42 protein-coding genes and 1 tRNA gene (1 of these 43 cut by a window edge) are annotated in these 53,770 nt (G+C 33.8%); 19 read left to right on the top strand and 24 right to left on the bottom strand.

Annotation, left to right across the window (positions count from 1 at the left end):
• The first annotated feature begins 102 nt into the window (after positions 1-102).
• Positions 103-1,035, top strand: a complete 933-nt coding sequence (locus ACHRVL_RS21235; RefSeq protein ID WP_395415319.1) for a GNAT family N-acetyltransferase — start codon at positions 103-105, stop codon at positions 1,033-1,035.
• A gap of 33 nt (positions 1,036-1,068) precedes the next feature.
• Here ACHRVL_RS21235 and ACHRVL_RS21230 read toward each other — a convergent pair whose 3' ends face one another.
• Positions 1,069-1,938 (bottom strand): diacylglycerol/lipid kinase family protein, encoded by an 870-nt coding sequence (locus ACHRVL_RS21230; RefSeq protein WP_395415318.1) that lies wholly within the window; start codon positions 1,936-1,938, stop codon positions 1,069-1,071.
• A 63-nt stretch (positions 1,939-2,001) separates the two neighbouring features.
• Here ACHRVL_RS21230 and ACHRVL_RS21225 point away from each other — a divergent pair, with 63 nt between their 5' ends.
• A complete protein-coding gene (locus ACHRVL_RS21225; protein ID WP_395415317.1) occupies positions 2,002-2,961 on the top strand; it encodes an App1 family protein in 960 nt (319 codons plus the stop codon).
• Between the two features lie 170 nt (positions 2,962-3,131).
• Here ACHRVL_RS21225 and abc-f read toward each other — a convergent pair whose 3' ends face one another.
• Positions 3,132-5,045 carry a ribosomal protection-like ABC-F family protein gene (gene abc-f / locus ACHRVL_RS21220; protein WP_089053977.1) on the bottom strand — a complete coding sequence of 638 codons (1,914 nt, stop codon included), beginning with the start codon at positions 5,043-5,045 and terminating at the stop codon, positions 3,132-3,134.
• Positions 5,046-5,111: 66 nt separating this feature from the next.
• Here abc-f and ACHRVL_RS21215 point away from each other — a divergent pair, with 66 nt between their 5' ends.
• Positions 5,112-5,495: a DUF983 domain-containing protein gene (locus ACHRVL_RS21215; RefSeq protein WP_370432485.1), complete on the top strand. Its 384-nt coding sequence runs from the start codon at positions 5,112-5,114 to the stop codon at positions 5,493-5,495.
• Between the two features lies 1 nt (position 5,496).
• Here ACHRVL_RS21215 and ACHRVL_RS21210 read toward each other — a convergent pair whose 3' ends face one another.
• The 8 genes from ACHRVL_RS21210 to topA all read right to left on the bottom strand — a co-directional run bounded on the left by ACHRVL_RS21210 (position 5,497) and on the right by topA (position 16,485).
• On the bottom strand, positions 5,497-6,546 hold the full coding sequence (locus ACHRVL_RS21210) for an NAD(P)/FAD-dependent oxidoreductase (RefSeq protein ID WP_395415316.1): 1,050 nt from the start codon (positions 6,544-6,546) through the stop codon (positions 5,497-5,499).
• Between the two features lie 77 nt (positions 6,547-6,623).
• Positions 6,624-7,613: a gliding motility protein GldN gene (gene gldN / locus ACHRVL_RS21205; RefSeq protein ID WP_395415321.1), complete on the bottom strand. Its 990-nt coding sequence runs from the start codon at positions 7,611-7,613 to the stop codon at positions 6,624-6,626.
• A 189-nt stretch (positions 7,614-7,802) separates the two neighbouring features.
• Positions 7,803-8,792, bottom strand: a complete 990-nt coding sequence (gene gldN / locus ACHRVL_RS21200) for a gliding motility protein GldN (protein WP_089053981.1) — start codon at positions 8,790-8,792, stop codon at positions 7,803-7,805.
• A 45-nt stretch (positions 8,793-8,837) separates the two neighbouring features.
• Positions 8,838-10,379 (bottom strand): gliding motility protein GldM, encoded by a 1,542-nt coding sequence (gene gldM, locus ACHRVL_RS21195; protein WP_395415315.1) that lies wholly within the window; start codon positions 10,377-10,379, stop codon positions 8,838-8,840.
• A 51-nt stretch (positions 10,380-10,430) separates the two neighbouring features.
• Positions 10,431-11,078, bottom strand: coding sequence for a gliding motility protein GldL (gldL, locus tag ACHRVL_RS21190; RefSeq protein ID WP_089053983.1), 648 nt, complete (start codon positions 11,076-11,078; stop codon positions 10,431-10,433).
• A gap of 69 nt (positions 11,079-11,147) precedes the next feature.
• Entirely contained in the window at positions 11,148-12,551 is a 1,404-nt protein-coding gene (gldK, locus tag ACHRVL_RS21185) for a gliding motility lipoprotein GldK (protein ID WP_395415314.1), read from the bottom strand.
• A gap of 262 nt (positions 12,552-12,813) precedes the next feature.
• On the bottom strand, positions 12,814-13,965 hold the full coding sequence (locus tag ACHRVL_RS21180) for a formimidoylglutamase (RefSeq protein WP_089053985.1): 1,152 nt from the start codon (positions 13,963-13,965) through the stop codon (positions 12,814-12,816).
• A 3-nt stretch (positions 13,966-13,968) separates the two neighbouring features.
• The gene (gene topA, locus ACHRVL_RS21175) at positions 13,969-16,485 is read right to left on the bottom strand and encodes a type I DNA topoisomerase (RefSeq protein WP_395415313.1); all 2,517 of its coding nucleotides are present in this window, start codon (positions 16,483-16,485) and stop codon (positions 13,969-13,971) included.
• A 320-nt stretch (positions 16,486-16,805) separates the two neighbouring features.
• Between topA and miaB the strand changes: the two genes are divergently transcribed.
• The 9 genes from miaB to ACHRVL_RS21130 all read left to right on the top strand — a co-directional run bounded on the left by miaB (position 16,806) and on the right by ACHRVL_RS21130 (position 26,236).
• Positions 16,806-18,251 carry a tRNA (N6-isopentenyl adenosine(37)-C2)-methylthiotransferase MiaB gene (miaB, locus tag ACHRVL_RS21170; protein WP_395415312.1) on the top strand — a complete coding sequence of 482 codons (1,446 nt, stop codon included), beginning with the start codon at positions 16,806-16,808 and terminating at the stop codon, positions 18,249-18,251.
• 82 nt (positions 18,252-18,333) lie between these two features.
• On the top strand, positions 18,334-18,855 hold the full coding sequence (locus ACHRVL_RS21165) for a YcxB family protein (RefSeq protein ID WP_395415311.1): 522 nt from the start codon (positions 18,334-18,336) through the stop codon (positions 18,853-18,855).
• A gap of 34 nt (positions 18,856-18,889) precedes the next feature.
• Entirely contained in the window at positions 18,890-20,146 is a 1,257-nt protein-coding gene (locus ACHRVL_RS21160; RefSeq protein ID WP_089053989.1) for a sigma-54-dependent Fis family transcriptional regulator, read from the top strand.
• 102 nt (positions 20,147-20,248) lie between these two features.
• Positions 20,249-20,767, top strand: coding sequence for an LptE family protein (locus ACHRVL_RS21155; RefSeq protein ID WP_395415310.1), 519 nt, complete (start codon positions 20,249-20,251; stop codon positions 20,765-20,767).
• A 105-nt stretch (positions 20,768-20,872) separates the two neighbouring features.
• A complete protein-coding gene (locus tag ACHRVL_RS21150; protein ID WP_395415309.1) occupies positions 20,873-22,267 on the top strand; it encodes a tetratricopeptide repeat protein in 1,395 nt (464 codons plus the stop codon).
• A 3-nt stretch (positions 22,268-22,270) separates the two neighbouring features.
• Positions 22,271-22,612 (top strand): preprotein translocase subunit SecG, encoded by a 342-nt coding sequence (gene secG, locus ACHRVL_RS21145; protein WP_089053992.1) that lies wholly within the window; start codon positions 22,271-22,273, stop codon positions 22,610-22,612.
• Between the two features lie 141 nt (positions 22,613-22,753).
• Positions 22,754-23,029, top strand: coding sequence for a co-chaperone GroES (groES, locus tag ACHRVL_RS21140; protein WP_012023920.1), 276 nt, complete (start codon positions 22,754-22,756; stop codon positions 23,027-23,029).
• Positions 23,030-23,115: 86 nt separating this feature from the next.
• Positions 23,116-24,744 carry a chaperonin GroEL gene (gene groL, locus ACHRVL_RS21135; protein WP_089053993.1) on the top strand — a complete coding sequence of 543 codons (1,629 nt, stop codon included), beginning with the start codon at positions 23,116-23,118 and terminating at the stop codon, positions 24,742-24,744.
• A gap of 292 nt (positions 24,745-25,036) precedes the next feature.
• Positions 25,037-26,236 carry an ectonucleotide pyrophosphatase/phosphodiesterase gene (locus tag ACHRVL_RS21130; protein ID WP_395415308.1) on the top strand — a complete coding sequence of 400 codons (1,200 nt, stop codon included), beginning with the start codon at positions 25,037-25,039 and terminating at the stop codon, positions 26,234-26,236.
• 299 nt (positions 26,237-26,535) lie between these two features.
• Here ACHRVL_RS21130 and ACHRVL_RS21125 read toward each other — a convergent pair whose 3' ends face one another.
• Both ACHRVL_RS21125 and ACHRVL_RS21120 read right to left on the bottom strand, forming a co-directional pair.
• Positions 26,536-28,065 carry a SulP family inorganic anion transporter gene (locus ACHRVL_RS21125; RefSeq protein ID WP_395415307.1) on the bottom strand — a complete coding sequence of 510 codons (1,530 nt, stop codon included), beginning with the start codon at positions 28,063-28,065 and terminating at the stop codon, positions 26,536-26,538.
• 337 nt (positions 28,066-28,402) lie between these two features.
• Positions 28,403-28,792: a hypothetical protein gene (locus ACHRVL_RS21120; protein WP_395415306.1), complete on the bottom strand. Its 390-nt coding sequence runs from the start codon at positions 28,790-28,792 to the stop codon at positions 28,403-28,405.
• 102 nt (positions 28,793-28,894) lie between these two features.
• Here ACHRVL_RS21120 and ACHRVL_RS21115 point away from each other — a divergent pair, with 102 nt between their 5' ends.
• From ACHRVL_RS21115 to ACHRVL_RS21105, 3 genes are all read left to right on the top strand, one after another.
• A complete protein-coding gene (locus ACHRVL_RS21115) occupies positions 28,895-29,104 on the top strand; it encodes a hypothetical protein (protein WP_395415305.1) in 210 nt (69 codons plus the stop codon).
• A 400-nt stretch (positions 29,105-29,504) separates the two neighbouring features.
• Positions 29,505-30,761 (top strand): TMEM143 family protein, encoded by a 1,257-nt coding sequence (locus tag ACHRVL_RS21110; protein WP_395415304.1) that lies wholly within the window; start codon positions 29,505-29,507, stop codon positions 30,759-30,761.
• A gap of 140 nt (positions 30,762-30,901) precedes the next feature.
• Positions 30,902-31,369 (top strand): DUF962 domain-containing protein, encoded by a 468-nt coding sequence (locus tag ACHRVL_RS21105; RefSeq protein ID WP_395415303.1) that lies wholly within the window; start codon positions 30,902-30,904, stop codon positions 31,367-31,369.
• Between the two features lie 3 nt (positions 31,370-31,372).
• On the opposite strand, the gene ACHRVL_RS21100 is transcribed toward ACHRVL_RS21105, so the two are convergent.
• Positions 31,373-33,973: a family 20 glycosylhydrolase gene (locus tag ACHRVL_RS21100; RefSeq protein WP_395415302.1), complete on the bottom strand. Its 2,601-nt coding sequence runs from the start codon at positions 33,971-33,973 to the stop codon at positions 31,373-31,375.
• A 1,140-nt stretch (positions 33,974-35,113) separates the two neighbouring features.
• Here ACHRVL_RS21100 and ACHRVL_RS21095 point away from each other — a divergent pair.
• Together ACHRVL_RS21095 and ACHRVL_RS21090 are read left to right on the top strand one after the other, a co-directional pair.
• A complete protein-coding gene (locus ACHRVL_RS21095; RefSeq protein ID WP_395415301.1) occupies positions 35,114-38,557 on the top strand; it encodes a SusC/RagA family TonB-linked outer membrane protein in 3,444 nt (1,147 codons plus the stop codon).
• A gap of 7 nt (positions 38,558-38,564) precedes the next feature.
• Entirely contained in the window at positions 38,565-40,139 is a 1,575-nt protein-coding gene (locus tag ACHRVL_RS21090) for a RagB/SusD family nutrient uptake outer membrane protein (RefSeq protein ID WP_395415300.1), read from the top strand.
• Positions 40,140-40,304: 165 nt separating this feature from the next.
• Here the strand turns inward: ACHRVL_RS21090 and ACHRVL_RS21085 are convergent, their stop codons facing one another.
• A complete protein-coding gene (locus tag ACHRVL_RS21085) occupies positions 40,305-41,264 on the bottom strand; it encodes a WD40 repeat domain-containing protein (RefSeq protein ID WP_395415299.1) in 960 nt (319 codons plus the stop codon).
• A gap of 40 nt (positions 41,265-41,304) precedes the next feature.
• On the bottom strand, positions 41,305-41,718 hold the full coding sequence (locus ACHRVL_RS21080; protein ID WP_395415298.1) for a DoxX family protein: 414 nt from the start codon (positions 41,716-41,718) through the stop codon (positions 41,305-41,307).
• A 135-nt stretch (positions 41,719-41,853) separates the two neighbouring features.
• Here ACHRVL_RS21080 and ACHRVL_RS21075 point away from each other — a divergent pair, with 135 nt between their 5' ends.
• Entirely contained in the window at positions 41,854-42,726 is an 873-nt protein-coding gene (locus ACHRVL_RS21075; protein WP_395415297.1) for a winged helix-turn-helix domain-containing protein, read from the top strand.
• A 502-nt stretch (positions 42,727-43,228) separates the two neighbouring features.
• Positions 43,229-44,548: a serine hydrolase domain-containing protein gene (locus tag ACHRVL_RS21070; protein WP_395415296.1), complete on the top strand. Its 1,320-nt coding sequence runs from the start codon at positions 43,229-43,231 to the stop codon at positions 44,546-44,548.
• A 234-nt stretch (positions 44,549-44,782) separates the two neighbouring features.
• On the opposite strand, the gene ACHRVL_RS21065 is transcribed toward ACHRVL_RS21070, so the two are convergent.
• The 9 genes from ACHRVL_RS21065 to murD form a co-directional block, all read right to left on the bottom strand.
• Positions 44,783-44,856, bottom strand: a tRNA-Arg gene (locus ACHRVL_RS21065).
• Between the two features lie 75 nt (positions 44,857-44,931).
• On the bottom strand, positions 44,932-45,381 hold the full coding sequence (locus ACHRVL_RS21060; RefSeq protein ID WP_395415295.1) for a GatB/YqeY domain-containing protein: 450 nt from the start codon (positions 45,379-45,381) through the stop codon (positions 44,932-44,934).
• Between the two features lie 203 nt (positions 45,382-45,584).
• Complete coding sequence (ftsZ, locus tag ACHRVL_RS21055) at positions 45,585-47,573, bottom strand: cell division protein FtsZ (RefSeq protein ID WP_395415294.1); 1,989 nt, start codon at positions 47,571-47,573, stop codon at positions 45,585-45,587.
• A 77-nt stretch (positions 47,574-47,650) separates the two neighbouring features.
• Entirely contained in the window at positions 47,651-49,057 is a 1,407-nt protein-coding gene (ftsA, locus tag ACHRVL_RS21050) for a cell division protein FtsA (protein WP_089054910.1), read from the bottom strand.
• A gap of 6 nt (positions 49,058-49,063) precedes the next feature.
• On the bottom strand, positions 49,064-49,786 hold the full coding sequence (locus ACHRVL_RS21045) for a cell division protein FtsQ/DivIB (protein WP_089054911.1): 723 nt from the start codon (positions 49,784-49,786) through the stop codon (positions 49,064-49,066).
• Positions 49,773-51,122, bottom strand: a complete 1,350-nt coding sequence (murC, locus tag ACHRVL_RS21040) for a UDP-N-acetylmuramate--L-alanine ligase (protein ID WP_395415293.1) — start codon at positions 51,120-51,122, stop codon at positions 49,773-49,775. Before murC ends, ACHRVL_RS21045 begins: the two co-directional genes overlap by 14 nt.
• Positions 51,123-51,223: 101 nt before the next feature.
• On the bottom strand, positions 51,224-52,312 hold the full coding sequence (murG, locus tag ACHRVL_RS21035; protein WP_395415292.1) for an undecaprenyldiphospho-muramoylpentapeptide beta-N-acetylglucosaminyltransferase: 1,089 nt from the start codon (positions 52,310-52,312) through the stop codon (positions 51,224-51,226).
• Between the two features lie 40 nt (positions 52,313-52,352).
• Positions 52,353-53,669, bottom strand: coding sequence for an FtsW/RodA/SpoVE family cell cycle protein (locus tag ACHRVL_RS21030; RefSeq protein ID WP_395415291.1), 1,317 nt, complete (start codon positions 53,667-53,669; stop codon positions 52,353-52,355).
• A 77-nt stretch (positions 53,670-53,746) separates the two neighbouring features.
• On the bottom strand, positions 53,747-53,770 hold the end of the coding sequence (gene murD, locus ACHRVL_RS21025; RefSeq protein ID WP_089054915.1) for a UDP-N-acetylmuramoyl-L-alanine--D-glutamate ligase. The gene runs 1,308 nt beyond the window's last position; only the last 24 of its 1,332 coding nucleotides appear in the window; the start codon falls outside the window, past its right edge; its stop codon occupies positions 53,747-53,749.

The following is a 53,770-nucleotide window of genomic DNA, read 5'->3' as shown; positions in this document are numbered from 1 at the left end:
AAAAGCAGTAAAAAATTTACCTAATTTTAAACCAAGAAAAACATCAGTAAAATAACTCTTCATTTTCTAAAGAATAAACTGTCCAGTTTAAACCGGAATTAGGTGTACACTTTCACCGGAATAATCAATCAATGCTTAAAAACTTCTGTCCGCAATTTTGCTCTCAAAAACTTTGCATCGCACGTTTTATTTGTTGGCAATAATATGCTGACAGGTCAAAATGCTTTTGCTTTTAGTCCAAACATAAAAGAGGTAAAAGCAATTAAAACACTTCATAAAGCAATTACACAGCTCAAAAAAGATTTAAAAGCACAAGGTAAAAAAGTGCATATAACGAGTATAAAAGATTTTACTGCAAAAGAAATTGAGCCTTTACAAGCCGAATTTAAAAACAATTATACTTTTTCGACGCAGCCCAATATGGTTTTTGAAATCAATAAAAATTGGAAAACCGAACAAAACTATATCGATGCTTTGTCAAAAAAATATCGAGATCAGTACAAGCGGGCTCGAAAAAAATCTGAAGGAGTCGAAAAGAAAAAAATGTCACTTGCTGATATTCGAAAATATGAAGATGTTATTTATGAGTTGTATTTTCATGTGGCAAAAAATGCGCCTTTTAATACTTTTTTCTTAGCTCGAAATCATTTTAGCTTTTTTAAAGAAATCATGAAAGATGATTTTTTGCTTTACGGTTATTTTCTAGATGAAAAACTAATTGGCTTTAATACATTGATAAAAAATGGTGCTGTAATGGACACCTATTTTTTAGGGTATGATGAAAGTATTCAACGCGAAAAAATGCTTTATTTAAATATGCTTTATGATATGATTGCCTATTCCATTAATCAAGGTTTTTCATCAATTGTATTTGCTAGAACCGCTCTTGAAATTAAAAGTTCTGTTGGTGCAAAACCAGTAAAAATGTATGGTTTAATTACGCACAGCAATGCATTAATCAATCACAATATTGCCAGATTTTTTAATTATCTGGAACCTAAAACAGAATGGCAGGAACGAAATCCTTTTAAATAGTTATAAAAAACTTTGGCAAAGTTCAATTTTTACTTACGGAATTGCTATTTTCATCTGCTTATGCAAAATATGAACTTCTAGATTAGTCTGTGCTCCACAATATTCACCATCAATCTGAAAATTGACTGGATAGTCTGTTTTTATTGTTGCTTTATCTGTCGAAATAATAACAATATCATCAGAATCAATTGGCATATTACCTGTAATAATTTTTCCGATCAACAATAAATCGAGACTTTTTAAAATTACTAATTCAAATTTTCCGTCATTCATCGCTCCATTCGGATTAATGACTACTCCTGTTCCATACTTTTGTGAATTGGCAATTACAAGCATTCTAGCCGTATGCTCAACTTCTTCATTATTGGCCAAAATAGTTGCAATAAAAGGTTCCTCTGACTCTTTTAGAGCTGAAAACGCCTGTAAGGCATATCCCCAAAAACCTCTTAAATCACTTTGCTCGTAGTTTTTTACCAAGTTGGCATTTAATCCAAGATCGCTTAAATGAATACTTTTTTTACCGTTTATACAAATCATATCCATCTCGATATAATGGTGCAAAAATGCAATTCTGAGATTCTCTTCAATACTTGATGGTAAGTTTAAATCGACTGAAAGACCATTAGCAGAACCTGCAGGTAAAATTCCCAGAATTATGTCGTATTGCTCCATTGCTTCCGCCACCATTTTAATGGTTCCGTCACCTCCAGCTATAATAATTCGTTCTGGATTATATTGATTGTATAGTGTTTGTATTTCTTTTAGATCATTTTTCCCTGTGGTTTCATAAACCTTCAAATTAAAATGATTTACTGCTGCAAATTCTCTAACAGCATCGATTAAATCTGTTTTATCAAGATCTCCAGAAATAGGATTTACAACAAATAGTATATTCTTTTTCAAAATTTTATTTTTAAAACCAATTAAAATAATTAATTTACAGTACTCTATAAAAGTACGGAATTAATGAAACCAATTTTACAATTATATCGAGGTTACGCCAATGAAGAGGAATTAATTGTAATGGGGCATGTCTTTAAAAGAACTTACGACTACGATTTTCAGAAAAAAAACTTCAAAAATGCCAGCTCGATTATCAATCAGTTTAGGATAAAAACGCTTGAAAATTTTGATGTTTATTTAAAATACGGTAACCAAGAGATTCACACAAAAACATTGGATGATGGTTATTTTAAATTTTGTATTCCGCTTGAAAAGGAAACGCATTTTGGATGGATCGAGTATGAAGTAAGCATAAAATATGAATCTAAAATTATTGTTTCAAAAGCAAATTTCATTAGACCGCATAAAGGAAATCTAGGAATTATATCTGATATTGATGATACTTTTTTGATTTCGCATACTCAGAATATCTTTAGGAAAATATACATTTTACTCTTTAAAAATGTAAATGACCGCAGAGTCTTCAAAGATGTTGTATCGCATTATCAAGCCTTAAGTTCTGCCGGACGTCATAATACTGAGGGCGAAAATGCTTTTTTCTTTATCTCAAGCAGTGAATGGAATTTATACCGATTTATTGTAAAATTTGCCAAAATACACCATTTACCGAGAGCTGTAATTCTATTAAAAGACATTAAACGAAGTCTTACTGACTTTTTTATGAGCGGACGGGGTAATCATGATCATAAATTTGATAAAATAAAACACGTTTTAGAATTCTATCCCAATCTTAAATATGTATTATTGGGTGACGATTCACAGCAAGATCCGGTTTTATATGAACGAATTTGTAAAATTTTCCCTGTTACTGTAGTTGCTGTTTACATAAGACAAACTGGTAAATCTCAGAAGAGTGAAGTAAAAAAAGTGCTGCAAAATTTAGAATCTTTAGATGTTGCCGTTTGCTATTTTAAGGAAAGCAGCGAAGCAATTGCGCATTCTAAATCTATTGGGATTATTTAAATAGTTTTTAGCTGTAAATAAAGTAGGAAGTGATATAGAATTTTCAGGCTGAGCGAAGTATAAAAAACCTTTGACAAAGTTTGAAACTTTGCCAAAGGTTTATATGTTTATTTTTTGTTTCAGGTTTCAGGTTCTGTAACGTGAAACTTTAAACTTGAAACAAATCTATATTAAGCATTAAAGTTATCAATCTCTTCCTGAACTATTTCCCAGTCTAAAAGCAATTGGTCAAGATCCTGCTTCTTTTTATTGTAAGCAGTAAAGAATGAAGCATCTTCAATATGTTTGTCATAATTAGAAGCCAGCATTTTATCGTCATGCTGAATATCTTTCTCTAATTGTTTGATTTGACTCTCTACTTTACTCAAACGGTTTTGAAGCGCTTTTCCTTTTTTCTGATCTTCATAAGAAGTTTTATTGTTTTCTTTTGGAGCTGCTGTTTTTACAACATCTTTTTTCTCAACTTCACGCATATTTTCTAAATTACGCTGTTCTAAGAAAAAATTAATATCTCCTAAATATTCTCTGATTTTTTGATCTTTGAATTCATAAACGATATTCGACATTCCTTGCAAGAAATCCCTGTCGTGAGAAACCAACAGTAAAGTTCCACCAAATTTTTGAAGAGCGGCCTTTAAAACGTTCTTAGATTTAATATCTAAGTGGTTTGTTGGCTCATCCATTAACAACACATTGATTGGCTGTAATAACAGTTTACAAAGTGCCAAACGGTTACGTTCTCCTCCAGAAAGTACTTTTACTTTTTTCTCTACATCGTCGCCACGGAATAAAAACGAACCTAACATATCACGAACTTTAGAACGATTCGTATCTGTCGCCGCATCTTCCATAGTTTGAAGCAAAGTAATTTCGCCATCTAAGTATTCCGCTTGATTCTGTGCGAAATAACCCAATTGCACATTATGTCCTAGTTTGATATTTCCCTGGTACTCAAACTCATTAACCAATGCTTTAATAAAAGTCGATTTTCCTTGTCCGTTTTGACCGACAAAGGCAATTTTACTGCCTCGTTCAACCAATAAACTAATATCTTTTAAAATCGTCTTATCGCCGTAAGCTTTTGTAACATCTTCGGCTTCAATAACTACTTTTCCAGGTTCTTTTGAAACTGGAAATGAGATATTCATTACTGAATTATCGTCTTCGTCAACTTCGATTCGTTCAACTTTATCTAACTTTTTAATCAACGATTGCGCCATTGAAGCTTTTGAAGCTTTTGCACGGAATTTCTCGATTAATTTTTCTGTCTCTTCAATTTTCTTTGCCTGATTTTTTTGCGTTGCTAGTTGCTTTTCGCGAATTTCATGACGCAATTCTAAATATTGAGAATACGGTTTATTAAAGTCGTATGCTTTTCCTAAAGAGATTTCGATTGTACGGTTTGTAACATTATCAAGGAACATTTTATCGTGCGATACAATTACTACAACTCCAGGATAATTACGAAGGAAGTTCTCTAACCAAATGATACTTTCGATATCTAAGTGATTGGTTGGCTCATCTAGAAGCAATACATCGTTTGCCTGCAAAAGTAATTTTGCTAATTCTATACGCATTCTCCAGCCTCCAGAGAACGTTTCGGTTTGATTATTAAACACTTCTCTTTTAAAACCAAGTCCTAAAAGAATTTTCTCTGTATCTCCAACATAATTATAACCTCCTAAAAGATCAAAACGATGTGTATAATCAGATAAATCCTCGATGATCTGACTGTATTCTTCACTTTCATAATCAGTTCTGGTAACTAATTGATGATTGATTTCTTCCAGTTTTTTTTCGACAACCTTAATTTCGGTAAAAGCTTCATAGGCTTCTTCAAGTACGGTTCTTCCCTGCTCAAAATCAATATCCTGACGCAGAAATCCCATTCTGATATCTTTCTCTTGAGAGATAACTCCTGAATCTGGAGCAAAATCTCTTGCTAACATTTTTAGCATTGTCGATTTACCAGCTCCGTTTTTACCAACAAGACCTACGCGGTCGCCGGCACCTAAACGAAAAGTAACTTCTTCAAATAAATATGTTCCTCCAAAAGAAACCGAAAGATTGTGTATATTAAGCATAATTTGTGACTATTGTTGCAAGCAGTATTCGTACAAAAATGTACCTTTGTTTTAAATTTTTTGCAAATGTTAAAAAAAGGATCCAAACTAAATAGTATTTTAACAGGAAGTTGTCCAAAATGTCAAAATGAGAGCATGTATTCAGACAAAAACCTGCTTCATTTGACTAATGTTCTAAAAATGAACGAGAATTGCAGCCATTGCGGTTTCAAATATCAAATTGAACCTTCGTTTTTTTATGGCGCAATGTATGTAAGTTATGGTTTAAATGTTGCAGTAGGAATTGCTGCTTTTATTGTTTCATTTGTGTTTTTTGGAGCCAATATTGAACAGTCTTTTATAGCCATAGTAATTACACTAATTCTATTGTTTCCATTCGTTTTACGACTTTCTAGAAACTTATACATTAATATGTTTGTTTCTTATGATCCAGAAACAAATCGAAAGTAACTTATTTTCTCTTTTTATAGAATCGCTGAATATCAATTGTTGGATCTAACGGCTTTTTGTTTTCGATAAAATCAAATAAATCTTTAGCCATTGCAGGACCTAGCATAACACCTCGCGTACCTAAACCATTCAGTAAATGAAGTGATTGCTGTTTATCATGTGTTCCGATAATAGGTCGCCTATCGCGAACCGTTGGACGAACACCGCCAAAATGAGATACGATTTCGAACTCACAATTGATAATTTCCTTAATTCGTTCGACTAATTCAGTCTTACCTTCTTCTGTTGGCAGATCTGTTTTGTCTTTCCAATTATAAGTTGCTCCAACTTTGTACAAATGATCGCCTAAAGGCAAAATAAAGACACTGGTGTTTACAATTACATCTAGATCTAGTTCTGGTGCTTTTATGATAAGAAGCTCTCCTTTTGTACCATCAAGTGGTAATTCTTGAAAAAAAGGATTGGCATGAAGCCCAAAGCCTTCTGCGAAAATTATATTTTTTGCTTGATATCCTTTGTATTGAACTGAATTATCATTAATTGTTACTTTTGAATAATCAAATGTCTCTTGCAATAACAAATTATTCTCTAAGAGATACTCCTTATATTTATCTAATAAAAGTGAGGTGTCAACATAACCAGTATGTAAAACTTCACCATAATCAAAGGGAGAATCTATACCAAAATATTTTGTAAAGATTAAATTCGTTGAAAGAAATGGTGCCAAAAGAGGTTTATCTGAGGCTGCAAACCAATTGTTTTGCTCTTCTATAGAGAAAAACTTTCTAAGAATTGGCAGTTTAAAATTAAATTTTGTTTTTAGTTTAGTTTCAACATGATTATAAAAATCTTCCATTAATACAAGCTGCTCTTCTGCTTTCCAAACCTCGCTGAAGCGCTTTAAAATAACAGGATTATATAATCCTCCTGCAACTCGAGATGAATTTTGAGAGTTATCACTAATTACTAAAATAGATTTGTTGTTTCTAAGTGCAATCTCTGCAAATGAAATTCCAGCTAAACCAGATCCAACGATAATATAATCAAACATGTGTTGTATAGATAAGATAAAAAAAACTCTTACTACAAAGGTAGTAAGAGTTTCGCTTATAATTTAATATTAGAGCATTAGTAGTTCCACATATCTTCTTCGAAGTTACGAATTTTCTCTTTTACTCGTTCAGATTCTAACAATTGCTGCTGTGCATTATCTCTCATATAATCTTTAATTTCACGATCGCCATACATATTCTCTTCCTTGTAAATTATAGCATTAAATCGTCTAGAATTTAAAACCTGATCAAATGAAATTGGTGCTGCAGAATTCTTGTCATTAAAAGCTTTTGCCTGATTCAAAACATCTCGAGCATTTGGAAAAAATACCCAAAACAATTCGATATAATCCTTTTCATCACTATTCATAGTATAAACGTCTGGCGTAACAGGACAAATTCCAAGCAAACGATATTTTAATTCACTTTGACGTTTATCAAAATACCAATATCCTTTAATTTTATATTGTGTAACATCAGCAGCGGTAAGATCCTGCTTCAAAATATACTCGGCAGGAACTGTTCTTGTTGGACCAACGGTTTGGTCTACATACGAAACAACTTTCTTTTTACCGGTTCCGGTAACTACTTTTTTCTTTACAACACGAGTTTTATAATCATCTGGATATTGATTAATAAGTTCCCTTCCTGCATCTGTAGTATCAATACGAGTCAACGAACCTTCAATATCTTTCATTGATTTTTTGGTATTAAAATAACTATCCGAATATACTTCGGTTATTTTACCCTCTCTGATTGCTCTTGTCAAAACATCATAAAGCGAACGCCTATCTGGACCAATGTTTGCAGTATCTACAGGGAAATACAACGGAAAATTGATCTTTTCATTTAGATCAATGATCTCCCATGTTGTCTTGCCCATCAAAACATCTCTATCATCCACATAGCCATAAGATAATGGCTTATCGTTATCAGAAATAAGCCTTCCAGGAGATTTTTGCCCAATTTGATCAACTGTCTTAGCATTAAGCAAATTTGATTGTGCATTTGAAGCAAAACTTCCCACAATAAAAACAGAAAACATTAAAAACCTTGTTACTTTCATCATAATCATATTATTAAGACATTATAACGTAAAAATACAAAGTTTGTTGTTATTTTTCCTACAACAAGTTGAAAAATAAATTCAACCTTAAAAAACAACTAAATCCGAAGCTCTTTAAAATGCAGACAAAATAAAAAAACTCTTACTACAAAGGTAGTAAGAGTTTTTCTTAAAATTTAATATAGATACTTAATAGTTCCACATATCTTGCTCGAAGTTACGAATCTTCTCTTTTACTCGCTCCGATTCTAACAACTGATTTTGAGCATTATCCTTCATATAATCACTGATTGCTCTGTCTCCATACAAGTTCTCTTCTTTGTAAACAACTGCGTTGAAACGACGAGAATTTAATATCTGATCAAATGAAATTGGAAGTGCCGAATTGTTATCATTGAAAGCTTTTGCTTCATGCAGCGCTTCACGTGCATTTGGGAAGAAAACCCAGAATAATTCGATATAATCTTTTTCGTCACTGTTCATTGTATAAACATCTGGCGTTACAGGGCAAATTCCAAGCAAACGATACTTCAATTCACTTTGACGTTTGTCAAAGTACCAATATCCTTTAATCTTGTACTGTGTAACATCAGCAGCAGTCAAGTCTTGTTTCAAAATATATTCTGCAGGTACAGATCTTGTTGGACCAACTGTTTCGTCTACGTAAGAAACAACTTTTTTCTTACCAGTACCAGTAACAACTTTTTTCTTAACGACACGTGTTTTATAATCATCCGGATATTGGTTGATTAATTCTCTACCAGCATCTGTTGTATCAATACGAGACAATGCACCTTCGATGTCCTTCATAGACTTTTTAGTATTGAAATAACTATCGCTGTACACTTCAGTTATTTTCCCTTTTTTGATAGCCTTCGTCAAAACGTCGTAAAGAGAACGTCTATCTGAACCAATATTAGCTGTATCAATAGGAAAGTATAATGGAAAATTGATTTTTTCATTTAAATCAATAATTTCCCAAGTAGTTTTTCCCATCAAAACATCTCTATCATCCACATAACCATAAGCTAAGGGCTTATCGTTATCAGAGATAAGCTGAGCAGGAGTTTTAAGTCCAATTTGGGCTGGTGTTTTCGCGTTAAGCAAATTAGATTGCGCATTAGAAGTTAAACCTCCAGCGATAGAAACAATAGCTATTAAAAAATTTCTTACTTTCATCGTGGTATCATTATAAGATATTGAATGTAGTTTTCACTACTTATATTATTGTATTTCGTAAATTACCGGAGCAGTTCTTGGCAATAAATAACTACCAGCTCCAACAAGTTTAGTTTTAATTTCAGAAATAGTAACTTGGTCTCCTTTACCAGCTCTAGAAAGAACTTGTTTACATTGAGCATTTAATCTGTTTCCACTTACAACAACCGTAGGCTGTCCAGCAATTTTCATATTAAATCCTACAACATCTAAACCAACTTCAAAATCAAAATCAAGTAATTTAGCTCCAATAGTAGCAATTTCTAAGTTAGATTTAGGTCCTTTTACAACACCCATCTCACCTCTAATTGTTCCTGTTGGACCAGGAATACCTTTAATTCTGAACGTTTTCTTATCTGTTACTTTATCTCCATTTGGTAATGTTCCTGTTACAGAAATTGTAGCTTCTGTACCTTGACCAGGGCTCATATTATATTTTCCAGGTTTTCCAGCTGAAGCTAAACCAGGAGCACTTGCAACAATTTTATTAGCATCAACACCTGCGAATGATACAGAGATTGGGTTAACAACTCCTCTATAAACAACATTCATTTTATCAGCAGAAATTGTAGCAGAGTTTGGACGTGGTACAACAACATATTTTCCAGAAAACTTAAGCGGAATAGTTTTTCCATCTTCTAAGAAAGTGAACTGTCCATTAATGTCTTGCTCTCCAACACCACCTGCAGTTAACGAAATAACAGCTTGTCCATTAACAATTTGTCCTGGCCCTTGGAATGAAGTAGGTGTTGTATTTTCATCATAACGACCTAAAACTACTTTACCAGTCACTTTTTCTCCTTGGAAATAAGCATTTTTATCTAAAACAACAATTGCTTGATAATTGCTGTAAGATGCCGCAGCAACTGCCGCTTTTCCTAAAGCACTGTTGTAAACATCTGCTTCAACTTTTTGAACATCATTCTGCCAAGCTGAAAGCTTTGCAGCAGATGCAATTGCAGGAAATCCTTTGAAGTGATAAGCTAAATATTTTTCTTTAATTCTGTCTTTATTTTTTACATCAGAAACGTCGAATTTTTTTTCAACTTCTGAAATAATTGCAGCATATTTTTTATCTGTTCCTAAAGCCGCTTTAATATCTGATTTGTATTTTTCGATTTTAGCGATAATTTCAGTACCTTTTTTAGTGTACCCGTCTCCTGTAAACCAGTCATCGATATTATCACCTCTGTCCATAGACTCGTAAGGCATTTTTCCTGTTGCTTTATCAACTTCAAAACCTTTAACGGCCTGTGCTTTAAGAGTAGCTATATAATCATAAAATTCTTTTGAAATTGTTTCTACTTTATGAGCTGTTGTTGCTGCTGCTGTAAACTCTCCTTTTGCTTCTGCAGCTTTTTGATCTAAAGCAGTTAATAATCCTTTGTTTGTTTCAATTGAACTCTTATTTGAACCTTCAAATTTTTCGTTCATTAGACCAAAAGCAGATATAACTTCTTTTGATACGTTCATTGCTAACATTGCGATGAAAACCAGATACATCAGGTTAATCATCTTCTGTCTAGGGGTTAATTTTCCTCCTGCCATTTTTTCTAATTAGTTCTTATTAATAAATTTAATATAATAGTCAAAAACTAATTATCCTTTGTTACTCATTGCAGAAAGCATACCACCATAAACACTGTTTAATGAAGCAATGTTTGCAGTCATAGATTGCATTTGTTCTTTTAATTTAGAAGCATTTTCAGCGATTTCGCTGTTTGCTTGTGCGTTTCTTGAAGCACTTTCTAATTGTACTTTATATAAACTGTTTAATGATTCCATTTGAGCAGCAGCCATAGACATTTCTTCTGCATATTTCTTTTGTCCTGCAATAGAATCAACTGTTGGAGAAATTGCTTTTGCAGCTCCTTCAAAGTTTTTGATGCTGTTTCCTAAGCTTGACATCAACTCACCGTCAATTTTAGCTTCTTTTAACATTGCATCTAATTTTTGAGATAATAATCCTTGGGCATCAGTTGGAGTTTCTACTTTCTCAGCTTTTTTTCTCGCTTGACCGTTAGCTAATTCAGGATAAACAAGAGTCCAGTCTAGTTCATCTTCAACTGGTTCAAAAGCAGATAATGCAAAAATTATTGCTTCAGTAACCAATCCGATTGAAAGCATAACAGTTCCTGTTAATGGCCCCAATTCAAAGTGAGTAATTTTGAATAAAGCTCCAATAATTACTACTGCCGCTCCCATACCATAAGCGAAATTCATTGCTTTTTTACTTAATAATGCCATAATTCTTTTTTTTAGGTTTTAATTTAAATAGATTCGATTTGGATTTGTATTGATTTTAATTGTAATATACTATTTCTTTTTAGCTGTTCCGTTTCCAGTTACTTGAGTTCCCATGTAATCTTGTACAGTTCTGAAACCAATATAACTTCTTGCTGAATCAGCGTATTCGTGATCACGTGTACTTACCTGTAGGAAATAAGCAACGTCTTTCCATGAACCACCACGAACAACTTTTCTTTGATTGTTTCCATCAATTACATTAGGATTCATTGTAGAAACATATTCGTATGCATTTGGATTGTAAGCTGAATCTGTCCACTCTGAAACGTTTCCTGCCATATTGTATAATCCGTAACCATTCGGATCGTATGATTTTGCTTCAACTGTATACAAAGCTTCGTCAGCTGCATAATCTCCTCTGTTAGGCTTAAAGTTTGCTAAGAAACAACCTCTATCGCTTTTAGTATAAGGACCTCCCCAAGGGTAAGTTGCAGATTCAAGACCACCTCTAGCGGCATATTCCCATTCTGCCTCTGTTGGCAATCTGAATGCATTAACTAAATCACGTCCTTTTTTCTTTGATTTAATATAACCGTTTTTGTTTAGTGTTCTCCAAGCACAAAATGCTTTAGCTTGTTTCCAAGTTACACCAACTACTGGATAATCTCCGTAAGCTTTATGCCAGAAATAATCATTATGCATTGGCTCATTGTATGAATAAGCGAAATCTTTAATCCAAACTGTTGTATCTGGATAAACACTTACTTGCTCTGTTTTAACAAAGTCTTTTCTTTTTCCAACTTTAGCTTTTGCTGCAGCCTGAATATCCATCCAAGAATAGCGGAATTTCAATTTATTTACATCAATTGTTCTTAAACCATTGTATGATTCTTCAATTGGCAAATACATCGAATCCATTACCTCAGCATAATACTCATCTGGATAAGCTTTTGTATCTTTTATTAACTTAACTTTTTTGTTTAATTTTCTACCAGCATACGGATCATCTTTTGTTCCTACACTATAATAATTATCATACATGTATTTATCATAAGCTGTCATTTTATCCGGCTCAGAATCATTAAATGCATAATCAGCTATACTGCCTCCTTTACTGCCTTTACCACCAGTACTTTTTTGACCAGTTTCATCAGCTAAAATAGCCAAACGAACTCTCATTGTAGAATCTTTTACCCATTCTACAAATTGACGATACTCACTGTTAGTAATCTCAGTTTCATCCATATAAAATGAACGAACCGTTACTGATTTAGTTGGAGCATCTTCCACATTAGCTAAATCAGCATCTGATTTACCCATAATAAAAGATCCACCCGGAACCAATGTCATTCCGTAAGGCTTTTCAGGATGCCATTTCCCTCCTGTAACACCGACTAACTCACCTTTGTCACCTGACTTACCACAGCCAATTACTAGTGTTAACATTGCTGTAAATGCAATAAACTTCTTCATATAAATTTGGGATTATCTATTCATTATTATAGTTCGTAAACGTATTTATTATTTATCTAAAAAACAATACTACTCGCGAAATTTATTTTACCGTTCAAAAATAATGTTAAATAAAATAAAAAAAAAATATTTCATCGACAAACTAACCGAAAAAATCGACGTAAAACACGTTTTTTTATCATATATAAACCTTATCTTACTAAAAGATATTTTGTAATATTTTGTAATTCAAAAAAATTAAGAATTCTATTGATTTTTTGTTCTACAAAGCATTTTTTCGCTGTGCTTTCCACCATCTTTCTGGCAATTCTTGGTTGCAAGCACTCAAATATTCTTCATATGAACATGGTAATAACGTATTTCTTTTTAGTTTATTGCTGCCATTTGTTTCAAATGGAATTTCTATCCACCATCTGTCTGTTTTATCACTTTTATAAAACACCAACTCCTCTTCTTCCAAAGGCACAATGTACTTTAAGTAATTCGTTCTGCTTCCAAAAGGATACTCTTTTGAACGATAATGATAGCCTTCAATAAAATACCATACAATTTGAGCAATAATAGGCGATTCCTGCGCTGTACTATTGTGATTAAAAATTCCAAATGAAGAAACTTTATCACTAATTCCAGCATATCTCGCCAAAGCACAAATTTCTTTTCCATTAAAACCATTTGGCTCAAAAGTAACAACATTACCTGAAGCAGAAGACTTAACAGAATTCAAATCAATACTCACTAAATCAGCATCTCTGAATACTGGTTCAGCCAGCGTAATTTTATTTGAGATTTCACCTAAACGATAAGCGTCAAAAAACAACTTCTCGATTAAATCAATTTCTTCTTGTGAATTATAATAGGTCTGATAACCAATATTACAGTAGTTAAAAAGATTATTTGGCGCATCAATAATGATTTTAGTCAGATAAGAATTAGCTGAAACCAGTTCGTTTTCTTTACCAAAATCAAACCTATTATCTACAGAAACCAAGTTCACCATTTGCTCTAAATCATCGTAAGCACGATACAAAGCATAGGTCAAATCCTGTGAACCTCCAAGGACTATAGGAATCACTTTATTCTTAATTAAAGTCGAAGTAACTTTTTTTACGGCAAAATAAGTATCCTCTACTGAATCACCTGCAAGAATATCCCCAAGATCAGCTATAGATGCATCCCAATTACCAGGAAACATTCCGTACAGTTTTTTACGAACCGCAGTAAGGTTTACTTCATTTATCATATTGATATTTCGGCGGTCTTCAAGAACGCCGACAATAGCAATATTAATTTTATCAATATCAGGAAATTGATCTTGTGTATGCAACACAATTTTACTGCCGAGTTCTTGTGAAGACAATGAACTAATGAAGTTTACCATACCTTCATTTAACGGTTGTAGAAAATCAAATTCCATTTATTATTTCTTTTTAGCAGCTGGTTTTTTAGCTGGAGTTTTTTTAGTTGTTGCCGCTTTTTTCGCTGGCGCTTTTTTTGCTGGAGTTTTCTTGGCAATCATTTCTTGAACTTCTGCCAATGTTAATTTTGTTGCATCAACATCTTTGCTCAATTCAATTTTGATTTTACCTTTTGTAATCACTGAACGCCCCCAACGCGCTTTCTCAACCAAAATCCCTTCGTCTTCCCAATTGTGAAGTACTTTATCTATATTTTTTTGCAATTTATCTTCAATCAGTTCTTCAACATCAGCCTGAGATAAATTATCAAAATTGTATTTTTTGCTCACATTTACAAAAAGACCATTCCATTTGATGAATGGACCAAAACGCCCCACACCTTTTTGAACAGGTTCTCCTTTATACATCGCAATTGGCGCATCAGCAAGTGCTTTTTCGTCAATTAATTCCTGTGCTCTTTCTTTTGAAACCCCTAAAGGATCTTCTCCACGAGGTAATGAAATAAATACACTTCCGTGACGAACATACGGACCATATCGACCGTTGCTGACTTCTACTTCCTCTCCTTTATATTCGCCTAAATTTTTAGGAAGCAAAAACAAATTCAAAGCTTCTTCAAGCGTTATATTTCCAATGTTTTGATCTGCCATTAAGCTGGCAAACTTTTTATCTTCGTCGTCTGCTTCTCCAATTTGAGCCATTGGACCAAATTTTCCTAAACGAACAGAAACCTGTCTTCCGTCAGCATCTTTTCCTAGAATTCTTTCACCGCTTTCGCGTTCAGCATTTGCCTCAACTTCTTTTACATTTGGGTGAAATTTATTGTAGAAATCCTGCATCATTTTTGCCCAGTCGATATTTCCTTCGGCAATTTCATCGAAATCCTGTTCAACTTTTGCAGTAAAATTATAATCTAAAATATTTCCGAAATTTTTAACCAAGAAATCAGTAACAATAGTTCCGATATCTGTTGGAACCAATTTTCCTTTATCAGAACCAGTGTTTTCTTTCAAAAGCTTCTCTCCTACTTTGCTATTTTGCAAAGTAAGCTGCGTATAATTACGTTCCTGACCTTCAAGAGTTCCTTTTTCAACATAATTTCTATTGATAATAGTTGAAATAGTTGGCGCATAAGTTGACGGACGCCCAATTCCAAGTTCCTCTAGTTTCTTCACCAAAGATGCCTCAGTATAACGTGCCGGCGGTCTTGAATATCGTTCTGTAGCTGTAATATAATTGTTAGCCAGTTTTTCGTTTACTTTTAATGCGGGAAGCATTCCTTCTTGTTCCTCTTCATCATCATCATGACCTTCCAAATAAACTTTTAAGAAGCCTTCAAAAAGCAAAACTTCTCCTGAAGCTGTAAAAATTTCGCTGTGATTATCTGCTTCGATTTTCACGTTTGTTCTTTCTAACTGCGCATCACTCATTTGTGAAGCCAAAGTTCTTTTCCAGATCAAATCGTACAAACGAGCCTGATCACGATCAATGTTTACCGTGTGACGAGACATATCAGTCGGACGAATTGCTTCGTGCGCTTCTTGTGCCCCTTTATTCTTGTTTGCAAAAACTCTCGGTTTCGAGAATTCTTTCCCGTATGATTTTATAATTTCAGCTTCAGCAGCATCCATTGCTTCTTTTGAAAGATTTACCGAGTCCGTTCTCATATAAGTAATAAGTCCGGCTTCGTATAAACGCTGAGCTAACTGCATGGTGATTCCAACTGGTAAATACAATTTTCTCGCTGCTTCTTGTTGCAGCGTTGAAGTTGTAAAAGGTGCTGTTGGAGATTTTTTGGTAGGTTTAGTTTCTAAATCAGCTACCTTATATTTAGAACCGATATTTTTATTTAAGAAATCTTCGGCTTCTTTTTTAGTATTGAAGTTTTTTGGCAGTTTTGCTTTAAAAGCTTTTCCAGCTTCGTTTACAAACTCGGCAACAATTGAATACGTTGCAACTGCATTAAAGTTTTGAATTTCGCGCTCTCTCTCCACAATCAAACGCACAGAAACTGATTGTACACGACCTGCTGAAAGTCCGCCTTTGATTTTTCTCCATAAAACCGGAGATAATTCGTAACCTACTAAACGATCCAGAACACGACGTGCTTGTTGTGCGTTTACTAAATTATAATCAATTTCTCTTGGATTATCGATTGCTTTAAGAATCGCCGATTTTGTAATCTCATGAAAAACAATACGTTTTGTCTTCTTTTTATCAAGTTTCAATTCTTCCGCCAGGTGCCAAGAAATAGCCTCCCCCTCGCGGTCCTCATCGCTTGCTAACCAAACCGTTTCGGCATTCTTAGATAGTGTTTTAAGTTTGCTTACCAAGGCTTTTTTATCTGGAGAAACTTCATATTTAGGTTTAAAACCATTCTCTACATCTACTCCTATTTCCTTTGATGGTAAGTCGGCTATGTGACCATAACTTGACTCCACCTGAAAATCGTTCCCTAGAAATTTCTCGATTGTTTTCGCCTTTGCAGGTGACTCCACTATTACTAAATTCTTTGCCATTGCTCTATTTTTCTGCAACAAAAGTATTTATTTTTTTTAAATATTAACCTCGTCAATTCATTTTTGAGTTATTTTAGTATTATGTTTCTTAAAATTGAAGATTTATCTGAACTATTCTTTATAATATATATAGGTGTAACTTTTACTATTCGATAACCGAGAAATATGCTTTTTATTTATGAATTTAAACAACCATTTATATTCCTTTTCTAATCTAAAAATAGAACTATAATCTTTGAAAATTAAATTTGTTAATTCTTTCCCTGCCATCTTGTCATATTGACCGTATTTACGCTATCTTTGCACTTTGAATTTTTACAATGGAAAAGATTATTGAAGAAAGCAAACAAGGCGAAAATCTTGTTTTAGAAAATAAACCTGAGAATACTAAAAAACTTTTTATAGAAAGTTACGGCTGTGCAATGAATTTTTCAGACAGCGAGGTCGTAGCTTCCATTTTGTCTGACGGCGGATACAATACAACTTCAGTTCTTGAAGAGGCTGATTTGGTTTTGGTAAACACTTGTTCTATACGTGACAAGGCCGAACAAACGATTCGTAAACGTCTAGAAAAATACAACGCAGTAAAACGTACAAATCCTAAAATGAAAGTAGGCGTTTTAGGCTGTATGGCTGAACGTTTAAAAAGTCAATTTTTAGAGGAAGAAAAAATAGTCGATCTTGTTGTTGGTCCTGATGCTTACAAAGACCTTCCTAATTTATTAGCAGAAGTCGAAGAAGGTCGTGACGCCATAAATGTAATTTTATCAAAAGAAGAAACTTACGGAGATATTTCGCCGGTTCGTTTAATGAGCAACGGAATCACAGCTTTGGTTTCGATCACTCGCGGATGCGATAATATGTGTACATTCTGCGTTGTACCTTTTACACGCGGACGTGAACGCAGTCGTGAACCGCAAAGTATCATGGCTGAAATTCAGGATTTATGGAATAAAGGTTTTAAAGAAATTACACTTTTAGGCCAAAACGTTGACAGTTACCTTTGGTACGGCGGCGGTTTGAAGAAAGATTTTGTAAATGCTTCTGAAATGCAAAAAGCCACTGCGGTTGATTTTGACCAATTACTTGAAATGGTTGCGGTTGGTTTTCCTAAAATGCGTATCCGTTTTTCAACATCGAATCCGCAGGATATGCACGAGAGTATTTTACATGTTATTGCGAAATATCCAAATATCTGTAAACACATTCACTTGCCAGTTCAATCTGGAAGTAACCGAATTTTAAAAGAAATGAATCGTCTGCATACTCGCGAAGAATATATGGCTTTGATTGACAAAATTAGAGCGATTATTCCAAATGCTTCGATTTCACAAGATATGATCGCTGGTTTCCCAACAGAAACGGAACAAGATCACCAAGATACTATGAGTTTAATGGAATATGTGAAATATAATTTCGGTTATATGTATTCGTATTCTGAGCGCCCAGGAACTTTGGCAGGAAGAAAAATGGAAGATGATGTTGAAGAAGAAACTAAAGCCAGAAGATTACAGGAAATCGTCGATTTACAGCAAAAACACGCTTGGTTTAGAAGTGAGGAATTTGTTGGACAAGTTGTTGAAGTTCTGGTAGAAAAAGTTTCTAAAAAATCAAAAGAAGAATTCTCTGGAAGAAATTCTCAAAGTATAACAGTGGTTTTCCCGAAAGAAAGTTACAAAATTGGAGATTTCGTAAACGTAAAAATTACAAGCTGTACCAGTGGAACTTTAAAAGGTGAAGCGGTTAGTCTAAGTGAAATGAATTAAGATTTATTTGTTTCAAGTTTTATGTAACTTGACTTAAAATTAAAAAAAAAAAAAAAATCAAAATTTAATCTATAATTAAAATATGGAAAAAGAAATTATTGTAAAGCCAAGTTTTACTTTCAAAGATTATTTTAAAGCTAATTTATATATTTATTTGACAAGACCGGCCTTCGTAATAATCTCTGTTGTTATTTTTTTGATTATATTGGTTAATGTGACAAACATTTTTTCAAATGAAGTCAATTTGAAGGATATTTTTACTTCTTCATTTGTTTTCATCTTATTATATCCTTTACTAATCATCTACTCTATTTATAGACACACAAAAAGAATATTTAAAAATCCAAGATTAAACGAAAACCTATCAATTCATTTCAATGAGAACTATATGGAAGAAGTTGGAGATAGTTTCAATATGAAATTCTTTTGGAAAGATCTCAAAAAGATAACAGAAAAAAAGGATTGGTTTTTAATATATCTAGAAAAAAATTCCGCCAAAGTACTTAATAAATCAGACTTAAAAGACAACCAATACAACGAATTAAAACAACTTTTTAATTCAATCGACATAAAAAAGAGTTTAAAAGTTAAGGGCAAAGTATAAAACCTGAAACAAACAAAAACTTGAAACAAAACATATGGAAACAGTTCAAGCAATAAAACAACGATTTGAGATTATTGGCAATGACCCTAAATTAAATCGTGCTATCGAAAAAGCCATTCAGGTTGCTCCTACTGATATTTCGGTAATGGTGACTGGGGAAAGTGGTGTTGGTAAAGAAAATATTCCTCGAATTATTCATTCGCTTTCGCATAGAAAGCACGGAAAATATATTGCGGTAAACTGTGGAGCGATTCCGGAAGGAACAATTGACAGTGAACTTTTTGGACACGAAAAAGGAGCTTTTACAGGCGCAACAAGCACACGTGAAGGTTATTTTGAAGTTGCCGACGGCGGAACTATCTTTTTGGATGAAGTTGGAGAATTACCTCTAACAACACAAGTTCGTTTACTTCGTGTTTTGGAAAATGGAGAATTTATAAAAGTAGGTTCGTCTCAGGTTCAAAAAACCAACGTTCGTATTGTTGCTGCTACAAATGTGAATTTGTTTAATGCTATCGAAAAAGGAAAATTTCGTGAAGACTTATATTATCGTTTAAGTACAGTCGAAATTACATTACCTCCACTGCGTGAACGAAATGACGATATTCATTTATTGTTCAGGAAATTTGTGGCAGATTTTGCTCATAAATACAAAATGCCTCCTTTAAAATTAGATGACGATGCTGTAAACGTATTGCAAAAATTTAGATGGAACGGAAATATCCGTCAGCTTCGAAATGTAGCTGAACAAATTTCGGTTTTAGAAACCAATCGCGATATTTCGGCAGCCACTTTACAATCGTATCTTCCTGCTGAAGGAAGCAATCTGCCATCTGTAATAAGCGACAGTAAAAAAGAAAGTGATTTTAGTACCGAAAGAGATATTTTGTACAAAGTCCTTTTTGATATGAAAAGCGATCTGAATGATCTAAAAAAATTGACTTTAGAATTAATGAAGAACGGCACTTCAAAAGTGCAAGATATTAATCCGAATTTAATTCAGAAAATATACGGTTCACAGGAAAATGAAAGTGAGATTGATTTTGAAGAAGAACCAAGAACTGCTGTTATGACTCCTGCAGGCCGCGAAGAAAATTATCAAATGCCTGAGGACAATTATTTGTTTGCTGAAACTATTGAAGAAGAAGAGATTTTACGTTTAGAACAGAAAGAAATCGAAATGATCAAAAAATCATTAGAAAAAAACAAGGGAAAACGTAAAGCTGCCGCTGACGAATTAGGTATTTCTGAAAGAACTTTATACCGAAAAATTAAACAATTTGATTTATAGTTTTAGTGCTGAGTCAAAAATACACCAAAACATTTTTAACGAAAAATCAATACCTTTGATCCAAGCGTCAGTAAACTGGCGAAGCAATACTTAAAATAAAAAATGAAAAACTTAAAATATCTTTTTATTCTATTAATAGCAACCACTTTCAGCGGCTGCGGCGTTTACAATTTTACGGGAACTGGAGCAATTGACGCGAAAACTTTTCAAGTTAACTTTTTCCAAAACAACGCTGATTTGATTGAACCCGGAATAGACAGACAATTTACATTGGCATTGCAAGATTTAATTCAAAATCAAACCAATTTAAACTTGGTAAGTACTGGTGGAGAATTAACATACGAGGGAGAAATTGTAGATTACAGAATCACGCCAATGACAGCAACTGCTGTTACACCAACGGGTGACGTGGGAGCAGCACAAAACCGTTTGACGATTCGTATAAATGTTCGCTTCACAAACAAAAAGAAAGAAACAGATGATTTCGAAAGAACATTTGAGTTTTATTTCGATTTCCCTGGAAATGAATTACCAACAGGCAGTGTTTTGAATACAGCAATTCAAACTATTTTTGAGAGAATTACTCAGGATGTCTTTAATGAATCATTAGCAAAATGGTAGTTTTTTTTAGTTAAATCGTTTATTCGTAAAATCGATAAAATGATTTAATAGATAAACCTTTCAAATCAAAAACAATAATAATTAGACGATTAAATAAAAAGAGAAATGAATGTAACTGATTATACTTACTTAATGAACAAACCCGATGCTATTACAGAACAGCAGGCAGAAGCATTAGGAAGTGTTTTGAATGAATTTCCGTATTTTCAAAGTGCCAGAGCACTACGACTAAAAGGACTTTACAACCAAAACAGCTTTAAGTATAACTACGCCTTAAAAGTTACTGCTGCTCACACAGCTGATCGTTCGGTATTATTTGATTTTATTACCTCAGAAAATTTCACCACAATTCAAGGTGAATATTACGATCGTAAGCTTCAAGATTTACTGGAAATAACTGTTGTTGACAGCGAAATTGTCTCGCCAAAACCAATCGACAAAGTTACATTTACAAAAATTGACCCAATTGAACAGTCTATTTTAAATTCGATTAAAGAAGCCTCAAATGTAGTATTTGAAGAACCAGCAAAAATTATAGAAAAACCTATTGATCCTATTATTGAAAAATCAATCTTAAGCTCTATAAAAGAAGCGGCAGCAAATACTTTTGAAGAAAAAATAAAAACAGAAGAACCAACAACTCTTGTTAGCGAATCAGTAATTGCAAGCCCTAGCGAAGAAGAAATTTTAAACACTTTTAAAGAGGCTGAAAAAATAGAAAGCACTCCAACAGAAACTATTATTGAGTCCCCTATTATAAGTCCTACTGAAGAAGAAATACTAAATACTTTTGAAGAAGTGACAAAATCAGAAGAAAAAACAATTGAACCTGTTACTGAACAGAAAGCGGTTACACCTATTAAAGGAGCAATTCCAACTTTCTTCGAAGAAATTGTAGACGACGAAATCGAAGAAGTAAGAGTTTCTCCAATCGAAGAATCAATTTTGAGTTCAATAAAAGAGGCATCAACGGTTGTTTTTGATAAGGTAGAAACAGAAGAAGAACCAAAAGAAACAGAGAGCTCTGAACCTGTAAAAAATGCCGAGAAAAATCTTGAAATAGGAAAACCATTAGATTTCTCTGACAATGAAAAACACTCTTTTCAAGAATGGCTGCAATTGGCAAAAACTGAACCTATAGACAGAACTGAGGACATGGCAAATAATAATGAAGCCAAAACAGCTGAGGAACTTGAGAGAATTGAGGAAGAAAAAAAGAAAAAGGCAGAAATAATAGATAAGTTTATCGAAACAAATCCTAAAATATCTCCAATAAAACAGACTGCAATAACCCCTGCAGTACAATTCGACATCAATAAAGAGGATAATTCTTACTTAATGACAGAGACTTTAGCCAGAGTATATTTAGAACAAAAAAAATATACCAAAGCGATACAAGCATATGAAATATTAATTTTGAAATATCCAGAAAAAATTACTTTCTTTGCAGACCGCATTTCGGATATAAAGATTTTACAACAAAATAACAATAACAATTAAGCAATGAGCACATTTTCAATTTTTTTAGTTTTAATCACAATAGTTTGTTTTCTATTGATCGTAGTAATCATGGTTCAAAACCCTAAAGGAGGAGGATTATCTTCTACTATCAGCGGAACTCAAATGTTAGGCGGTGTTCAAAAAACAACTGACTTTTTAGATAAAAGTACTTGGACATTAGCAACTATTTTGATTGTTTTAATTTTACTTTCAAGCTTAAGCTTCACAGGATCATTAAACGATACAGGATCTAAAATTATTGAAAAAACAGAAGCTCCTGCTGCAACTACACCAGCTGCACCAGCACAGCAAACTCCTGCTCCGGCAGCACCTGCTACAAAATAATAATTTTGATATAAATTAAAATGCCAGCCTGTCAAAGCTGGCATTTTTTTTAAGAAATAATGTCAGTTTTATGAGCATGGCACAGTTTCTGAAAGTTTATAGAACATTAAAAAACGTATAACCTAATAACATAATAAAATCATGGCTTTAAACATAAAACCGCTTTCAGACCGCGTACTTATTGAGCCTGTTGCAGCTGAAACTAAAACTGCTTCAGGAATCTTTATTCCAGATACTGCCAAAGAGAAACCACAAAAAGGAACTGTAGTTGCAGTAGGAAACGGATCAAAAGATCACACAATGACTGTAAAAGTTGGTGACACGGTACTTTACGGTAAATACGCAGGAACTGAATTAAAACTAGAAGGAACTGATTATTTGATTATGCGTGAAGACGACATCTTAGCGATAATCTAAAAATACATATTGTATTAAGTACCGAAGTCTTAAGAATTAAGAACTTCAATAACTTGAAACAAATCAAACTTTAAACAAAAATTAAAATGGCAAAAGATATAAAATTTGATATTGAAGCACGTGACGGATTAAAACGTGGTGTTGATGCATTAGCAAATGCTGTAAAAGTAACTCTTGGACCAAAAGGTCGTAACGTAATCATCGGAAAGTCATTTGGCGGACCAACAGTTACTAAAGATGGTGTTTCTGTTGCAAAAGAAATCGAATTAAAAGACCCATTAGAAAACATGGGTGCGCAAATGGTTAAAGAAGTAGCTTCTAAAACTAATGATTTAGCGGGTGACGGAACTACAACTGCTACAGTTTTAGCACAAGCTATCGTAAAAGAAGGTCTTAAAAACGTTGCTGCAGGTGCAAATCCAATGGATTTAAAACGCGGTATCGATAAAGCTGTTGAAGCTATCGTTGCTGACTTGGCTTCTCAAGCTAAAGTTGTTGGAAGCGATTCTGACAAAATCAAACAAATTGCGTCTATCTCTGCAAACAATGACGAAGTTATTGGTGAATTAATCGCTACAGCTTTTGCTAAAGTTGGTAAAGAAGGTGTTATCACTGTGGAAGAAGCTAAAGGAACTGACACTTTTGTAGATGTTGTTGAAGGAATGCAGTTTGACAGAGGATACCTTTCTCCTTACTTCGTAACAAACCCAGAGAAAATGGAAGTTGAATTAGACTCTCCATACATCTTATTATACGACAAAAAAGTTTCTTCTTTAAAAGAATTACTTCCAGTTTTAGAGCCAGTTGCTCAATCTGGAAAACCTTTATTAATTATTGCTGAAGATGTTGACGGAGAAGCTCTTTCTACATTAGTAGTAAACAAATTAAGAGGTGCTCTTAAAATTGCTGCTGTAAAAGCTCCAGGTTTTGGAGACAGAAGAAAAGCAATGTTAGAAGATATCGCAATCTTAACTGGTGGAACTGTAATTTCTGAAGAGAGAGGATATACTCTTGAAAATACTACTATCGAAATGTTAGGAACTGCAAAAAGAGTTTCTATCGATAAAGATAACACTACTATTGTAAGTGGTGCTGGTGAAGCTGACATTATCAAAAACAGAGTAAACCAAATTAAAGGTCAGATGGAAACTACTACTTCTGATTACGATAAAGAAAAATTACAAGAGCGTTTGGCTAAATTAGCTGGCGGCGTTGCTGTTCTTTATGTTGGTGCTGCTTCTGAGGTTGAAATGAAAGAGAAAAAAGACAGAGTTGACGATGCATTACATGCAACTCGTGCTGCTGTTGAAGAAGGAATCGTTGCTGGTGGTGGTGTGGCGCTATTAAGAGCAAAAGCTGCTTTAGCTTCTCTTAAAGCTGATAATGCTGACGAAGCAACTGGAATCCAGATTGTATCTCGCGCTGTTGAATCTCCATTAAGAACAATTGTTGAAAATGCAGGTCTTGAAGGTTCTGTAGTTGTAGCAAAAGTTGGTGAAGGTTCTGGCGATTTTGGATACAACGCAAAAACTGACGAATATGTAGATATGCTTAAAGCTGGTATTATCGATCCTAAGAAAGTAACTCGTGTAGCTCTTGAAAATGCTGCATCTGTTTCTGGAATGATCCTTACTACAGAATGTGCATTAATTGATATTAAAGAAGAAAACGCTGGCGGAATGCCAATGGGAGGCGGAATGCCAGGAATGATGTAATTCATTCTCTTCTTAAAACTTAAAACGCTGGATTTCTATCCAGCGTTTTTTTTTGTTTGCTACAAATTACACGAATTTTCACGAATTGTTTTTTAGCCACTCCCGATAGCTATCGGGATAAAAGGATTAAAAAGATTATAATCTGTGTGAATCTTTTAATCTGTGGCACTTTTTTTTGCGCAAAGCATTCGTGGGAATTCGTGTAATTTGTGACAGCCTTTTTTATTTAACATTCTCTTTTTCTTTAAAAACTCTGTTATCAATACCTTTGCTGTTCTATTAAAATTACAAAATGCGAAAATTCACAACTCACCTTTTATCTTTTACATTCTTACTTCTTACTACTTTTTTACAAGCCCAAAATAGCAAAGACAATTATGTAGTTCTAGTTTCTATGGATGGATTTCGCTGGGATTATGCAAAACAATTTAAGCTTCAGAATTTAAAAAAAATTGCTGCCGAGGGTGTTCATGCAAAATCGATGAAACCTTCTTACCCGAGTAAAACTTTTCCAAATCATTATTCTATTGTTACCGGACTTTACCCTGATCACCATGGTATTATCAACAATGTTTTTTATGATGCCGCTTTAAACGAATCTTTTTCATTATCAAGCGATGCCAAAACTGATTCTCGCTATTACGGTGGAAATCCTATTTGGAATCTAGCAGAACAGCAAGGTGTAAAAACTGCTTCTTTTTTCTGGCCGGGTTCTGACATTGACAAAAGAAACCCTAGTTATTTTAAAAAATACGATAGTAAAATTCCATACGGAGCTCGAATCGATACTGTCCTGAAATGGCTTCAGCTTCCAGAAAAGCAACGACCTCATCTTGTTACTTTGTATTTTGATGAGCCAGATCATACAGGTCATAATTTTGGACCATTATCGGCAGAGACTAAAAAAGCAGTAATAAAAATGGACTCGATTATGGGTGCATTGTCTCACAGGCTAGATCAATTAGAAATTGGAAAAAAAATCAATTTGATTATTGTTTCAGATCACGGAATGGCAAACATAAGCAATGATAAAAAAGTAGCTGTTTTAGATTATTTAAAACCAGAATGGCTTGGATACAAAGCTGTAGTTAACCCAATTATGAGTCTTCAAGCAAAAGCCGGCTGTCAAGATTCAATTGCAAAAGCCTTAAAAAAAGTACCGCATATTAAGTTTTGGAAATCAACCGAAGTTCCAAAAAGACTTCACTATGGCACCAATCCGCGCGCACATGATTTTGTTATCGAAGCTAAAAAAGGATACAGCCTAGTCAGCAAAGAAAGTCAAAATATAAAAGGCGGAACTCATGGTTATGACAATAACGAAAAAGATATGCATGCTATTTTCTATGCAAAAGGCCCAGCATTTAAAGTAGATAAAACGGTAAAAACGTTTCAAAACGTTTCAGTTTATCCTTTAATTGCACATATTTTAGGCTTGCAAATTGACGAAATTGACGGAAAGTTCAGCGACGTAAAATCGATGCTTCGCTAATTAGAGAATGTGTCAATTTGATAATTAGATAATGATCTGATTGTCATCCTGAGCGAAGTCGAAGAGCACTCCAATTAGCAAGAGCTTCGTTAATTTGAGAATGTGTCAATTAGAAAATGTGCCAATTCGATAATTTAATAATAATTTGATTATCAGCCTGACAAAAAACGAGCCCCACAGATTACTAAAATCTGTCGGGCTCGTTTTTTTGATATACATTGCGTAGACGCACTGCAGTACGCCTCTACAATATACATTATCAATACAATTATCTAATATCAAATTGACACATTCTCTAATTAAGAAACCACTTTATACGTAGGATCTTCTATTACATTTACGTTGATAACGGCATCAGCATTTTTAAGCAATTGCCTGCAATCTGCACTTAAATGCTGCAATTCTACAACCTTGTTTAGCTGATTGTATTTTTTAGTCAAATTATTTAAAGCTTCGATTGCTGACATATCCGAAACTCGACTTTCTTTAAAATCTATAATAATATGATCTGGATCGTTTTTGATGTCGAATTTCTCTGTAGAAGCAGCTATCGAACCAAAAAATAAAGGTCCATAAATTTCGTAATGTTTTATTCCGTTTTCATCTATATATTGTCTTGCTCTAATCCTTTTGGCACTTTCCCATGCAAAAACTAAGGCAGAAATAATTACTCCAATTAAAACTGCTAAAGCTAGATTGTGCAGCACAATTGTAATAAGAGCAACCAAAATACCTACTAAAATATCATGTTTAGGCATTTTATTGATAATTCTAAAACTCGACCATTCAAATGTTGTAATTGCAACCATCATCATAACACCAACCAAAGCCGCCATTGGCAATTTACCAATAACAGGAGCTCCAAAAAGCACAATCAGTAAAATCGTTAAAGCAGCAATAATCCCAGAAAGTCTTGCTCTGGAACCGGCACCAAGATTTACCAAAGTTTGTGCGATCATTGGACAGCCGCCCATTCCGAAAAAGAAACCATTCAAGATATTCGAACTTCCTTGCGCAATGCATTCACGATTACTATTCCCTCGTGTTCCCGTAATCTCGTCAACAAGATTCAATGTAAGCAAGCCTTCGGTCAAACCAACGGCCGCAACAATTACGGAATATGGAAATATCACTTTAAGAGTTTCAAAAGTAAAAGGAATATTCGGAATATGAAACGGAGGAAATCCACCTTGAACTGAGGCGATATCTTCGACTGTTTTGGTCTCAATATTAAAAATAAGTACGATGGCAAACACTACCATAATTGCCACTAGAGAAGCTGGAACTGCTTTTGTAAGTTTCGGAAAAAGCAGAACGATACTAATTGTAAGCGCGGTTAAACCTAACATTATATACAGCGGTGTCCCTTGCAGCCAAGTCGTTTCGCCATTTACAATAGTTTTAAACTGCTCCAGCTGCGACATAAAAATCACAACCGCCAATCCGTTTACAAAACCAAACATAACAGGCTGTGGCACTAAACGTATAAATTTTCCCAGTTTAAAAAGTCCAATAGTTATTTGCACCAGTCCGCCAAGCGCAACAGCTGCAAAAACATATTCTAATCCGTGCGATTTCATTAAAGCAATCAAAACAATCACTGTAGCTCCTGCACCTCCAGAAATCATTCCGGGTCTTCCGCCAAAAACCGCGGTAACTAATCCAGCTATAAAAGCAGCATACAACCCAACTAAAGGTGGAAATCCAGCCAAAATTGCAAATGACAAAGATTCTGGAATCATTGTCATTGCAACGGTTAAACCCGCTAAAATTTCGTTTTTGTAGTTGACTTTTTGAGTAAAATCGAAGAGTTGAAAAGCTTTTTTCATAGGGCACAAATGTAAAAAATAATGCCCATAAAGTAAACAAAGCTTTCTTCTATAAAAAATACTAAAGTGATAGCAATAAAGAAAATTTTAACTTAGAACAACTGCTTTAATACCAAAACTAAAACAGAGAGAATAAAATTTATCATAATCTATTTTTGACTTTTATAAGAAATTAAAATTCAAAATTATTTATAAAACAGTATAAATAACTAGGTATTTATACCTGTTTTCGCACTGCCATATCTTCTTCTTGTTATGGAATCAAAACTGAATCAAGCGTAATTTACCTTTGGTAAGGAAAAGAAATTGTCGTTGAAATAGTTAAAAACACAATTTCTTACTTCTGATCTCTTTCTGCAATTTGTGCTTCTAAATATTGAATTACTTTTTGAAGGCTTTCAATTGTCTCTTTTCGAGCTTCTGCAAGATCTTTGTAATTGACAGCTTCTTCTTTATCTGCCTTTTCCGTTTTGTAATATATAACCGGTTCTTCACGAAAAGCATCCAACTTTATCATACTGCCTGTACCCTTCAGAAGCCATTCGAGATTAATATCCGAATATCTTCTTAGAATATTTTCTAACTTATCAAGCCCTATTGTTTTATTTTTCTTTAATTGACTTGCAAAAGATCCATTAGACATACCAATTTCTCTTTCAAAAGCACTAATCCTAATGCCTTTATAATCAATATATTGTTTTATTCTCTGTAAAGTGTTTTCTGACATAATACATTATTTTATTAGAAAATATTCTATTTATTTTGTAATTAAGAAATATCTTACTATATTTGTCTCGTTTTTAATACAAATTAAGCAATGGACAAAAATATGAAAACTAAACCAAGTTACAACCAAGATGTCTTAAAGATTATCAAAAATAGATACGGATATTCTTACGATTACATTCGAAAGTCTATTCGAGGCGATAGAACTGGGATTACTTGTGACCTTATTAAAGCTGAATATTCCAAGCTTGTTAATGAGTATAAAAAACTAATGGAAAGCCAAATAAGCAAATTAAAAGATGTAAAAAAATAACCGCTGCCATCAAAAGTTACTCGATTTTAAACTGATAAAACTAAATTATACAAAAAACAGACCCTACACTAGTCTCCATAATAGTGCTTATAATATAAACACAGAAGAATCCTCACTCTCTGCTATTAATACTATAAGAAGGGTCGATGCAAATCTATTCATGCAATAGAAACGATTTTAGATATGTAACTGATCCGCACATATCTAAGGTATCCTCTCAAGAAAGTCAAAGCTGTAAAGAAATTTCTTTATGGCTTTTGTCTTTTTATACAGATTCTTATTTTTGATTAAATGAGTATTAAAATCTTTATTCCTTTCTAAAAAAACTTAAAAAATCAAATTTGGAGCAGTATTTTTGCGTTACATATATACTTCAAAAATTAAAGCCTCAAAAATCGATATGACACGAGAACATTATATTCCCTTTAACAAGGAATTTTTACTCGAACAACAAATTACTGCTTTCGCTAAAAACTCAAAGAAAGTTGACGATTTCAAGAAATTATTCGACATCATAGAACATTATTATCATTACGAATCTTTTAATCTAAATCGAAATTTAAAACAAAATTATTCTCTTTTTGATCCTGATTTGAGCGAAAAAGAACGCGAGGGTTTTATAGGAAAAAGTGATTTTTCTGTTTTCAAAAACACTTTACTTACGGTTCTAGAACGCGGCAATTATCATCGCATAGACAAAGAAACACTGGAAGTTGCTTTTAAGGAATCTGACTTGATTGGACTCGATTTATCAATCGATTTTAATGCTTTTAAAGATTACGAACTTTATGTTCGCGGTCATCATAAAGCCAAAGAAAAAATTACAAAATACATTTTCTGGAAGAAAGAAGTTGAGATTGAATATTATGATCGGGTTATGATTTTTCTTAATTACAACGAAGCTGATTATTTGAGCGAGAAGAAAGTTAAGTTAGGAAAAATGCCTATTGATCCGGGTTCGATTGCATTGAAAATCTTTAAACGCGTTCCTAAAAACGATCTTGAAACCATTTTCCCAAATGCTATTCCGAAAATGTCTTTAAAAGACAAATTACTGCTTTGGGTTCCTGGAATTTTTGGCGGTCTTTCCTTATTAAGTGCTAAAGTAATTCCGGCTTTAATTAATATGTACGGCGCTTATGAAACAAGAGAAGCTATTGATTTACTTAACAGCAAAACCTCGCTAAATCAAGGCTTGATTGCCTTAGGAATATTATCTGCCTATTGTTTTCGACAGTACAATAACTTTGTAAACAAAAAAATCAGGTATTCTAAAATGCTTTCTGACAGTTTGTATTTCAAAAATTTAGGAAACAACAGCGGTGCTTTTTATTCGCTTTTAAATTCATCTGAAGAAGAAGCTTTGAAAGAAACCATTTTGGCTTATTCTTTTTTAAACCGAAGTCAATATCCGTTAACTGCCGAAGAATTGGATTTACAAATAGAAGCTTGGTTTGCCTCGGAATTAAAAACAGAATTGGATTTTGATGTCAACGATGCTTTATTCAAATTAAAAAACATTGGAATTGGAATTGAAACCAGCGGAAAATGGAACGTTATTCCGTTAAAAGAAGCACTGATAAAGATTGACGAATTATGGGATGGTGTTTTTGATTATAATGAGCATAATAAATTACAAACCGAAGTTCTTACCTAAAAAAAACAGATCAAGAATAATAGCTACATAAATTCTATCTGCCTATTTATTATTATCATTCTCAATGAAACATTCAAAACGGAATAAGTAAAATCTAAAGAAAATTTTACTAGATTTACAAATACCTAAATCCAAAGAGAATGAGAACATTAGACCAATGGTTTACCGAATATGCCGTAAGTCATCAAAACCCAAAGAACAAAGCGATACACTACATTTGTGTGCCCGCGATTTTCTTTTCTATCGTTGGTTTATTAATGAGTATTCCTAGCGGTTTAATTACAAATACGCTAAAACTAAATGCTCCGCTTATCGAGAATTGGGCATTTATCGTTTTACTTTTTGTTCTAATTTTCTACATCCGATTATCGATTGCAATGGCGGTTAAAATTGCCGTTTTTTCGGCTCTTTGTTTAATTGCAAATTATTATATCGGACAGGTTTTCCCGTTATGGATTTTCTCGATCGGCGTGTTTGCAATTGCTTGGATTGGGCAATTTTACGGACATAATATCGAAGGCAAGAAACCTTCGTTCTTAAAAGATCTTCAGTTTTTATTAATTGGCCCGGCTTGGGTGGTTGAAAATTTATTTTCTAGAAAACAATAATCATTATTTAGTTACTTCAACAAAAGTAAACATCCACTTTACTGGATTTTGCCAATCTTTACCTTTAAAACTCCCTACCGGCAGCTTAACCCTAACAGTATTCCACCCTTTTTTTAATACAATTTTCGTTGGATCCCTAAATTCATATCCTTCATCAATCAATGGAATTTCTGAATTACCTTTCATATCAGGATGCTTCCAAACCGGCGGATTAATTAACATATTATTTACCCAAACTGCGCTATTTAAATTATTCCAAGTACCTGCAGCCGGCGAATCTGTACTCATTGAACGTGATAAATTATTAAAACCTATCCAAAATTCCTGTTCTTGGTCTTCATCACTCCAAATTTGAGTTTGAGCGTACCATGTTGTATTTTCTTGCGGTTTCTCAATCACTCCAGAAATTTGCGGCGCCCACCAATGCCTCATAACCAGAGTACCGCCAACAGCTTTGTAAACTGGTTTTTCTTTTACTGTATTAAATGACTGTTTTTCGAATGCAAAAGATTTCGACAAATCCCCTTTGTTATCATAAGGTCCATAAATATCCCAAACCAAATCTGCCTGTTTAACATAATTAAAAGGCAAGTTTTTAAAATATTGCTTTTTTTGATCTAATAAACGGTTTTCAAACGCTGCAAATGATTTAGCTCTTTCGGTTTCGGGCTGACCAATAGCTGCCGTCCAGCCTGCATAACCGCCGCCTTGCCAGCTGCGCTCTGCAAAAGCCAGCATACCGGGATAAACAGGATTCATTTTCATAACATCTTCTTCATTCGCCGCAGCTCTATCGTTCCAGACACAAACAGTCCCGCCTAAAGCATTTTCATTACCTTCAGTCAAATTACATATTTGACGATTAAAAATTGTAACAACACTTTCTAAAGGATCCATATGATTCAGATACAAGTGTCTAGAATCTAAATATTTTATGTTTTTATTTTTACTAACACTTGTAGCGCCTTCCATCCAAAGCTGACGAATTACACCATCGTTAAAATTTCCGCCGGGCTCCCATCCTATTACTTTTTTACCTAAACTTTCAGTCAAAGCAATAACTTCGGGTAAAAATTTCTGATTGGTTATTTTAACTTCATCAGCACCTAAATGCAGATAAGGAACATCATAAATGGTACAAAATTCTTTGATTATATTTTTTACAATTTCTAAACCTGCATCACTTTGCATATCAACTCCCATTGCTCTTTTGAATGCTGCACTATGTCCAGGCATATCAATTTCGGGAACTAAAGTTATGTATCGCTCTTTGCAATACTTAATAAGCTCTTTTAAATCGCTTTCTGTATAATATTCTCCTTTATCACGAAGCATATATTCTGGAGCTGTTAACTGCGGATATAGTTTACTTTGTAAACGCCATGCAACATCTTCTGTAGGATGAAAATGAAAGATATTTAATTTATACGCTGCCATAACATCTATTTGCTGTTTCAAAAGCTTAACAGATTGGTAATTTCTTCCCACATCAACCATAAATCCACGCCACTCAAAAGCAGGCCAATCGGTAATATCAGAAGCATCTACAAAAGTATCGTCCCGCATTAATTGCAGTAAGGTTTGAATACCATTAAAAATTCCCTGCGAGGTATTAGCGGTAAGGACTATTTTATCTGATGTCGTTTCTAAGTGATATGCCTCTGATTGATTTTTTGGAGCAGAAACATTTCCTAAACACAGCTGAATATATTTTTCACTGTATGCCGTTTTATTTGTCACTTTTACTCTCAATCCTTTTTGCTCCATAGCTTCTTTCAACATCGAAGCTTCTTTCTCTAAAGCTGGATTATCTACAAGAATTGCTGTTTCTGCAGTTAACGAAAAAGCGCCTGTTTTCCAATTCAACTGTTGTGGCTTTGGCAGTAACGAAGGTTTTGATTCTAGATCAAAAACGTAAGGATAAACTAAATGCTTCCACAACAAATAACCGTCTCCCTTAAGATGCAAACCGTCATTAGTCAACTCTTTTATTAACTTTCCGTTTTCATCACAAAAGGAAGCATGCAAATCAATATAAGTATACTGATAAACAGCCGAATTTTGTTTCAAAACAGCATTTAAACGTTTTATCTGTTCTCCTTTACCCGTATGATTTTCAAATTTTTTATAGAAATCATTTACAGGTAATATGCTTTGCACAAATAATTTTGTCGAGGGAGATTCTTGTTTTAAATACGAAACAATTTTTGCAATATTTTTAAAAATACTATCGGTCGAAATATTCCTTGACAAATCATTAACTCCAATCAGTAAAAAAACCTTTGCCGGTTTTCTAATGGCTATTTCATCAATTCGATTCAAAACTGCGGCACTTACATCACTGCTTATTCCACGGTTTTTTATCCGATTATCCGCAAATAATTCAGCCCACTCTGCGCCATTTGTAATACTGTTTCCAACAAAAACAATGTCGTTTTTTGTCAATGGCAGTGTTCTAAAATGAGAAACGCGCTGATGATAAAAAGTAGAAAACAAGCTATCTGGCAATATTGTTTTTTTTATCTGACAATTTGCACTTATCGTGGTACACAGCATAACAATCATTGTAAAATGAAACCAGCTGTATTTTTTATAATAGTCCATAATCCAATTCTAATTTTCCCATTTTTAATAATCGTTCTTCAAATCTAATTTTAAAACCTTCTACAATAATTACTTCTTCTCCCCTTAATTATTCTTTTACAATTACACTGTTTATTTAGAGAATTACACATCAACAAACCTGCTCTATCTTCCTTTGGCAAGATTATTTTCAAACTCTCATCATCATAGCGTAATTACAGCTGGCCATTATTAAAATTTTTTATTTCATTTTTCTTTTTCTTTCATTTCACTAAACAAAACCTTGTCTTTTCTCCTTTTTCATTTCAATAAATTGAATATTCCCTAAACATCATTCCTCCTCTCTGATTTTTAAAAACATTCTTTTTTCTAGCTGAAACAGAAAACTAAAACCCGTCACTATTTAATAAAATATTTTAATATTTAACAAATGTATATATTATTATTTAAGAAAAAAAGCAAAATAGTAAAAATGTGTTCGAACAGATTACATGATAACACGAATTAATAAAAATATTTAAAATGTTTTATTTTAAGATAAAAAATTACAATACAATAATATAAGCGTTATGAGCTGATTTCTTTACGGTTTACCTCATTGTTAAAAAATACTTAATAAATTTTTTTAATAATTAGATTGATTTATTAAAAACATTTCATACGTTTACAACCTAGAAAAACGTTTTAGTCAAAATCATTTAGTTTTTTTTTAATCTTTTGCTCTTTTACGCAGTAAAAATGGAACTAAAATATTTTAGCGCAATCAACTAAAACCAACATAGAAATACTATCGCAAAAAAAAAGAATCCTCCCTTCTTTGAGCAATAGGTAATCTTGAAAGTTATTTACATTGAAATAACTGACTTGATTTGATTATAAACGTATCAAAAAGAAAAGGAAGTTTTACTGGAACGTTTTGATTGAAGTTTATAAGTACTAAAGGAACTCTAAACCAATATTTAGAAAGAAAGGATATCAATATAAAAACAACAAGCCAATTTGACTAAAACGGGGAAACCCATTTTTATACTTTTTTTTCATAAAAAAGCCAGCAGATGCTGCGAACACTACTGGCCGATTTCTTCTTATCAAGAAATATAGATTGGAAAAAATAAACATGACCACGAAGGAAATTATTATTAACCAAACCATTACAAAAGTATGAAATTACTACCAAAAAGCAAGCCTGAGAATTACTGGCTTATGCCTAAATTCGGGAACGTTATCAAATTAACGCCCTTATTTTTGATCCCTTTTACCATACAGGTATCGACAGCAAAATCTACTGCAGCGACTATTTTATCCGAAAAAAATGAAATAGTAAAAGCAGCAAATGACAGAACAGCAATTAAATCATCTTTATTTCAAAAACAAATAAAAGGAAAGGTACTTGACGAGGCTGGAAACCCATTGCCTGGAGCAAATATTGTTGTTAAGGGAACCAAGGTTTCAACTCAAACTGACTTCAATGGTAACTTTGAATTAAATGTTCCTGAGGGCGCTACAAAACTTATCGTTTCTTACATCGGTATGGATCAACAGGAATTAACTATTGGAGCTTCATCAATTACGGTTGTCTTAAAAGAATCGGGACAAAAACTAAATGAGATTGTTGTTGTAGGTTATGGTACTCAGAAAAAATCTAAAATAACTGGTTCTGTATCAAAACTAGACAATAGAGTTTTAGAAACTGGAGTACGTTCTAATCCTGCTTCTGCTTTGGCTGGTACAATCCCAGGCTTAAGAGTGCAGCAAGCTTCAGGAAGTCCTGGTGCTGTTCCTATCATCACTTTACGTGGAGGAACTAATTATGACGGAAGCGGATCTCCATTAGTAATGGTCGACGGTTTTTTGAGAGCTAGTTTCAGCGAAATCAATCCTGATGACATTGCGTCTATTGAAGTTTTAAAGGATGCATCAGCAACTGCTATTTATGGCGCTAGAGCTAATAATGGAGTAATTTTAATTACTACTAAAAAAGGTAAAGCGGGTGTTTCAAACATCACTATAAATACAAATCTTGGTATTAATACTTTAAACATACCGTTTGATTTTATCAATGCGCAAGAATATTTATACTGGTCTAGAAAAGCTATTCAAACTTCTGGTTCTTATGACGCCAGCCGCCTTAGTCAGTTAAATTCTACTGGCCCATTTGGTACTGGAAATTTATATAAAGATGCATCTGGAAATATTCTTGATGGCAATAAAAATGCATCTGCCGTATGGAGCCCAATGTTTAGAAACCCGAGTAATGAAGAATTATTGGGACAAGGCTGGCAAAGCATGACTGATCCTGTTCGTACAAATGCAGCTGGTGCTTATGACCCGAATGGGACTAACAAGGAAATCATTTTTAAAGATTTTAACTATAAAGACTACGCTCTTCGACCTCAAGGTATAACTAAAGATATTAATTTATCGATGACAGGCGGCAGTGAAAAAGGAAGTTACTACGCCGGTATTGGTTCTTACAACGAAGAGGGTTTACCAATTAATACTTTTTACAAAAGGCTGACTTTTGTTTTTAACGGTGATTATAAAATAAAGTCTTGGCTGACTTCTACTTCTGGTTTGAACTTCGCAACAGCGCAATGGAGAGGCCCGCAAACAAATGGCGAAAGCAATTATCTAACTCGTTCTTTAGGTGCACCGCCAACAATGAGAGGAACAAATGCTAATGGAGATTTATTAGTAGGAAGAGATTATACAGATGGTAATCCAGCTGTTAACGATGATAAGTTCATCCGTAAGAACCAAACTGATAAATTTACAATGACGCAATCTTTTAAGGCTGATATATTAAAAAATCTATATTTTAGAACTAGTGCCAACTGGTTTTATAATGAAGGTTTTTATGAATCGTTCAATAAAGACTTCTTGTCAAGCCCTAACAACATCAACAAAACCCGTTCTTCATCGGCTCAATTTGACCGATCATTCAGCCAGACTTATAATGGTACTTTGAACTACAATACTGATTTCTTAGGAAAAAATCATGTTGATGCTATGATTGGAGCAGAATACTACGACATCTATTCAAATGGTGTTTTCGCTGCAGGTTCGGGCGCGCCATCTGATGATTTTATGGATTTACAGTACACTAGTTCAGACAAAGACAAAAGAACTATTGATACTTACCATACGCGTCAACGCATTTTATCTTTCTTTGGTCGTGTCACGTATGATTATAATGAAAAATACTTAGCAACTTTTACTATTAGACGTGACGGATACTCTAAACTGCTAAACAATCGCTGGGGTAATTTCCCTGGAATATCGGTAGGTTGGAATGTGCATAAAGAAAGTTTCTTAAGCGATTCTAAAATAATCAATACTTTAAAACTAAGAGCGAGCTATGGTCAAAACGGAAACGTAAGTGACAACCTTATCGGCCCATATCAATTACAAGGATCTTACGGAAGCAGCAAATACGACGGAACTGTTGGCTACCAACTTAACGGACTTCCTTTTCCAGATTTATTATGGGAACGTTCTGCCACATATGAGTTCGGTTTAGACACGCGTTTATTTAACAGATTAGATCTTTCTGTAGCTTATTACAACAGACAAACACAAGACAAAATTTCAAGCTTCACTCTGCCTGCTACCTCAGGTATAACGTCGATTACTACAAACTTAGGTAATATGCAAAACAAAGGTTTGGAGGTTGATTTGAATTACAAAGTCATCAAAACGGCTGATTTCTCATTAGATTTTAATGCAAATGCAGCTTATAATGTTAACAAAATATTGAAACTGCCAAGCAACGGTTTAGAAAATAATAGAGTTGGCGGAAGTCAGGTTACGGATAAAGATGGTAATTTAATTTGGGTTGGCGGTCTACAAGAAGGTCAAGATCCAAACGTTGCGTATGCTTATGTTGCCGAAGGTATTATTAGAACTCAAGCCGACTTAGATTCCTATGCTTTAAAACTAAGAGATTTAATTGGTGCAAAAGTTTTAGTTCATCCAGATGTTTATAATGCTATGAGCTCTTCTGAAAAAGCGCTGGCTTACCCTATCGCTTTAGGTGATGTAAAATGGAAAGATGTAAACGGAGACGGCATCATCAATAGTTACGACAGAGAATATATGGGACGAACTGTTCCTAAAGTAACTGGTGGTTTTGGTTTCTATACAACTTATAAGGGTTTCGCTTTTAGCTCTCGTTTTGACTATGCTTTAGGTTTTGTTCAGTATGACGGTCCTAGATCTTGGTTCTTAAGTAATGCACAAGGAACATTTAATACTACTAAAGAAGTTTTTGACACTTGGACTCCTGAGAACCCAAATGCGAAATACCCAACATATTACTGGGCTGATCAATTGTTTAAAAACAACACTATGCGTACTTCAAGCATGTTTTACAATAAGGCAGATTATTTATCCTTTAGAGAAATCAGTTTATCGTATTCATTGCCTGCTGACTTAATGACTAAATTAAAAATAGAGGGAATCAAACTTACTTTAACTGGGCAGAATTTAGGCTACATAAGTAAATCGACTTTGTTTTCACCAGAGAAAACAGATCAAGGAATAAATGTTACTGGAGGTTATCCGTTACCTCGTACTATGGTTTTTGGTGTTCAAATTATTTTATAAAAAAGATATGAAAAAGATATTAATAGGAATTGCATTTTTAGCGTTGTCAATTACGTTTAATGCCTGCGACAAACTGGATTTAGCTCCAGAAGATTATTATGCTAGTGAAAGCTTTTGGAAAACTCCTTCTCAAGTAGATGGAGCAATGGTAGGATTACATAACCAATTAAGAAGCTATCAATTTACATTGTTTACATTAGGAGAACTTAGAGGAGGAACATTAAGAGACGGAACCAGCTTTACCGGAACTGCATCTTTAAACTCAGGATCTATAGTTCGTCAGGATATTAGAGAATCATCTCCTGGTATTACAGGCTGGGCGGGACTTTATGCTCCGATATTTCAGGTAAACAACTTCATCTATCAAGTAGAAAAAGCCCAATATTTGACTGCTGCTGATAAAAGTTATTATCTTGGTCAGGCTTATGGTTTAAGAGCGTTTTATTATTTTCAATTGTATCGTACTTACGGAAGACTTCCTGTAACCAAAGAACCTAAAGTTGCTATCACGACACCTACAACAGCTCAAGATGCTTATTTGCCCCGTACAAAAACAGAAAAAGAAACTTTAGACTTTATCAAAGAAGATGTAACGAAATCTATTGCAAGTTTTTCTGGAGATTACACGTCTAAAATGCAAAAAGGACAATGGTCTTTGGGAGCTTCACAAATGCTTCAAGCCGAAGTCTATTTATGGTCTGCAAAAGTAAAAATTGATGGTGCCAGCCCAACATCTACAGCTGCTGATTTAGCAATTGCAAGAACTGCAGTAGAAGCTGTTATACCTAAATACAGCTTACAATCAAGCTTTGCCAATATATTTAACTCAGCCGCTACAGCTTCAATAAAAGGAAATAGTGAAATTATTTTTGCTTTGAGATTTGGCTTTGGAGAAGCAACAAGCAGCTACGGTCAGTTTATTTACGCTATTACAGATCCGTTAGCAGGTTATGTTGACGACAAAGGTGCTGCTATTCCTTCTAACGATCCGCTAAAGGTAAATGGAGGCGGAACCATCATCAGATATGAGTACAAATATGACTTATATCAAAAATATGAGGCGGCAGATACGAGAGCAAATGTTACTTTCCTAAATTTCAACAAAGGAACAGTTCACGCCACCAACTTGCGTAAATTCATCGGAACTATTGTCGATGGTGCGCGTACTTTTTCAGATGATTTCCCTGTTTACCGTCTTTCTGAAGCTTATTTGATGCTGGCTGAAATAAAAAACAAGCAAAATCAAGATCCTTCTGCCGAAATCAACATCATCAGAACCCGCGCTTATGCCGGCGGAGGAGGTACGGCTCCTGTCTATGCAAATGGTTCCTTCGAACAAAACGAATTAGCTATTTTCGCTGAAAGACAAAAGGAATTTGTAGCCGAAGGAAAAATTTGGTACGACCTGCGTCGTATGCAAGACGCAACTGGAACTCCTTTAGCATTTAGAATAGACCTTCCTTTAGTAGGTGTACTGCAAAATATTGATGGGATAAACCATAAAATAATATGGCCAATAGATGTTCCTACTTTAAACAGTGATCCAACTCTAGAACAAAACCCATTGTACAAAGGCACTTAACGCTCTTTAACTCAAAGCCCCAACAAAACAATTTGTTGGGGCTTTTTTTTACAACTGTCTTTCCTTTTACACCTTATAAAACAAGTATTTTCCGTTAAAATAAAACACAATTAAAAGTAAAAACTTCACCAAATTTATAAACTGCTTAATATATTAATGATGCCCCTATTCTATTGATCCTATTTTTTCGGCTCTCTTGTTCCAAAGTATTATATTTTGCTCCATACTTGATGTAATAATTCTGTTTCCTTCCTTATTCCAAGAAACGCCCCATAAATAATCTTTAGATCTGCCTTCTGAAATGAGTCTGCCTTTGGCGTCAAAAATTCTTAGTGCATCACTTGCCGCTGCCAATCTGCTTCCTTTTGAATTCCAAGTTAAATTTCTGTATTCACCTTTGCTAATATCAATTGATCTTAAAAGTTCCGCTTGTTCATTCCAATATTGAAGTAATGATTTATTTTGTGCGTCACCATAATCGCCTGTAACAAAAAACGAGCCTGATTTGTGCCAAGCAACGCTTAATAACATTACTTCTTCTGTTCTATGTTTAACTGATTTTATCAAATTACCTTGAATGTCAAATAACCGTATTTTGTCTGAAACCGCTACTACTATATTTTTTTTAGGATGCCAATCAACAGCAGTAATGCCTTTACTGTTTTCATTCTTAAAACTCCTTACTAAATTACCTTTCACATCGTAAATCAATACTTGCCCCTCATTGTCAGCAACAACTAAATACTCCCCTGTATAATTCCAGTCTATTCCTCTTGCTCCATCAGGAGAAATTCCGTTCAATTCAATTTTTTCATTGGTATCCAAATTTATAATGCATGATTTATCTTCCGATAGTTGGGTTGCAACTGCAATACTGTTTTTTGAGGGATGCCATTTTATACGAGTTATTGTACTTTTTATTGGAAATGATTTGTATAATTTTAAATTCTTTCCGCTGTAAATTTTCAGAGTGTCTAAGTTTCCACCGACAGCCATGAATTTCCCATCAGAACTCCAATCAGTAGTCCAAAGGATTTTTTTATCGATAGCGTCTTGCGCGAAAAGTTGATTATTGAATACTGTTAACAGAATTATACATTTCAGGAACCTAATTTTTATTTTCATAAATACCCATTTTTATTTTCAATTCATCTTTAGAAAAAAATCATATCTTTTTGTTGTTTCTTTTATCAAATAGCAAATAATCCAAACTCCATTTTCCTGGTCCAATAAAAAAGAATAAAGCAAAATGCAGAGCAAATAAAAAAGGAAGTTCCCCATTAAAAATATCGCCTTCACTCATAGTATAAATAACACCAGCCATTACAGCAATTAATAGCGGAGTAATAAATCTAGTAAAAAGACCTGCGGCTAATAATATTGATCCTATAAACTCAATAATTTTGGCAGCATACCCAGAAAAAACAGGAAATGGAAAATTTATTTCCTTTAGAAATTTAATGAGTATGTGCATATCAAACAATTCTAGAGAATGTCTGAATATGTAAAAAGCTACCACTATTCGGATAATAAAAATGCCATTATCCCAAGTTCCATTTGAAGTAAATATTTTTGTCATGTTATTTATTTTATTCCAGCAAACCTACTGTCATTTTATAAATACACTACAATGTACAATGTAAAAGAAATGTAAAAAAAGTAAAATTTCATTAAATCTATTTTTAATAAGCATTAAAAAAAATACTTTTGAATCATGAAACAAAAATACCTACTTGCCTTATTTGTACCTGTGCTGATTTTATTGCTAATTTTTATTTATCCAGCCTTTCTGCAAGAATCATATGTTGAAAATCCCAGAAACGAAATACTACTAAGAAAAATAGGTCATGAATTACTGAATAGCTCTAGGGATAGCATTTCTAAAGTAATGCCGATAAAAATTCTATCAGCAAATGAGTTCCAAATTAATTTTGAAAATGAGTTTTCTTTTGTACCAGATTCATTGGTAACAATTGTCCAGAGAAACATTAAGAAAAGTACATTTCCAAGTGAATATTCTGTAAATGTATTTAAATGCTCAAATAAAGAAATTATCTATAGTTTTTTAATATCATTAGATAATAAAGAAAATATAATTCCGTGTATTGGGAGAAGCATGCCTAATAATTGCTACAATATTATTATTAAGTTTGGCTCAAATGAAAATGCTTTTTTAAACAATAAATTTATCTTTTTTGTTATTGTAATTTTAGTTTTATCTGCTTTGCTTTGGCACCTATTTAACAGAAAAAAAGAAAAAATAACTCCTAAAAAAGAGTCTGCTAAAAATATCCAAATTGGGAAATATATTTTTTACTATGAACAGCATTATGTTGAGTATGAAGGTGTGAAAGTTTTATTAACGTCGAAGGAGTCAAAATTGCTGCATATTTTTTTCTCATCACCCAATAAAATTATCGAAAGAAACATACTGCAGAAAGAAGTATGGACAAATGAGGGTATAATAGTTACAAGAAGTTTGGATATGTTTGTTTCAAAGCTTCGTAAGAAATTGGATAAAGATCCATTAGTAAATATTATTAATATCCATGGCATTGGATATAAATTAGAGGTGATTAATTATTAAAATTAATTTACAATAGTTGATTTAACTTTTTCAAAACAAGAGTTTTTTTTCTACAAAACTTAAAACCGATATATCTGGAAATTGAAGATTCTTGACAGGATCTGAACCAATGTTCTCTACAAATACTGCCTTTCTAAAAAGTAAACACATTTTGAAGAAGTTTTCGAACTACAAAAAAAGCCTGAGAATTTTATTCTCAGGCTTTTTTTTTGTAGTGACCTTGACGGTACAGAATTCGCCCCATATGTTAGTAGATTTAAAGATTTTGGGGGATGTGTAATTTTGCTATTTGAATTTAATATCATTATTAGTTAAAGTCAAGTTCCCGTAATTCATCACAGTAGCAAGAGCAACAAAACCCATATTAATTTTAGTACGAAAACTATTCAATAAATAAAAGTCCGCTTGGTGGTTTATAAAATAAAAAAACTATTTTTGAAAACAAATAAATACTGACATTTGTCAGACATAGCACCTCGTAAACGATAAAAACAAGTCAATAATGAAAAAGACAATCTTAACAACAGTACTACTTTTGGTATTATGTCAAATCGCATTTGCTCAAACAAATTACACAGCAAAATTAGACAATTACTTCAATGTACTTGAAGAAAACGACAAGTTTATGGGAAGTGTAGCAATATCACAAAATGGTGAGATCATTTACACAAAATCAATTGGATTTGCAGACGTTGAAAAAAACATTAAAGCAACCAAAAATTCAAAATACAGAATTGGTTCAATTTCTAAATCATTCACAGCAGTTTTGATTTTAAAAGCAACTGAAGAAAAAAAGCTGGACTTAACCCAAACTATTAACAAATGGTTTCCAACACTAAAAAATGCAGATAAAATATCTATAAAACAGTTACTTAGTCATAGAAGCGGGATACACAATTTCACAGATGACAATGAATATCTAACTTGGAACACACAGCCAAAAACAGAAAAAGAAATGCTTGAAATTATAGCAAAAGGAGACAGCGATTTCGAACCAGACAGCAAAGCAGAGTACAGCAATTCAAACTTTGTGCTTTTGACTTATATTCTAGAAACAACTTTTTCAAAATCGTATTCTGAATTATTGCAAAAATATATTGCAAAGCCTCTTGGTTTGACAAATACGTATGTTTTTGGAAAAATCAATACAAACAACAATGAATGCAAATCATACAACTTCACAGGAGCTTGGAAGGCAGTGACCGAAACCGACTTTACAATTCCATTAGGTGCAGGAGCAATAATTTCAACGCCAAGTGATTTGACAAAATTCGCAGACGCCTTGTTTGGAGGAAAACTTTTAAAACCTGAAAGTCTTGAAATAATGAAATCCGTTAAAGATGGTTACGGAATTGGTCTGTTTCAAATGCCTTTCCATGACAAGATCGGCTATGGACACAGAGGCGGAATTGATGGCTTTAGTTCAGTTTATTCTCATTTCGCAGACGACAAAATTTCGTATGCTTTAATTACAAACGGAACAAAGTTAAATATGGATGATATTTCTAATACTGTTTTAAGTGCAATTTACGGCAAACCTTACGATATACCTGTCTTCACAACTTACAACTTGACTTCGGAAGATTTTAATAATTATTTAGGCGTTTATGCTTCCAAAGAAATTCCATTTAAAATTACATTTACAAAAGATGGAAACGCTTTAATCGCACAAGGCACAGGACAGCCAGCATTCTCTCTTGAAGCAACGGAAAAAGACAAATTTAAGTTTGACCAAGCAGGAGCTAAATTTGAATTTAATCCGATAGACAAGACAATGATTTTATTTCAAGGCGGTGGACAAATTAAATTTACGAAAGAATAAAAAACAGCACCCAACAGCTACTACGGATTTGGCAATAGGCTTAATGGAATGATGGTTTTGTGTTTGGATGATATTAACTAGATCATTTATGCAGAAAACAAAATCCTTGATGGGATTCGAACCAAAATTACTTGCAAACATTGAGACTTTGTAAAATTAAAGAAATCACTAAGGATTTTCGAACCATAAAAAAGCCTGCAAAATATACACTTTGCAGGCTTTCAATTTTTATAGTGACCGCGGAGGGGTTCGAACCCCCAACCCTCAGAGCCGAAATCTGATATTCTATCCAGTTGAACTACGCGGTCAGGTGATTTATGATTTTAGAGTTCAGATGTTAGATTACAATCAGCAATCTAAAATCTGAACGCTAAAATTATGTTTTAAACTAATAGTTTCTTTACAATTGCAGAGATAGTTTTTCCTTCAGCAGTTCCGCCTAATTGAGCAGATGCTAATCCCATAACTTTACCCATTGAAGCAATTCCCGAAGCTCCTGTTTCAGCAATAATTTTTGCAACTACAGCTTCTACTTCTTCTTCACTTAACTGCGCTGGTAAAAACTTCTCGATTACTGCAACTTGAGCCAATTCTGGTTCAGCTAAATCAGGACGATTTTGCTCCGTAAAAATTCTAGCACTCTCTTTACGAGTTTTTACTAATCTTTGAAGTAATTTGATTTCATCTTCTTCTGATAAATCTTCTTTAGATCCTGAAGCTGTTGAAGCCAACAATAACTCCGATTTAATAGCTCTTAATGATTCTAGCGCTACAGTATCTTTTGCTTTCATGGCCGTTTTAATCTCGTCCATGATTTGTGTTTGTAAACTCATCTTTATATTTTTTATTTGAATAAGCAATTGCTTATAAATTGATATTTAACTCGAAAGTATTTTGCCTTCAGTTGAGCTAACAACAGAATTAACTTTAAAACTAAAGCAAAGAAGTCAAATTCCTAAATTCTGTGCGAAGATAAAAAAAATAACCCGAAAATTAAATCCAATTTTCGGGTTACCCTAATATTATGATTGTAAAATTAATCTACGTTGTCGTGCAAAAATGAATTATTTGAACGTAATTGAAGATCATTATTACTATCTGTTCCAACTGAAATTCTAGAATTTGTATTGTTAGATTGAGAATTTGACAAATCAATTCCTAATCTCTTATAAGCTGGCTCTTTTTCCAACTCATCAATTCTAGAAACATTATTATGAAACTTATAATTAAACTCTTTTAGTTTCTTTCTTCTTTCTTCAGCTCTTAAACGTAATGTTTCTTCAATTGTTAATTCCATTGGAGAAACTTCTGAAGTTGTTGTATAATCTGCATCTGTTGCAAAATCAACTTTCGGCTTCAAAGTAATGTTTAGCTCTTCAGGGACTACATCTTCGATTATTTTTTCTGCAGGTTTTGAAGACATTAAGTCATTCTCTACCTCCATATATTCTTCTAAAGAATATTTTATTACACCTTTATCTGAAAGTTCTGTTACTGGCACAAATTGTACAGGATCATTTACTTTAATGTTGCGAGTTTCATTACTCAGCTCAAACATAATTTTTGATTCCTGCTCAGCAACCGGCTCTCTTTTAACTTCAGGCTCTGATCTAAAAAGAGGAAGATCAAAAGAAAAAGTCGTTTGTTCTTCTTTCTCAAATGTTCTTTGCTGTACAGGTTTTACTTCTTGAACAATTTCTGCTGCAGGCGTTGAAATTTTGAAATCAATATCTGTAATTGGCGAAACGATTTCAAAAGTTACGTCAAGGTTTTTAATAAACTCTGACATTACCACCAATTCTTCTTGATTAATTGTTGGCGTTGTTACAGGAGCAGCTGGAATTTCATTTACGGGAGCAACCGTATCCGTATCGTCCATTAAATCAAAAATAACTTTTTCCTCTGATTTTGCAATAGGTGTATCTGCATTCAGATCAAAAGAAGCAAGTGTTTTATTGGTTAAATTATGAACACTTCTTTGCTCATCTTCTAACGTATGAATTATTTTTTTAGGTTCTGTATTAACGATTTCATTTTGTTGTTCAACATCAAAACCAGTAGCAATAATAGTTACTGCAATAGCTTCACCAAGAGTTTCGTCTTCACCAACTCCCATGATAATATTAGCGTTATAACCTGCTTCAGCTTGAATATGATCATTGATCTCTCCAATCTCGTCAAGAGTTATCTCATTAGATCCAGAAACGATAAGCAACAATACGTTTTTGGCACCTGTAATTTTATTGTCATTTAATAATGGTGAATCTAATGCTGATATAATTGCATCTTTAGCTCTATTTTCACCTTCTGCCACAGACGATCCCATTATAGCTGTTCCGCTGTTTGCTAAAACTGTTTTAGCATCACGTAAATCGATATTTTGAGTATAGTGATGCGTAATTACTTCAGCAATACCTCTAGAGGCAGTTGCTAAAACTTCATCGGCTTTAGAGAATCCAGCTTTGAAACCAAGGTTTCCGTAAACTTCTCTTAATTTATTATTATTAATTACGATTAAAGAGTCAACTTGTTTACGTAATTTTTCGATTCCTAATAACGCTTGCTCCTGACGTACTTTCCCTTCAAATTGAAATGGAATTGTCACGATACCTACAGTAAGGATTTCTCTTTCTTTTGCTAATTGCGCGATTACTGGAGCAGCACCAGTACCAGTACCACCACCCATACCTGCAGTGATAAATACCATTTTAGTACCACGATCCAATACTTTTTCGATATCGGCAATACTTTCAATAGCAGACTGCTGTCCTACGTCAGGATTTGCTCCTGCTCCAAGACCTTCTGTTAAATTCATACCTAACTGAATTTTGTTAGGCACTGAACTGTTTTGCAGCGCTTGTGAATCGGTATTACAAACGATGAAATCAACGCCTTTAATACCTTGTTTAAACATGTGATTAATGGCATTACTACCACCTCCACCTACACCTATTACTTTGATAACATTTGATTGGTTTTTTGGTAAATCAAATGAAATACTTCCAAATTCTGAGTTGCTCATCATCTTTTTGGTTTTTGAAATTCTTATTTAATACATCTTTTACTTCTTGGCTTGGGGCAAAGAGTAATCCTTTTCTTTTATTATTCTGCGTTGTCTAAAAAATCTTTGATTTTATCGACATATCTATCAAAAAATGATCTTCTAATTTTTGTTTCTGTAGATTCAGGTTTTTCAACTCTGCTTACTGTTTCTCGAGTATCTTCAATAGTTTCTACTCTTTCAACGTAATTTTCTTCTACTTCGTATCGCTGCACTGGCGGAGGAACATTTCTGTAAACAACTTTTGGCTGTTCGTTTACAATTTCCATTCTAACCGCGCTTTGCGTGCTGTTTTCAATACTGTTCATTACTAAACCAACAGCTGTTGCAAACAATGGACTTGAAATTTCTTCGCTTGAATTTCCTGCTAAATGCTCATTTGGATATCCTATTCTGGTATCCATTCCAGTAATATATTCTACTAATTGTTTAATATGCTTTAATTGAGCACCACCTCCAGTAAGAACAATTCCTGCAATTAACTTTTTACGAGGATCTTCGTGCCCGTAAGCTTTAATTTCTGCGAAAACCTGCTCAACAATTTCCACTACACGTGCGTGAATAATTTTAGACAAGTTTTTAAGCGAAATCTCTTTTGGTTCTCTGCCTCTTAAACCTGGAATAGAAACAATTTCGTTGTCTTTATTTTCTCCCGGCCAAGCTGATCCGAATTTTATTTTTAAAAGTTCAGCTTGTTTTTCGATAATCGAACAACCTTCTTTAATATCATCTGTAATTACATTTCCTCCAAAAGGAATTACGGCTGTATGGCGAATAATCCCATCTTTAAAAATAGCCAAGTCTGTTGTTCCGCCTCCAATGTCGATTAGTGCAACACCGGCTTCTTTTTCTTCTTGACTTAAAACCGCATCTGCTGAAGCTAATGGTTCTAATGTTAATCCAGACAATTCAATTCCTGAACTTTGAATGCAGCGTCCCACATTTCTAATTGAAGACGCTTGACCAACTACAACGTGAAAACTAGATTCTAATCTTCCGCCGTACATTCCGATTGGCTCTTTAATTTCAGATTGTCCGTCAATTTTAAATTCCTGAGGTAAAACGTGAATAATTTCTTCACCTGGCAGCATCGCCAATTTATTTACCTGATCAATCAAAAGCTGAATATCTTTCTCTCCAATTACCTCTTCTGGATTATTACGGCTGATGTAATCTGTATGCTGAATACTTCTAATATGCTGTCCGGCGATACCCACAACAACATCTTTTATTTTATAACCTGAATTGTTTTCTGCTTCAAGTATAGCCTGCTGAATTGATTGAATAGTTTGCGTAATGTTGTTTACAACTCCTCTCGCAACTCCTAAACTTTTAGATTTACCAATACCTAAAATTTCAAGCTTTCCATACTCATTTTTCTTGCCTATCATGGCAACTATCTTTGTCGTTCCAATATCTAGACCTACTGCAATGTTATCTTTTTCCATTTTCTATTATTTTGTGCAAACTACTTGTTCCGTAAACCTAAGGTCAATTTTATTGTATTTATATAACGAACTATCTAAAACCGCTTTTTGAAAAAAGGCTTTATAGTTTCTAAATTTTTTATCAACATTCATCATTCTGCCAAAATCGATGAAGTAATTATAATTTCTATTAAACATTTTTAGGCTGCCATTCGGCATAATCTCTATTGCAATGATGTTTTTTTTCAAAAACGCATCGTCATAAATTGTGCGAAATAAAGCAGCTAAATCTTCGTTATTTTTTTCATTTATTGCCCCTGAAACAAGAGGAACTCTAGCAGTAAAATTGTCAGACAAAGGCATTTTACCGCCCTCATAGTCAATATAAAAAGACTGATCACCATCATAAACTCTTGCTATGGCTGTCTTCTGTTTTACTACCGCTTTTAGAACACCATCGATACTTACAAAAACATTCGACTTCTCAATCATGTCTTGCGTATCAAGGGTTTTTTCAATCTTATTCAAATCTAACTCATCTTTTCTAATACTGGAAGCGTCTCTTTTATTTTCTATCAACAATTTATTAACCGTTTCCGGCTTAACAAAAAGCGTATTTTCTCCTACAAAAACGACCTCAGATTTCTTTAATTTTCGCTCTCCATTTCGGTGTTGCGCGAAAGAATATAAAAAAAGTACCAATCCAAAAATTAGTATTAATCGAATATTTGTCCAATTAAATATTTTCATACAGCATTTTTTTAATTGACGGCACCATCTCTCCAATATCTCCAGCTCCTATTGTTACAATTATTGGCGCATCACTGGCTTTGATTTCCGCTAATAAATCATTTTTTGCAACAATTTTTTTGTTCGAATTTGTCATTTTACCCAACAACCATTGCGACGTAACCCCTTCCATTGGTAATTCGCGTGCTGGATAAATATCCATTAAAAACACTTCGTCAAATTGAGAAAGACTTTCAGCAAATCCGTCAGCAAAATCTTTTGTTCTGCTAAACAAATGAGGCTGAAAAATCGCTAAAACTTTTCTTCCAGGATACAATTCTCTAACCGCCTGATGAACAGCATTTATTTCAGTAGGATGATGTGCGTAATCATCTATATAAACCAACTTATCCGATTTGATCTGATAAGAAAAACGTCTTCTGATTCCGTTAAATGAAGCAATGGCTTTTGCGATAGCACTGGTCGGGGTGCCATAAGTTTTTGCCATCGCAATAGCCATTAACCCATTCATTAAATTATGTTTACCAGGCAGTCCAAAATGAAGATCTTTTATTATTTCTGATGGCGTCTGCACATCAAAAACATAAGCTCCATCTTCAATTCTAACATTATATGCCTTATATACTGCATCTTCGTTTATAGCACATTGAACACCTTCAAGAGGTAATTCTTTAGTTATAAACAGATTATTCTTGTCTTCAACTTTCGCTGCAAATTCTACAAACGAAGCTTCAATAGCTTCACTTGTTCCATAAATATCCAAATGATCGGCATCCATAGAAGTTATGCATGCAATATTTGGGTGTAAATGCAAAAACGAACGATCAAATTCGTCTGCCTCAACAACAGTAACCGTTTTCCCAGTTCCAATTAAATTAGAGTTATAATTCTCTACAATTCCACCCACAAATGCCGTTACATCAGCACCGCTTTCATATAGAATATGTCCTAAAATACTAGACGTTGTTGTTTTACCGTGTGTTCCTGCAACTGCAAAACTAAAGGTGTCTTTGGTAATGATTCCTAAAACCTCGGCACGCTTTTTAATTTCGTAGTTTCTTTCAATAAAATAATTCCACTCCGAATGCGATTTAGGAACCGCAGGCGTAAAAATCACCAATGTATTTTCTACATGATAATTTGCTGGAATTAAATTAATATTATCTTCAAAATGAATATCTATACCGCTTTCAATCAATTCACTTGTAAGCATTGACGGCGTTTTATCGTAACCAGAAACCTGTTTCCCAATATATTTGAAATAGCGGGCCAGAGCACTCATTCCGATGCCTCCAATACCAATAAAATAAACGTTTTGTATTTGATTTAAATTCATTTCTCTTCTGCTTTAAGCCTTCAACCTTTATCTTTATTACTTAATTCTATTATATTCCTTTACACTTTGCTATTCTTTAGACAGCGCATCAAGCTTAAAGCTTATTGAATTAACTTGACAATTTCTGCAACGATATCTTGCGTTGCTTTTGGTTTTGCTAATCTTTTAATGTTTGCACTCAATTGTTTTTGTTTACCTTCATCTTTCAGCAGCGCTTCAAAAACAATGCTAAATTCATTATCCAATTCAGATTCTTTCAATAAAATTGCACCTTTCGCCTCTACAATAGCTTGTGCGTTTTTAGTTTGATGATCCTCAGCTACATTCGGCGACGGGATAAAAATTACCGGTTTTCCAACAATACACAATTCCGAAACTGATGATGCTCCTGCTCTTGAAATAATCACATCTGCAGCAGCGTATACAAAATCCATTCTTTCAATGAAATCAACCACTTTTACACCCGGCTGATTGTATTTTTTATACTCTTCATAATATAATTTTCCACACTGCCAGATTATCTGAACATCTTGCGAAAGAAAATTTGGCAATTCCTTTTCAATTAACTGATTGATTCTTCGTGCACCTAAACTTCCACCTAGAACCAACAATGTTTTTTTATTCGGATCTAAACCATAAAATGCAATCGCTTCATCACGCTTACTTTCAATATCAATCAAATCCTGACGAACTGGATTTCCAGTCAAAACAATTTTCTCTTTTGGAAAAAATCTTTCTAAGTTTTGATAGGCTACGCAAATTGCATTTGCTTTTTTGCTCAACAATTTATTGGTAATTCCCGGAAAAGAATTTTGCTCTTGAATTACTGTCGGAATCCCTGCTGAACCAGCTGCCTGCAATAATGGACCGCTGGCAAAACCACCAGTTCCAATAACTACATTTGGCTTGAACTTTTTAATAATTCGTCTTGACTCTAATAAACTTGAAGCCAATTTTAAAGGAAACATCATGTTTTGCAATGTTAACTTTCTTTGTAAACCAGCAATCCAAAGACCTTTTATTTCGTAACCTGCCTGTGGTACTTTTTGCATCTCCATTTTATCTTTGGCGCCCACAAAAAGAAATTCAGCATCAGGGAATTGTAATTTTAATTCGTTTGCAATCGCAATTGCAGGATAAATATGTCCTCCTGTTCCTCCTCCGCTTAGTATGAATTTATACTTTGTCATATTTTTTAATAGCTATTATTATAAACTATTTTACCCTTTTTTATTTGTTTAAAACGGCATTCATTGGATTTTTTGAACTATCCTCGATTGAATACATTTCTGCATCTTGATAAACTTCTTTTTCATCAACAGCTAAATCTTCTTCAGCCAATTCTTTATCAATTAATCTTTGAAGTGCTTCTTTTCGTCTTTCTTTCTCCTCCATCTCCTCAGCAATCTCCTCGTCTTTCTTGGTTACACTGATGATAATTCCAAGTGAGAAACAAGTCATCCAAATCGAACTACCTCCAGAACTTATCAATGGAAGCGTTTGTCCTGTTACCGGCAGCAATTCTACTGCAACCGCCATATTAATCATTGCTTGAAATATCATGGGGAATCCGAGACCGACGACGACTAATTTTCCGAATAGCGTATTGGCTTTATGCGATGCAATTACAAATCGGAATAACAACAATAAATAAAGAACCAATATCGAAACTCCTCCTACCAAACCATATTCTTCTACTACAATAGCATAAATAAAATCTGAAGATGATTGGGGCAAAAAGTTTTTCTGAACACTTTTCCCAGGTCCTAAACCGCCTAATCTTCCTGATGCTATTGCAATTTTTGCTTTCTCAATTTGATAATCATCTTCATCTGGTTTATCAGTGGTAAAGTTCATAATACGACTTTCCCAAGTTGATACTCTGCTGAAAAATCTTGAATCTGGAAATGCTTTTGCCACCAAAAGGAAAAAAGCCAGCATCGCAATTCCCGAACCAATAATAAATCCAATATATTTTAAAGGATATTTACCAATAAAGGTCAACATCATCACCATCGAAAAAATCAACGCTGTGGTCGAAAAGTTAGCTGGTAATATAAGTGCCAAGGTGATAAAAACTGGAACCCAAAGCTGAATAAATGAGGTTTGAAACGGCTCGTTTTCTTCTTTGGTTTTCGACAAATAACGGGCAACATAAATAAACAATACACTTGCTGCTAATGTTGATGTTTGAAATGTAATTCCAATGAACGGCACCTGAATCCAACGACTTGCATTTGCTCCCGCAATTACAGTCCCCTTCAACAAGGTGTATAATAACAACAACCAAACTACTGGAAGCGCCACTTTAGAAATTGCTCTAAAATAATGATATGGCACTTTGTGAACCCAGTAAATAATCAAAAAACCAATACAAACGTGTGCCAAATGTTTTACCAAATAACCCAATGTATTTCCAGTTCCATGACCTATGTATGCCAGATTACTACTCGCGCTAAAAACCGGCATAAATGAAAACAACGCCAACAGAGCCACGAATGACCATATTACTCTATCTCCTTTTAGTTTGTTAACTAACTCCTTCATTGTTGTTTTGTTTCAAGTTTCTTTTGTTTCAGGTTTCAATCTCGATAGCTATCAGAACTGAAACTTTAAACTATTTTCTACAAGTTGTGCACTGCTTGTTT

Origin of the sequence: Flavobacterium sp. FlaQc-28 (genome assembly GCF_044007415.1) — a bacterium.
Taxonomy (GTDB): Bacteria; Bacteroidota; Bacteroidia; order Flavobacteriales; family Flavobacteriaceae; genus Flavobacterium.
This window is presented reverse-complemented; position numbering and strand designations above follow the sequence as displayed.

What these genes read in the sequence shown, in the direction of transcription:
- ACHRVL_RS21225 (WP_395415317.1), top strand. Translation starts at nt 2,002, where the DNA reads ATGAAACCAATTTTACAATTATATCGAGGTTACGCCAATGAAGAGGAA.
- abc-f (WP_089053977.1), bottom strand. Translation starts at nt 5,045, where the DNA reads ATGCTTAATATACACAATCTTTCGGTTTCTTTTGGAGGAACATATTTA.
- ACHRVL_RS21215 (WP_370432485.1), top strand. Translation starts at nt 5,112, where the DNA reads ATGTTAAAAAAAGGATCCAAACTAAATAGTATTTTAACAGGAAGTTGT.
- ACHRVL_RS21210 (WP_395415316.1), bottom strand. Translation starts at nt 6,546, where the DNA reads ATGTTTGATTATATTATCGTTGGATCTGGTTTAGCTGGAATTTCATTT.
- gldN (WP_395415321.1), bottom strand. Translation starts at nt 7,613, where the DNA reads ATGAAAGTAACAAGGTTTTTAATGTTTTCTGTTTTTATTGTGGGAAGT.
- gldN (WP_089053981.1), bottom strand. Translation starts at nt 8,792, where the DNA reads ATGAAAGTAAGAAATTTTTTAATAGCTATTGTTTCTATCGCTGGAGGT.
- gldM (WP_395415315.1), bottom strand. Translation starts at nt 10,379, where the DNA reads ATGGCAGGAGGAAAATTAACCCCTAGACAGAAGATGATTAACCTGATG.
- gldL (WP_089053983.1), bottom strand. Translation starts at nt 11,078, where the DNA reads ATGGCATTATTAAGTAAAAAAGCAATGAATTTCGCTTATGGTATGGGA.
- gldK (WP_395415314.1), bottom strand. Translation starts at nt 12,551, where the DNA reads ATGAAGAAGTTTATTGCATTTACAGCAATGTTAACACTAGTAATTGGC.
- ACHRVL_RS21180 (WP_089053985.1), bottom strand. Translation starts at nt 13,965, where the DNA reads ATGGAATTTGATTTTCTACAACCGTTAAATGAAGGTATGGTAAACTTC.
- topA (WP_395415313.1), bottom strand. Translation starts at nt 16,485, where the DNA reads ATGGCAAAGAATTTAGTAATAGTGGAGTCACCTGCAAAGGCGAAAACA.
- miaB (WP_395415312.1), top strand. Translation starts at nt 16,806, where the DNA reads ATGGAAAAGATTATTGAAGAAAGCAAACAAGGCGAAAATCTTGTTTTA.
- ACHRVL_RS21165 (WP_395415311.1), top strand. Translation starts at nt 18,334, where the DNA reads ATGGAAAAAGAAATTATTGTAAAGCCAAGTTTTACTTTCAAAGATTAT.
- ACHRVL_RS21160 (WP_089053989.1), top strand. Translation starts at nt 18,890, where the DNA reads ATGGAAACAGTTCAAGCAATAAAACAACGATTTGAGATTATTGGCAAT.
- ACHRVL_RS21155 (WP_395415310.1), top strand. Translation starts at nt 20,249, where the DNA reads ATGAAAAACTTAAAATATCTTTTTATTCTATTAATAGCAACCACTTTC.
- ACHRVL_RS21150 (WP_395415309.1), top strand. Translation starts at nt 20,873, where the DNA reads ATGAATGTAACTGATTATACTTACTTAATGAACAAACCCGATGCTATT.
- secG (WP_089053992.1), top strand. Translation starts at nt 22,271, where the DNA reads ATGAGCACATTTTCAATTTTTTTAGTTTTAATCACAATAGTTTGTTTT.
- groES (WP_012023920.1), top strand. Translation starts at nt 22,754, where the DNA reads ATGGCTTTAAACATAAAACCGCTTTCAGACCGCGTACTTATTGAGCCT.
- groL (WP_089053993.1), top strand. Translation starts at nt 23,116, where the DNA reads ATGGCAAAAGATATAAAATTTGATATTGAAGCACGTGACGGATTAAAA.
- ACHRVL_RS21130 (WP_395415308.1), top strand. Translation starts at nt 25,037, where the DNA reads ATGCGAAAATTCACAACTCACCTTTTATCTTTTACATTCTTACTTCTT.
- ACHRVL_RS21125 (WP_395415307.1), bottom strand. Translation starts at nt 28,065, where the DNA reads ATGAAAAAAGCTTTTCAACTCTTCGATTTTACTCAAAAAGTCAACTAC.
- ACHRVL_RS21120 (WP_395415306.1), bottom strand. Translation starts at nt 28,792, where the DNA reads ATGTCAGAAAACACTTTACAGAGAATAAAACAATATATTGATTATAAA.
- ACHRVL_RS21115 (WP_395415305.1), top strand. Translation starts at nt 28,895, where the DNA reads ATGAAAACTAAACCAAGTTACAACCAAGATGTCTTAAAGATTATCAAA.
- ACHRVL_RS21110 (WP_395415304.1), top strand. Translation starts at nt 29,505, where the DNA reads ATGACACGAGAACATTATATTCCCTTTAACAAGGAATTTTTACTCGAA.
- ACHRVL_RS21105 (WP_395415303.1), top strand. Translation starts at nt 30,902, where the DNA reads ATGAGAACATTAGACCAATGGTTTACCGAATATGCCGTAAGTCATCAA.
- ACHRVL_RS21100 (WP_395415302.1), bottom strand. Translation starts at nt 33,973, where the DNA reads ATGGACTATTATAAAAAATACAGCTGGTTTCATTTTACAATGATTGTT.
- ACHRVL_RS21095 (WP_395415301.1), top strand. Translation starts at nt 35,114, where the DNA reads ATGAAATTACTACCAAAAAGCAAGCCTGAGAATTACTGGCTTATGCCT.
- ACHRVL_RS21090 (WP_395415300.1), top strand. Translation starts at nt 38,565, where the DNA reads ATGAAAAAGATATTAATAGGAATTGCATTTTTAGCGTTGTCAATTACG.
- ACHRVL_RS21085 (WP_395415299.1), bottom strand. Translation starts at nt 41,264, where the DNA reads ATGAAAATAAAAATTAGGTTCCTGAAATGTATAATTCTGTTAACAGTA.
- ACHRVL_RS21080 (WP_395415298.1), bottom strand. Translation starts at nt 41,718, where the DNA reads ATGACAAAAATATTTACTTCAAATGGAACTTGGGATAATGGCATTTTT.
- ACHRVL_RS21075 (WP_395415297.1), top strand. Translation starts at nt 41,854, where the DNA reads ATGAAACAAAAATACCTACTTGCCTTATTTGTACCTGTGCTGATTTTA.
- ACHRVL_RS21070 (WP_395415296.1), top strand. Translation starts at nt 43,229, where the DNA reads ATGAAAAAGACAATCTTAACAACAGTACTACTTTTGGTATTATGTCAA.
- ACHRVL_RS21060 (WP_395415295.1), bottom strand. Translation starts at nt 45,381, where the DNA reads ATGAGTTTACAAACACAAATCATGGACGAGATTAAAACGGCCATGAAA.
- ftsZ (WP_395415294.1), bottom strand. Translation starts at nt 47,573, where the DNA reads ATGATGAGCAACTCAGAATTTGGAAGTATTTCATTTGATTTACCAAAA.
- ftsA (WP_089054910.1), bottom strand. Translation starts at nt 49,057, where the DNA reads ATGGAAAAAGATAACATTGCAGTAGGTCTAGATATTGGAACGACAAAG.
- ACHRVL_RS21045 (WP_089054911.1), bottom strand. Translation starts at nt 49,786, where the DNA reads ATGAAAATATTTAATTGGACAAATATTCGATTAATACTAATTTTTGGA.
- murC (WP_395415293.1), bottom strand. Translation starts at nt 51,122, where the DNA reads ATGAATTTAAATCAAATACAAAACGTTTATTTTATTGGTATTGGAGGC.
- murG (WP_395415292.1), bottom strand. Translation starts at nt 52,312, where the DNA reads ATGACAAAGTATAAATTCATACTAAGCGGAGGAGGAACAGGAGGACAT.
- ACHRVL_RS21030 (WP_395415291.1), bottom strand. Translation starts at nt 53,669, where the DNA reads ATGAAGGAGTTAGTTAACAAACTAAAAGGAGATAGAGTAATATGGTCA.